The following is a 57,671-nucleotide window of genomic DNA, read 5'->3' as shown; positions in this document are numbered from 1 at the left end:
CCGAGGGCCGTCAGCTCCTCGCGGAGCTCCGCCGCTCCCGGCGCGTCCGGGCCCCGGCGGCTGACCAGCAGCAGGTGGCGCACGGAACGTTCCGTGACCAGGTGGCGGGCCAGTTCGGCGGCGAGACCGCCGGTGCCACCGGTGATCAGGACCGTGCCGTCCGGCGCCCAGGTGCGGGGCAGGGTCAGCACGATCTTGCCGACGTGCTTGGCGAGGCTCATGTAGCGGAACGCGTCGCGTGCCCGCCGGATGTCCCACGTCCTGACCGGCAGGGGCCGCAGCACGCCTTCGCCGAACAGCCCCATGAGGACGTCCCACATCGGCTGGATGTGGGCAGGGTCCACCCATCCCAGGTCGAACGACACGTAGCGGATGCCCTGCAGGCCTGCCGCGTCCCGGATGTCGGTCTTGCCCATCTCGATGAAACGGCCGCCGGAGGTCAGCAGCCGCAGTGACGCGTCCACGAACTCCCCCGCCAGGGAGTTCAGTACGACGTCGATCCCACCGTCGCCCGCGACGGCGGCGAACGCCGCCTCGAAGTCGGTGGTGCGCGACGACGCGATGTGGTCGTCGGCGACGCCCAGCGAACGCAGGACGTCCCACTTGCCCTCGCTCGCGGTGGCGAACACCTCGGCACCCAGGTGGCGGGCGATCTGGATCGCCGCCATGCCCGCGCCTCCCGCGCCGGCGTGGATCAGGACCTTCTCGCCCCGCCGCAGGCCGGCCAGCTCGACCAGCCCGTAGTACGCGGTGAGGAACACGAGCGGCACCGACGCGGCCGTCTCCCACGACCAGGCGTCGGGCATGCGCGCCAGGCGCCGTTCGTCCGCCACCACCAGCGAGCCGAAGCCGCCGACCACCACGCCCGTGACGCGGTCGCCGGGGCGCAGCCCCGTCACCTCGGGTCCGACCTCGAGGACGACGCCGGAGGACTCGGAGCCGAAGACGCCGGCGTCGCCGGGGTACATGTCCAGCGCGTTCAGTACGTCACGGAAGTTCAGCCCGGCCGCCCGGACCCGGATCCGCACGTCGCGGCCGGTCAGCGGCTCCAGCACCTCCGGGCACGGGGCCAGCTCGAGGGCGTCCAGGCTGCCCTTCGCCCGGCTGCCCAGGCGCCACGGCCCGTCCATCGGCGGGACCAGGCCGCCGCTCGTCGCGGTACGGGCCAGCCGGCCCGCCAGGACCTCGCCGTCGCGGACAACCACCTGCGGCTCGTCCGTACCGAGGGCGCGCGGCAGTTCGGCCGACGCGGACGCGTCGAGGTCGACCAGACCGAAGCAGCCGGGGTTCTCCGTCTGCGCCGAGCGCACCATGCCCCACACGGACGCGGCGGCCAGGTCGGCGACGCCACCGGCGTCCACGGCCACGGCACCCCGCGTCACGAACACCAGACGCGACCCGCCGAACCGCTCGTCGGCCAACCACTGCTGCAGTCGTCCCAAGGCAAGGGTCGTTGCCCCGTGCGTGGCGTCGATCACCGTGGCGTCGGCATCGCCGGCCACGGGCACCAGGACGACGCCCGGCACCGGGCCGTCCGAGGTGGCGAGCGCCCCCAGGTCCGTGTGCACCGCGACGTCGACGTCCGCGGCACGCAGGGCCTCGGCCAGGCCGAGGACATCGGCTCCGGCGACGGCCACCGGTCCCACGACCGCGTGGTCGGCCGTTACCGCCGCGGACCACTCCAGGCGGAACAGGGAGTCCCGGTCCCGTGTGTCGGCTTCGGTGAGCTGGTCGGCCGAGATCTCCCGGGCCAGCAGCGAGTCCACCGTGGCGACCGGAGCGCCCGAGGTGTCGGCGATGTCGATCGCCAGAGCACCGTCCGAGGCGCGCGACAGCCTGACGCGCACGGCGGAGGCGCCGGAGGCGTGCAGTGACACGCCCTCCCACGAGAAGGGCACCGCCTGCCGCTCCGAGCCGATCAGTCCGCCCGCGTGCAGCACCGCGTCGAGCAGCGCCGGGTGCAGACCGAACGCGTCCGCGGCGGCCTGTGCCCCGTCGGGCAGACTCACCTCGGCGAACACCTCACCGTCGCGCAGCCACGCCGCCCGCAGTCCCCGGAACTCGGGTCCGTACACGAACCCGTCCTCGGCGCGGGCCTCGTAGAAGCCGGTCACGTCCACCGGTTCGGCACCGGTCGGCGGCCACACCGTCGCGTCGAACGCGGCACCGGCGGCACCGGACCCCGGAACCAGCACACCCATCGCGTGCTGGGTCCACGGCACGTCCACCGCGCCCTCGATCCGCGAGTACACGCCCACGGACCGGCGCCCGGCGTCGTCGGCCGCGCCGACCCGCACCTGGAGCTGGACCGCGCCCCGCTCGGGCAGGACGAGCGGCGCGGCGAGCGCCAGGTCCTCGATCCGCTCGCAGCCGACCTCGTCACCGGCGCGGATCGCCAGCTCCACGAAGGCCGTGCCCGGGAGGAGCACCCGTCCCATCACGGCGTGGTCGGCCAGCCACGGGTGCGACCGCACCGACAGGCGGTTCGTGAACAACGCGCCTTCGCCGTCGGCCAGTTCCACCGCGGCACCGAGCAGCGGGTGTCCGGGAGACGCCTGTCCCACGGCCCGCATGTCGCCGGGGTTGCTCAGCATCCCGGCAGGCCAGAACCGCTCGTGCTGGAAGGCATAGGTAGGGAGGTCGACCCGGCGGGCGGCGGTCCCGGCGAAGAACGCCTCCCAGTCGACCGGGACGCCCTGTACGTGCAGCCGCGCCAGTGCACTGACCGCGGCGGTCTCCTCCGGCCGGTCCTTCCGCAGAACCGGAACCATCACGGTCTCTTCGGACACCGACTCCGCAGCCATGGCGGACAGCACACCGTCCGGCCCCAGCTCCAACAGCGTGCCAACGCCCTCGGCCGCCAGGGTCCGTACCCCGTCGGCGAAACGGACCGCTTCACGGACGTGCCGCACCCAGTACTCCGGCGAGCACAACTCCTCCGCAGCAGCCACCCGACCGGTCAGGTTGGAAACCACCGGCACCGACGGTGCGTGGAACGTCAAGCCGCCGACCACCGCACGGAAGTCATCCAGCATCGGCTCCATCAGCGGCGAGTGGAACGCATGCGACACCGACAACCGCGACGTCTTACGCCCGTCAGCCGACAGACGGCCCGCAATCTCCAGCACCGCATCCTCGGCACCCGAGACGACCACCGACGACGGACCGTTGACCGCCCCGATCGACACCACCTCGGTCAGGAACGGCAGCACCTCGGCCTCGGTCGCCTGGACGGCCACCATCGCACCACCCGACGGCAGCGCCTGCATCAAACGACCCCGCGCCGCCACCAGCTTCGCCGCATCGCCCAGAGACAGCACACCCGCCACATGGGCAGCCGCCACCTCACCGATGGAGTGACCCGCCAGGAAGTCCGGCTTCACACCCCACGACCGCACCAAACGGAACAGCGCCACCTCGACCGCGAACAACGCGGGCTGCGTGGAACCGGTCTCGTTCAGCAGACCGGCGTCCTCACCCCACATCACCTCACGCAGCGGCCGGTCCAGCAACGGATCCAGCTCGGCAAGAACCTCGTCGAACGCCGCCGCGAACACCGGGAAGCGCTCGTACAGCTCCCGGCCCATCCCCAGCCGCTGCGCACCCTGCCCCGAGAACAACACCGCCAACGGACGATCGACCGCCACACCACGCGCCGCCTCGACCACACCCTCGGCCGAAGACAACAGCACCGCACGGTGCCCGAACAGCGACCGTGACGTCGCCAGGGAAAGGCCCAGGTCCACGGGTGCGATGTCGGCGCGCTCGGCCGCGAACGTCTTGACCCGGTCCAGCTGGGCGTCCAGCGCCGCGCCGGTCCGGCCCGACACCACCCACGGCACCACGTCCGGCGACACCGTCGGCTCCGGGACCGGCGAGTCGGTGAACGGTGCCTGCTCGACGATGACGTGGGCGTTCGTCCCGCTGATACCGAACGACGAGACACCCGCCCGGCGCACCCGGCCCTCGGGCCAGGCCGTCTGCTCGGTCAGCAGCTCGACCGAGCCCGCCTCCCACTCCACGTGCGTCGAGGGTTCCGTCACGTGCAGCGTGCGCGGCAGGATGCCCTGCCGCATCGCCATGACCATCTTGATGACACCGGCGACACCGGCAGCGGCCTGTGTGTGACCGATGTTGGACTTCACCGAGCCGAGGAGCAGCGGACGCTCCGCGTCCCGGTCACGACCGTACGTCGCCAGGAGTGCCTGCGCCTCGATCGGGTCGCCCAGCGTCGTACCCGTGCCGTGCGCCTCGACGACGTCCACGTCGGTGGACGTCAGGTGACCGCTCGCCAGGGCCTGGCGGATGACCCGCTGCTGGGACGGGCCGTTCGGAGCCGTCAGACCATTGGAAGCGCCGTCCTGGTTGACCGCGCTGCCGCGTACGACCGCGAGGACCTGGTGGCCGTTGCGCCGGGCGTCCGACAGACGCTCCAGCACCACCATGCCGACACCCTCGGACCAGCCGACACCGTCGGCCGAGTCGGAGAACGCCTTGCACCGGCCGTCGGCGGCCAGGCCGCGCTGCCGCGAGAACTCCACGAAGGTGTTGGGGGTGGACATGACCGTCACACCACCGGCCAGCGCCAGCGAGCATTCGCCCGCGCGCAGGGCCTGGGCCGCCCAGTGCATCGCGACCAGCGACGACGAGCACGCCGTGTCGACCGTGACCGCCGGGCCCTCCAGCCCGAAGGTGTAGGACACCCGGCCGGAGGCCACACTCGGTGCGCTGCCGTTGCCGCGGAAGCCCTCGAACTCCTCGCCCGTCAGGGCGTTGCCGTAGTCGTTGTACATCACGCCGGCGAAGACACCGGTCTGGCTGCCGCGCAGGCTCACCGGGTCGATGCCGGACCGCTCGATGGCCTCCCACGACGTCTCCAGCAGCAGGCGCTGCTGGGAGTCGGTGGCGAGTGCCTCGCGCGGGCTCATCCCGAAGAACTCGGCGTCGAACTCGCCCGCGTCGTGCAGGAAGCCGCCGTGCCGGACGTGGGTCCTGCCCGGGTGGTCCGGGTCGGGGTCGTACAGCCCGTCGATGTCCCAGCCGCGGTCGGTCGGGAAGCCGGAGACCGCGTCGGCGCCCTCGGTGACCATCCGCCACAGGTCTTCCGGCGAGCCCACGTCGCCCGGGTAGCGGCACGCCATGCCGACGATCACGATGGGGTCGTCGGCGACCGGCGCCGTGGCCCGTACGGGCACGGGGGCGGCCGTCTCCGCCTCGGCGCCGAACAGCTCGTCCAGCAGGTAGTCGGCCAGGACACCCGGCGTGGGGTAGTCGAAGACGAGCGTCGCGGGCAGCCGCAGGCCGGACGCGGTGTTGAGGCGGTTGCGCAGTTCGACCGCGGTCAGGGAGTCGAAGCCCAGGTCCTGGAACTGGCGGGCCACGTCGACGGAGCCCGCGCCGGCGTGCCCGAGCACCAGGGCCACCTGGCTCCGCACCAGGTCCAGCAGGACCTCGCGGCGCTCCTCGTCGGTGAGGGGGACGAGTCGCTGCACGAGGGAGTCGACGGCGTTCGAGGACTGTGCGGCGGCGCGGCGGGTGGGGACCCGGATGAGTCCGCGCAGCAGCGGGGGGATCTCGCCCTTGGCGCGCAGCGCCGGCAGGTCGAGCCGTACCGGCAGGGCCACCGGTTCCGTACCGGCCAGGGCCGCGTCGAACAGGGTCACGCCCTGTTCGACGGAGAGCGGCGGCATGCCCAGTCGGGCGATGCGCTCCACGTCCACGTCGGTCAGCGAGCCCGTCATGCCCACCGACTGGGTCCAGGGGCCCCAGGCCAGGGACAGGCCCGGCAGGCCCGCGGCGCGGCGGTGGGCGGCGAGGGCGTCCAGGAAGGCGTTGCCCGCCGCGTAGTTGGCCTGTCCCGCGCTGCCCAGGGTGGCGGACACCGACGAGAACACGGCGAACGCGGTCAGGTCCAGGTCGCGGGTCAGCTCGTGCAGGTTCCACACCGCGTCGACCTTGGGGCGCAGTACGGCGCTCAGGCGCTCGGGGGTCAGCGAGCCGATGACGCCGTCGTCGACGACACCCGCGGTGTGCACGACGGCCCGCAGCGGGTGGGCGTCGTCGATCGACTCCAGCAGCCCGGTCAGCGCGGTGCGGTCGGAGACGTCGCAGGCGGCGACGCGCACGTCGGCGTCCTGTGCCGTGAGCTCGGCGACCAGGTCCTCGGCGCCGGCGGCGGCGAGGCCCCGGCGGCTGACGAGCAGCAGCCGTCGTACACCGCGGTCGGCGACCAGGTGACGGGCCATCACGGCGCCCAGGCCGCCGGTGCCGCCGGTGACCATGACGGTCCCGTTGTCGTCCCAGACGGCCTCGGGGGCGGTGTCCGGCACCGCGAGGCGTGCCAGTCGGGCGGCCAGCGGCTGTCCGTCGCGGACCGCCAGCTGCGGCTCGTCGACAGCCAGCGCGGCCGGTACGGACGCGAGCGAGGCGGCGGCGGTGTCGAGGTCCAGCAGGCCGAACCGGCCCGGATTCTCGGTCTGGGCGGAGCGCACCAGGCCCCACGCGGCGGCCGCGGCGAGGTCAGTGGGGGCGTCTCCGGCGACGGCCACCGCGCCTCGCGTCACGAAGACCAGGCGGGCGTCGGCGGACCGCTCGTCGGTCAGCCAGCGCTGCGCCAGGGCCAGGACGGAGCCGGTCACGGCGTGCGTCGCCGCGGCCTGCTCCGCGCCCGGCTCGCCGCCGGTCACGGGGACGAGCACCGCATCGGGCACGGCGCCCGCGGCGAACAGGGCGTCCAGGTCCGCGTACCCGTCGGCGGGGGTGCCGGTGGCGCGCAGCGCCTCGGCCAGGGCGGCGTCGTCGGTACCGACGACGGCCACCGGTCCGGCGGCCGCCACGGGCTCGGCCCGGACGGCGGACCATTCCACGCGGAACAGCGAGTCCCGGCGCACGGAGTCGGCCTCGGTCAGCTGCTCGGTGGGGACGCGGCGGGAGACCAGTGAATCGACGGAGGCGACGAGGCCGCCGGTGGTGTCGGCGACGGCGATCGACACCATGTCCTCGCCGGTACGGGACAGCCTGGCCCGTACGGCGGAGGCGCCGGAGGCGTGCAGCGACACGCCCTCCCAGGAGAACGGGAGTCCGCCGTGGCTGATCGCTCCGAGGTCGCCGAAGGCGGCCGCGTGCTGGGCGGCGTCGAGCAGCGCGGGGTGCAGTCCGAACGCGACCGCGTCGGCCTCCACGCCCTCGGGCAGGCTCACTTCGGCGAACACCTCGTCGCCGCGCCGCCATGCGGCCCGCAGGCCCCGGAACAGCGGTCCGTAGTCGAAGCCGATCTCGGAGAGGCGTTCGTAGCAGCCCTCCAGGTCCACCGGTTCGGCGCCGGCCGGCGGCCACACCGTGGCGTCGAAGCCGGCCCCGGCCGTGCCCGTGCCGGGGGCGAGCACACCGGTCGCGTGCCCCGACCACGGGGCGTCGACGGCGCCCTCGGCCCGCGAGTACATGCCCACCGACCGGCGCCCGGCGTCGTCGGCCGCGCCGACCCGCACCTGGAACTGGATCGCGCCCTGTTCGGGCAGCACCAGCGGAGCGGCCAGCGCCAGCTCCTCGACCCGGTCGCAGCCGACCTCGTCACCGGCGCGGATCGCCAGCTCCACGAAGGCCGTGCCGGGCAGCAGCACGCGGCCGCCGACGACGTGGTCGGCCAGCCACGGGTGCGACTGGACCGACAGGCGGCTGGTGAAGAGCGCGCCTTCGCCGTTGGCCAGTTCCACCGCGGCGCCGAGCAGGGGGTGCCCGGCCGAGTCCAGTCCGGCGGCACGCATGTCACCGGTGTTGTTCGCGACCCCCGCGGGCCAGTATCGCTCGTTCTGGAACGGGTAGGTGGGCAGGTCCACCCGGCGGGCGCCGGTGCCGGCGAAGAACGCCGACCAGTCCACGCGGACGCCGCCCACGTGCAGCCGGGCCAGCGTCGTCACGGCCGCGGTCTCCTCGGGCCGGTCCTTGCGCAGGACCGGGACCACCACGGTGCCCTCGGGTACCGACTCGGCGGCCATCGCCGAGCAGACACCGTCCGGGCCCAGCTCCAGCAGGGTGCCCACGCCCTCGGCCACCAGGGCCCGGACACCGTCGGCGAAGCGCACGGCCTCCCGGACGTGCCGCACCCAGTACTCCGGGGTGCGGATCTCCTCCGACGTGGCCACCCGGCCCGTCAGGTTGGACACGACCGGTATCGACGGCGCCTCGAACGTCAGGCCGGCGACGACCTGACGGAAGTCGTCCAGCATCGGCTCCATGAGCGGCGAGTGGAAGGCGTGCGAGACCGACAGGCGCGAGGTCTTGCGGCCCTGTGCGGCGAGACGGCCCGCGAGGTCGAGAACCGCGGCCTCCTCCCCCGCGATCACCACGGACGTGGGGCCGTTGACCGCCGCGATCGACACGGTGCCGGTCAGCAGCGGCAGCACCTCGGCCTCCGTCGCCTGGACGGCGACCATCGCACCACCGGACGGCAGGGCCTGCATCAGACGGCCTCGCGCCGCGACGAGCCGGCAGGCGTCCGCCAGCGGGAACACCCCCGCGACGTGCGCGGCCGTGATCTCGCCGATGGAGTGACCGGCCACGAAGTCCGGGGTGATCCCGAGGGACTCCACCAGCCGGAACAGCGCGACCTCGACGGCGAACAGCGCGGGCTGGGTGTGGCCCGTCTCGTTCAACGCCTCGGCGTCGTCGCCCCACATCACCTCGCGCAGCGGGCGGTCCAGTAGCGGGTCCAGCTCCGCCAGAACCGCGTCGAGGGCCTCGGCGAACACGGGGAAGCGGCCGTACAGTTCGCGGCCCATGCCGAGCCGCTGCGAGCCCTGGCCGGAGAACAGCACCGCGAGCAGGCTCTCGTCCGCCGCGGCCACCCCGCGGGCGGCCTCGAGGACGCCTTCACCGGAGGCCAGCAGCACCGCGCTGTGCTCGAACACCGACCGGCCGGCGGCGAGCGAGAGGCCCACGTCGAGCGGTGTGGCGTCGGGGTGGTCCGACGCGAACGTCGTGATGCGGTCCAGTTGCGCGTCCAGCGCCTCCGGGGACCTGCCGGACACCACCCACGGCACGACGCCGGGCGATACCATCGGCTCCTCGGCGGCCGGTGACTCGACGGCCGGCGCCTGCTCGACGATGACGTGCGCGTTCGTGCCGCTGATGCCGAAGGACGAGATGCCCGCCCGGCGCACCCGGCCCGCCTCGGGCCACTGTACGGATTCCGTCAGCAGGTCCACCGAGCCCGCCGACCACTCCACGTGCGACGACCGCTCCGTGACGTGCAGGGTCCGGGGCAGGACGCCGTTGCGTATCGCCATGACCATCTTGATCACACCGGCGACGCCCGAAGCGGCCTGGGTGTGACCGATGTTCGACTTCAGCGAGCCGAGCAGCAGCGGGCGTTCCCGGTCCTGGCCGTAGGTGGCCAGCAGGGCCTGTGCCTCGATCGGGTCACCGAGGGTCGTACCGGTGCCGTGGGCCTCCACCGCGTCCACGTCGGCGGGCGCGAGGTGCGCGTTCTCCAGGGCGGCGCGGATCACGCGCTGCTGGGAGGGGCCGTTGGGGGCGGTCAGGCCGTTGGAGGCACCGTCCTGGTTGACGGCGCTGCCGCGCAGCACCGCGAGCACCGGGTGGCCGTTGCGCTGGGCGTCGGAGAGGCGCTCCAGGATCAGGACGCCGGAGCCCTCGGCCCAGCCCGTGCCGTCGGCGTCGTCGGAGAAGGACTTGCACCGGCCGTCGGCGGCCAGGCCGCCCTGGGAGGTGAAGGAGACGAACGCGCCGGGCGTCGACATCACCGTCACACCGCCGGCCAGGGCGAGGGAGCACTCGCCGCCGCGCAGCGCCTGCGCGGCCAGGTGCAGGGCGACCAGCGACGAGGAGCAGCCCGTGTCGACGGTGACGGCGGGGCCTTCGCAGCCGAGCGTGTAGGACAGCCGCCCGGAGATGACGCTCGCCGCGTGCCCGGTGGTGGAGTAGACCTCGGCGTCCTCGTCGGAGCCGGTGATGACGGTGCTGTAGTCCTGGCCGGTGGTGCCGACGAACACACCCGTCGGGCTCTCCCGCAGGGACGACGGGTCGATGCCGGCCCGCTCCAGCGCCTCCCAGGACACCTCCAGCAGCATGCGCTGCTGGGGGTCCATCGCGACCGCCTCGCGGGGGGAGATGCCGAAGAAGCCGGGGTCGAACTCGGCCGCGTCGTAGACGAACCCGCCCTGCTGGGCGAGGCTGCCGCCGGGGCCGTCACCCGCGAGGGCGCCCAGGTCCCAGCCCCGGTCGGTGGGGAAGTCCGCGATCGCGTCGCGGCCCTCGGCGACGAGTCGCCACAGGTCCTCCGGCGAGGCCACACCTCCCGGGAATCGGCAGCCGATGCCCACGACCGCGATCGGTTCCACCGCCGCCGCGACCAGCTGTTGGTTCTGTTGCCGCAGCCGCTCGATTTCCTTCAGGGACGACCGCAGCGCTTCGACGTATTGGTTGGTGGAGGTGTTCATCGTTCTTCTCCAGGTCGCTTTCAGTTCGTCGTGCTCTCGGTCGCCAGTCGCAGCAGGCTCTCGGCGTCCATGTCGTCGATCGAGTCGATCGACGACGCGGCGTCGGGCGCGGCGGTGGCGGTCTCGGCTTCTTCGTTGGCGAGCTGCAACACCATGTCCAGCAGGCCCGCCTTGCGGAGCCGGCTGATGGGGACGGTGGTGAGGGCCTCGCGGATGTGCGCTTCCGGGTCGTCCGCCTTCTCCGCCGGGGCGGTGTCCGGGAAGAGGTACGAGCGCAGGCACTGGGCGAGCGCGGTCGGCGTCGGGTAGTCGAACACCAGGGCGGCGGGCAGGGCCAGCCCGGTCGCCACCCGGAGCCGGTTGCGCAGCTCGATGGCGGTCACGGAGTCGAATCCGACGTCGCGGAAGGCCCGGTCGGCGGGGATGGCGTCGGCCGCTTCGTGGCCGAGGGTGGCGGACGCCTCGACGCGGACGACGTCGAGCAGGGCGCGCCCGCGTTCGGCGTCGGACAGCGCTTCGAGCCGTCGGCGCAGCGCCGACTCGTCGCCGTCGTCGTCGGCCGGGGCTTCCTGGGCGGACAGCACCGCGCGGACCTCGGGGATGCCGGACAGCAGGGGGCTGGGGCGGGTGGCGGTGAAGCTCGGGGTGAACAGCTCCCAGTCCATGTCCGTCACCGTGACCTGGGTGTCGTCGTCGGTGAGGCTCTGCTGGAGGGCGGCGATGGCCAGGGACGGCTCCATCGACAGGACGCCGCGCCGGCTCAGCCGGTCGTGCACCGCGGCGACCGTGGCCATGCCGGCCTCGGCCCACGCTCCCCAGGAGACGGCCGTGGCGGTCAGGCCCCGGGCCCGGCGGTGCTCGGCGAGGGTGTCGAGGAAGGCGTTCGCGGCGGCGTAGCCCGCCTGTCCGCCGCTGCCCCAGATGCCCGCGCCCGAGGAGAACAGGACGAACGCGTCGAGGTCGAGGTCCTGGGTGGCTTCGTGCAGGTGCAGGGCGGCGGTCAGCTTCGAGCGCAGGAGCGCGTCGAGCTGTTCCAGGGTGAGGGACTGTGCGTCGGCGTCGCCGTCGGCGACACCGGCGGCGTGGACCACGGCCGTCAGGGGGAGTTCGGCGGGCAGGCCCGCCAGCAGTCCGTGCAGCGCGTCGCGGTCCGCGGCGTCGCAGGCCGCGATGGTCACCCGGGCGCCCAGGCCCTCGAGTTCGGCGCGGAGCTCGGCGGCGCCGGGGGCGTCCGGTCCGCGACGGCTGGTGAGGACGACGTGCCAGGCGCCGCGCTCGATGACCCACCGGGCGACGCGGCCGCCGAGGCCGCCCGTGCCGCCGGTGATGAGCACGGTTCCCCGCTCCCACCAGCGCCGCTCGGGGCGGTTGCCGCCGGGGGCGGCGTGGAGAAGCCTGCGGCCGAAGGTGCCCGAGGCGCGGACGGCCACCTGGTCCTCGCCGTCCGGTGCGGCCAGGACGGCGCGCAGGCGGGCGGCGGTTCGCGGGTCGATGGTGTCGGGGAGGTCGATCAGACCGCCCCAGCGGCCGGGCTGCTCCAGGGCGGTGACGAGGCCGAGGCCCCACAGCGCGCCCTGGACGGGGTGGGTGACCTTGTCGTCGCGGCCGACCGCGACGGCGTCCCGGGTGAGGCACCACAGCGGTGCCTGGATTCCCGCGTCGCCCAGTGCCTGCACCAGGGCCAGCGTCATGGCCAGCCCGTCGGGCACCGAGGTGAAGCCGGGGTGCCGCTCCTCGACGAGGCCCAGCAGCGACACCACGCCCGTGAGGCCGGGGTTGCTCTCGGCGGTGGCGGCCAGGAGTGCGGTCAGCCCGTCCCGGTCGGTGTCCTCGACGTCGACGCGGACGGCGTCGGGGCCCAGGGCGTCGACGGCGGCCGCGACCCACGGGTCGTCGCCGCTCCGTGCCGGTGCGACCACCAGCCAGGTGCCGGCCGGGGTCGTGCCGCCGGGCTCGCGGAGCCGGGTCCAGTCCACCTTGTACCGCAGGGTGTTGGCCGCGGAGGCCTGCCGGGACTTGGTCCGCCACGCCGAGAGGGCCGGCAGCAGCGCGCCCAGGGAGGAGAGTCCGGCGTTCTCGACGACGCCGAGTTCGCCGGCGAGGGTGTCCAGGTCGCCGTTCTCGACGAGCCCCCAGAAGGCGGCGTCCGCTTCCGTGCCGGCGCCGGTGCCGCCCGGGGCGGGCAGCTCCGCCTCCGGCCAGTACCGGCGGCGCTGGAAGGCGTAGGTGGGCAGTTCGACGGGGGTGGGGGCCTGGGAGGAGGAGGCGGGGAACGCCGCGCGCCAGTCGACGGACGCGCCGTGGACGTGCGCCTCGGCGAGGGAGGTCAGGAAGCGCTTGGTGTCGCCCTCGTCGCGGCGCAGCGATCCGAGTGCCACCGCGGATTCGGTGTCCGCGGCCTCCGCGGTCTCCTGGACGGCCCCGGTCAGGACGGGGTGCGGGCTCACCTCGACGAAGAGCCGGTGCCCGTCGGCGAGCAGTGCTCGCGTCGCCCGCTCCAGCTGTACGGTCTGCCGCAGGTTGGTGTACCAGTAGGCGCCGTCCATCGTGGGCGTGTCGAGCCGCTCACCGGTCACGGTCGAGTAGAACGGCACCTTCGGCACCAGGGGCGTGACCGAGGCCAGCAGCTGCGCCAACTCGCCTTGGATGAGCTCCACTTGCGAGCCGTGCGAGGCGTAGTCGACCGCGACCATGCGGGCGCGGATGTTGCCGGTCGCGCACTGCTCCTTGAGCTCGGCGAGGGCTTCGGGGTCACCGGAGACGACGATGGAGGACGGGCCGTTCACGGCGGCCAGCGAGAGCCGGTCGCCCCAGGGCTCCAGGAGGGCGGTCACCTGCTCGGCGGAGGCGGCCACGGACATCATGCCGCCCTTTCCGGACAGGGCCAGCAGGGCCTTGCTCCGCAGTGCCACGACGGCCGCGGCGTCCGGCAGGGACAGGGCGCCCGCGACGCACGCCGCGGCGATCTCGCCCTGCGAGTGCCCCATCACGGCGGCGGGTTCGACACCGTGGGAGCGCCAGAGCGCGGACAGCGCCACCATCATCGAGAACAGCGCGGGCTGGACCACGTCCACGCGCTCCAGCATCGCGGGGTCACCGGCGCCCGCCAGGACGTCCCGCAGCGACCAGTCGATGTGCGGGGCCAGGGCCTCGGCGCACGCGTCGACGGCGGACCGGAACTCCTCGGAGGTCTCCAGCAGTTCACGGCCCATGCCCCACCACTGCGAGCCCTGGCCGGGGAAGACGAACACGGGCCCGGCGTCGCCGCCCGCGGCGACGCCGCGGACGACTCCCGGCGTGGTGCCGGCCGTCGCGAGCGCCTCCAGGCAGCGGGTGAAGTCCTCGTGCGTCTCACCGAGCAGCACCGCGCGGTGCTCCAGGCGGGGCCGGGTGGTGGCCAGCGACCAGCCGACCCGTACGGGCGGCAGTTCCGGGCTGTCGCCCACGCGGGCGAGCAGCCGGGCGGCCTGGTCGCGCAGCGCGGCGTCGGACTTCGCGGAGACGAGCCAGGGCACGACGCCCGCGTGGTCGGCGGCGGGTTCGGTCCCGTCGGCCTCGGCGTCCGGTGCCTGTTCGAGGATCAGGTGGGCGTTGGTGCCGCTGATGCCGAACGACGACACACCCGCCCGGCGGGTGCGTCCCTCCGGCTGCCACTTCTCGGCCTCGGTCAGCAGCTCCACCGCTCCGGCGGACCAGTCCACCCGCGACGAGGGCTCACTCACGTTGACCGTCTTGGGCAGGACTCCTTCGCGCAGGGCCATGACCATCTTGATGACGCCCGCGACACCCGCGGCCGCCTGGGTGTGACCGATGTTGGCCTTGAGGGAGCCCAGCCGCAGCGGTGTCTCCCGGTCCTGACCGTAGGTGGCCAGCAGGGCCTGGGCCTCGATCGGGTCACCCAGCTTGGTGCCGGTGCCGTGTGCCTCTACCACGTCGACGTCGGCGGGCGAGACACCCGCGTTGGCGAGGGCCTGGCGGATGACGCGCTGCTGGGAGGGGCCGTTGGGGGCGGTCAGGCCGTTGGAGGCGCCGTCCTGGTTGATGGCGCTGCCGCGGACGACCGCGAGGACCTGGTGTCCGTTGCGGCGGGCGTCCGAGAGCCGCTCCAGCAGGACGAGGCCGACGCCCTCGGCGAGGGTCATGCCGTCCGCGTCGTCGGAGAACGGCTTGCAGCGGCCGTCGACGGCCAGGGCCCGCTGCCGGCTGAAGCCGACGAAGGGGCTCGGGGTCGACATGACGGCGACACCACCCGCGAGCGCGAGCGTGCTCTCGCCGTTGCGCAGCGACTGGCAGGCGAGGTGCAGGGCGACCAGCGAGGAGGAGCAGGCCGTGTCGACCGTGACCGCCGGGCCCTCCAGGCCGAAGAGGTACGAGACCCGGCCGGACAGCACGCTGGACGCGGTGCCGGTGGCCATGTACGTCTCGGATTCTGCCGCGTTCGGGACCCCGGAGGTGTAGTCCTGGTAGGTCGCGCCGATGAAGGTGCCGGTCGAGCTGCCCCGCAGCGAGTCGGGGTCGATCCCGGCGCGTTCGAGCGCCTCGTGCGCGGTCTCCAGCAGCATCCGCTGCTGGGGGTCCATCGCCACGGCCTCACGGGGCGAGATGCCGAAGAACCCGGCGTCGAAGTCGGCGGCGTCGTGCAGGAACCCGCCCTGGACGGAGTACGTCCTGCCGTGCCGGTCGGGGTCCGGGTCGTACAGGGCGTCGGCGTCCCAGCCGCGGTCCGCGGGGAACTCGGAGATCACGTCCGCACCGTCGACGAGCAGCCGCCACAGGTCCTCGGGCGTGTGCGCGCCGCCGGGGTAGCGGCAGCTCATTCCGACGATCGCGATCGGCTCGTCGGTCACGGCGGCGGACACCACGGGAGCGGTGGTGGCGGTGCCCGCGATCTCGTCGCGGAGGAACTCCGCCAGGGCGAGGGGGGTCGGGTAGTCGAAGACCAGGGTGCTCGGCAGCCGCAGCCCGGTGGCGGTCACCAGCCGGTTGCGCAGGTCCACCGAGGTGACGGAGTCGAAGCCGACGTCACGGAAGGCACGCCGTTCGGGGAACGCCTCACCGGAGGCGTGCCCGAGGACGGTCGCGGCCTGGCCGCGGACCACGTCCAGCAGCAGGCGGTCCCGCTCGGCGGCGGGCAGGTCACGCAGCCGGGCCGCGAACTCCCCTTCGGCGCCCGCGCTCACGGTCCGCTCCACCGGCTCGGTCAGCCGCCGTACCTCGGGGACCTCGTCGAACAGCGTCGTGGGCCGGCCGGAGGTGAAGATCGGGTGGTAGACGTCCCAGTTCACGTCGGCGATGGCGAGCACCGTCTCGTCGTCGTCCAGGGCCCGCCGCATGCCGGCCAGCGCCGGGCCCGCGTCGATGAACCCGAGGCCGCTGCGGCGGATCTGGTGCGGGTCGAGCTGCGCGGCCTCGGCGTCGTCGGGCCACTTCCCCCAGTGCAGGGACGTGGCGGTCAGGCCACGGGCGCGGCGGTGGTCGGCCAGCGCGCTCAGATAGGCGTTGCCCGCGCCGTACGCGGCGTGCCGGCCGCTGCCCCACATGCCGGTGATGGAGGAGAAGAGGACGAACGCGTCGAGCTCCTCGTCGTCCAGCAGTTCGTCCAGGTGCCGGGCACCGGCGACCTTGGCGTGCACCACCCTGGCGAACTCCGCCATGGTGGTCTCCGCCAGCGACTCCAGCTCGATGACCGCCGCGGCGTGCACGAGCGTCCGCACGGTGCGCCCGTCGGTCCTGAGCCTCGACAGCAGTCCGGCGACGGCGTCGCGGTCGCTGATGTCGCAGGCGACCGCTTCGGCCTCCGTGCCCAGCTCGGCGAGGTCGGCCACCAGCGCGGCGGCGCCGGGCGCGTCCGGGCCCCGGCGGCTGACCAGCACGAGGTGCTCGGCGCCCTGGCCCGCGAGCCATCGCGCGAGGTCCGGGGCCAGCGCCCCGGAGCCGCCGGTGATCAGCGTCGTGCCGCGCGGCTTCCAGTCGCGTCCCGCGCCCTGGCTGCCGGCGGCGGCCCGGACCACGCGGCGGGTGAAGACACCGGAGGACCGGATGGCGAGCTGGTCCTCGCCGGTGGTACCCGTGAGGACGGCGGCGAGCCGTCGGCCGGCGCGTTCGTCGAGCGTGTGGGGCAGGTCGATCATGCCGCCCCAGCGCTGCGGGTGCTCCAGCGCGGCCGTCCAGCCGACGCCCAGCACCTGCGCCTGCACCGGGTTCGTCACCAGGTCCGAACGGCCGGTCGAGACCGCGCCACGGGTCACGCACCACAGCGGGGCGTCGACGCCCGCATCGCCCAGGGCCTGGACGAGCGCGACCGTCAGGGCGAGACCGGAGGCGAGCGCGGGGTACGCGGCGCACGGCTGTTCCGCCGCCGCCAGCACCGAGACGATGCCCGAGACGTCGTGGGCGTTTTCGAGCCGGGCCGCGAGCACCGTGCGGTCGACGCAGGACTCGTCCAGCACCAGTCGGCGCACCTCGGCGCCCTGGCCGGACAGCGCGGCCACCACGTCGTCGTCCGCGATGCCTTCGGCACCGACCACCAGCCAGGTGCCCGACACCGAAGCCTGCGGGACACCGCTGAGCGGCGACCAGGCGACGCGGTAGCGCCACGCGTCCAGCGCGGACTGCTCACGCCGCTCACGGCGCCACGACGACAGGGCGGGCAGCACGGCGGCGAGGGAGTCCTCGTCGATGTGCAGACGGGAGGTGAGCGAGCCCAGGTCCTCCCGCTCCACGGCGGCCCAGAACTCGGCGTCGGCGGGGTCCGCCGCCGCGAGGAGCTCGACCTCGTGCGGCATGGCCCAGAGGCGTTCGTGCTGGAACGCGTAGGTCGGCAGGTCCACCCGGCGGGCACCGGTGCCGGTGTGGACGGACCGCCAGTCGACCGGGACGCCCCGGACGTACACCTCCGCCAGCGAGGTCAGGAAGCGGTACAGGTCGCCCTCGTAGCGCCGCAGGGTCCCCACGGCGACGGCGTGACCGCCGGCGTCCTCGATGACGTCCTGAACGGCCATCGCCAGCACGGGGTGCGAGCTGACCTCCACGAACACGCCGTGGTCCGCGTCGAGCAGCGTCCGTATGCCCGCTTCGAACCGGACGGTGTTGCGCAGGTTGCCGTACCAGTACTCGGCGTCCATCCCGCTGGTGTCCAGCCACTCGCCCGACACCGTCGAGACGAACGGCACCTCGGACTCGCGGGGACGGATCGGTCCCAGCTCGGACAGCAGCTCCTCGTGAAGGTCCTCGACCTGAGCGGAGTGCGAGGCGTAGTCCACCGCGATCCGCCGGACCCGAACACCCTCGTCCGTGAGCTGCGCGAACAGGTCGTCCAGACCCTGCGGATCACCGGAAACCACCACCGAACGCGGCCCGTTGACCGCCGCGACCGACACCCGGCCCGCGAAACCGTCCAGCCGCTCCTCGACCTCCGCGACCGGCAGCGCGACCGACATCATCCCGCCACGCCCCGCCAGCCGACGGCCGATCGCCTGGCTCCGCAACGCCACCACCCGCGCGCCGTCCTCCAACGACAACGCACCCGACACCACAGCCGCGGCGATCTCACCCTGAGAATGACCCACCACAGCATCAGGACGCACACCATGCGCCTGCCACAACGCCGCCAACGACACCATCACCGCGAACGACGCCGGCTGTACGACGTCGACCCGCTCCAGGGACGGCGCACCCGGCATCTGGCGCAGGACGTCCGTCAACGACCAGTCCACGAAGGTGCCCAGCGCCTCCGCGCACTCCGCCAGCCTCTCGGCGAAGACGGGCGACTCCTCCAGCAGCCGGGCACCCATGCCCACCCACTGCGAACCCTGCCCCGGGAACACGAACACCGTCTTGCCCTCGATGTCCGCGACACCCTGGACGACGGCTGCGGCGCTCTCCTCGGCCGCCAGGGTGCCGAGTCCCTCCCGCAGGTCGTCCATGCCGGCGCCCAGCACCACGGCGCGGTGCTCGAACAGCGACCGGGAGGCGAGGGAGTACCCCACGTCGACCGCGCGGAGGCCGGGTTCGGCGTCCAGCCGGGAGAGAAGGTTCGCGGCCTGGTCGCGCACGGCGGCCGGGGCCCGGCCGGAGAGCACCCAGGGGACCACCGTGGCGGTGTTGTCCGTGGTCGGCGGCTCCTCGACGGCGGGCTCCTCCTGCGGTGCTTCCTCCAGCACCGCGTGCGCGTTCGTCCCGCTGACGCCGAAGGACGACACCGCGCAGCGGCGCGGCCGCTCCCCCGCCGGCCACTCGACCGACTCCGTGAGCAGTTCCACGGCGCCCGCCGACCAGTCCACATGGGAGGAGGCGGTGTCGCTGTGCAGGGTCTTGGGGAGGACGCCGTGGCGCATCGCCATGACCATCTTGATCACGCCCGCGACACCGGCAGCGGCCTGCGTATGACCGATGTTCGACTTCAACGAACCCAGCCGCAACGGCACCTCACGACCCTGGCCATAGGTGGCCAGCAGCGCCTGCGCCTCGATCGGATCACCCAGCTTGGTACCCGTACCGTGCGCCTCCACCGCATCCACATCAGCCGCCGTGAGACCCGCATTGGCCAACGCCTGACGGATCACCCGCTGCTGCGACGGACCATTGGGCGCCGTCAGACCGTTCGACGCACCATCCTGATTCACCGCACTGCCCCGCAGCACCGCCAGCACCGGATGACCGTTGCGCCGCGCGTCCGACAGCCGCTCGATGACGAGTGCGCCGACGCCCTCGGACCAGCCCGTGCCGTCCGCGGCGTCGGAGAACGCCTTGCAGCGGCCGTCGGGGGCCAGTCCGCCCTGCTTGCTGAACTCGACGAACACGGCGGGGTCGGACAGGACGGTGACGCCGCCGACGACGGCGAGCGAGCACTCGTCGTCACGCAGCGACCGCATCGCCACGTGCAGGGCCACCAGCGAGGACGAGCAGGCGGTGTCGACGGTGAGCGCCGGGCCCTCGAGGCCGAGTGTGTAGGCGAGGCGTCCCGACAGGACGCTGGCCGCGGTGCCGGTCAGCGCGTGGCCGTCCAGTTCGCCCGTCGCCCGGGCCGTGCCCGGGTTCCAGTGGTACGAGCCGACGAAGACGCCCGCCTGGCTGCCGCGCAGCGACAGCGGGTCGATGCCGGCCCGCTCCAGCGCCTCCCAGGAGACCTCCAGCAGCAGCCGCTGCTGCGGGTCCATGCCCAGCGCCTCACGCGGGGAGATCCCGAAGAACCCGGCGTCGAAGTCGCCCGCCTCGTAGAGGAATCCGCCCTCGTGGGTCGCGCTGTGGCCCTCGCCGTCGCCGGTCAGCGCGGCCAGGTCCCAGCCGCGGTCGGCCGGGAAGCCGGAGATGGCGTCACCCTCGGACGCGACCAGGTCCCACAGCCCCTCCGGCGAGGCGACCCCGCCGGGGAACCGGCAGCCCATGCCCACGATCGCGATCGGCTCGCGGCTCTTGGACTCCAGTTCGTCGATGCGCTGGCGCGCACGTCGGAGGTCCGCGGCGACTCGCCTCAAGTAGTCGACAACTTTGTCCTGCTGGTCTTCCTGCACCGGTCCGTCCTCATCCCGTTATGAACGAAAGCTGTCGATCTTTAAGCGATTTCGAATTCTTCGTCGATGATGTCGAGCAGTCTGTCGACCGACGCCGTCTTGATGTCCTCTTCGGAGTCGTCGGGCAGCTCCGCCGTTCGCGTCAATTCCCTTAGGGAGAGGACGAGTTGGTCCAGCCGTGCGGCGATCGCCGCGCGCTCGGCGTCCGTGCCGTCCACCGCCGCGGCCCGCACCACGGCTTCCAGCGTGTCGAGTTCGCGGAGAGCCGACTCCGGGGAGCCGTCCACGAGGTGCGCCAGCAGGTGGTCGGCGACCGACGCCGGTGTCGGGCAGTCGAAGACGAGCGAGCTGGGCAGCCGTAGCCCGGTGACGGCGCTCAGCCGGTCACAGAGTTCGACGGCGGTCAGCGAGTCGAAGCCCAGTTCCTTGAAGATGTGGTGGGCGCCGACGCGCCCCACGCCGCCGTGCCCGAGCACGGCGGCGGCCTCGGAGCGTACGAGGTCGAGCAGGTACCCGGCGCGCTTGGCGGCGGGCATCGACTCCAGCCACTCGCCGAGCGGCCGCGCCCCGCCGGCCGGTGCGGGCGCGGGCCGCGCCTCGGCATGGTCACCGTCGACCGCCGTGTGCCGCAGCGTGGTGTCCGCGCCGATCGGCCAGAAACGCTCGTGCTGGAAGGCGTACGTCGGCAGGTCCACCCGGTGGGCGGCCGTGCCCTCGAACATCCGCGGCCAGTCCACCGGCGCGCCGATGACGTGCAGGCGGCTCAGCGCGGTCACCAGGGCGGCCTCCTCGCCGCGGTCGTCGCGCAGCGCGGGCACCACCGTGAGGTCCGCCGCACCCAGGCAGTCCCGGGCCATGGCGGAGAGGATGCCGCCGGGGCCCAGTTCGAGGGTGACGCCGACGCCGGCCGTGTGCAGGGTCGTGATCCCGTCGGCGAAGCGGACGGCCCGGCGTACGTGCCGCACCCAGTACTCCGGCGCGCACAGCTCCTCGGGCTCGGCGATGCGGCCGGTGAGGTTGGAGACCACGGGCAGGGTCGGCGCGGAGAACGTCAGGCCTTCGAGCACCGCGCGGAACGCGTCCAGCATCGATTCCATCAGCGGCGAGTGGGCGGCCATCGTCACCCGCAGCCGCGAGGTCTTGCGCCCGTCGGCCGCCAGTCGTCCCGCGATCTCCAGGACCGCGTCCTCGGTGCCGGAGACGACCACCGACGACGGGCCGTTGACCGCGGCGATCGACACCTTCTCGGTCAGCAGCGGCAGCACCTCGTCCTCGGTCGCCTGGACGGCCACCATCGCGCCGCGGTCCGCGACCTCCTGCATCAGCCGTCCGCGTTCGGCCACCAGCCGGCAGGCGTCCTCCAACGAGAACACCCCGGCCACATGGGCGGCCGCCACCTCGCCGATGGAGTGGCCGGCCACGAAGTCCGGTGTGACGCCGAAGGACTCCACCAGACGGAACAGCGCCACCTCCACCGCGAACAGGGCGGTCTGGGTGTAGCCGGTGAGGTTCAGCTCCTCGGGGTCGTCGCCCCACATCACGTCCCGGAGCGGGCGCGGCAGGTAGCGGTCCAGGACGGACAGCGCCTTGTCCAGGGCGTCGGCGAACACCGGGAACCGGCCGTACAGCTCCCGGCCCATGCCGAGGCGCTGGCTCCCCTGCCCCGGGAACAGCGCCGCCAGTGCTCCCGCGCCGCCCGCCGTGCCACGTGCCGCCAGGGCCGTCTCGCCCCGTGCGGCGAGCAGCACCGCGCGGTGCTCGAACACCGACCGGCCGGCCGCCAGTGAGAAGCCGACGTCCACCGGTGAGAGTCCGGCGTCGGCGGCCGCGAGCGGCCTGACGCGGTCCAGTTGGGCGTCGAGCGCTTCCTCGGTGCGGGCGGATATCACCCACGGCACCACGGCGGGCGCCGTGCCCGTGCCCGGCTCCCGTACCGGTTCGTCGACCGGCGGGGCCTGCTCCAGCACCGCGTGCGCGTTGGTGCCGCTGATGCCGAACGACGACACCCCGGCCCGCCGGGCGCGCCCCGTCTCCGGCCACGGCACCGAGTCGGTGAGCAGTTCCACGGCGCCCGCCGACCAGTCCACATGGGAGGAGGCGGTGTCGCTGTGCAGGGTCTTGGGGAGGACGCCGTGGCGCATCGCCATGACCATCTTGATGACACCCGCGACACCGGCAGCGGCCTGCGTATGACCGATGTTCGACTTCAACGAACCCAGCCGCAACGGCACCTCACGACCCTGGCCGTACGTGGCCAGCAGCGCCTGCGCCTCGATCGGATCACCCAGCTTGGTACCCGTACCGTGCGCCTCCACCGCATCCACATCAGCCGCAGTGAGACCCGCATTGGCCAACGCCTGACGGATCACCCGCTGCTGCGACGGACCATTGGGCGCCGTCAGACCGTTCGACGCACCATCCTGATTCACCGCACTGCCCCGCAGCACCGCCAGCACCGGATGACCGTTGCGCCGCGCGTCCGACAGCCGTTCCAGCAGCACCATGCCGACGCCCTCGGCCCAAGCCGTGCCGTCCGCGGCGTCGGAGAACACCCTGCACCGCCCGTCGGGAGCCATGCCGCCCTGCCGGGAGTGCCCGACGAAGGCCGTCGGGGTGGACATGACCGTCACCCCGCCGGCCAGGGCGAGCGAGCATTCCCCCGCGCGCAGCGACTGCGCCGCCCAGTGCAGGGCGACCAGGGAGGAGGAGGCGGCCGTGTCCACGGTGATCGCCGGCCCCTCCAGTCCGAGGGTGTAGGCCACCCGGCCGGAGGCCACCGCGGGGGACAGTCCGGTCAGGGAGTGCCCTTCCAGGTCCTCCGTCGACAGCTGGGTGACGAGCGCGTAGTCCTGGCCGTTCGTGCCGACGAAGACGCCGGTCCGGCTGCCGCGCAGGCTCACCGGGTCGATCCCGGCGTGTTCCACGGCCTCCCAGGACACCTCCAGCGTCAGGCGCTGCTGCGGGTCCATGCCCAGCGCCTCCCGGGGGGAGATGCCGAAGAACCCGGCGTCGAAGTCGGCCGCGTCGTAGAGGAATCCGCCCTCACGGGTGGCGCTGGAGCCCCGGCCGGTACCGGCGAGGGCCTCCAGGTCCCAGCCGCGGTCGGCGGGGAACGCGGAGATCACGTCCTGGCCGGAGGCGACCACGTCCCACAGGTCCGCGGCCGACCGTACGCCGCCGGGGTACCGGCACGCCGTCCCGACGATCACCACCGGGTCGTCGGCGTGCGCTCCGGCCCCCTGATCGCCCGCGCCGCAGGACGCGCTGTCTGCTCCGCTCGTCATGACGCTGCACCACCCATGAGGAATGTCGGCTCGGATACTTCACTTCGAGCCGGATCGTATGGGCGGGAAGGCTGTAGATTTCCCTACAAGAAGAACGTGATCTCTCGTCTGACGTCGCGTCATATCCGCTACGGACGGCCACGGTCCGGCGGTCCGGTCGATCCGTCGGTCGCGAAGACTAGGGATTCTCTTCGACCTGGCGTGAGACCAAGTAACTGTCACGCTTCTTCCCGCACTCTTGTCCCTTGACGTCCCGGGCGGACGACGCCGGCTGTGGGCGCGGGCATCGATGAACGCGGCCACTCGGCGACCGGCCGTGCGCACACCTGGCGCCGAGCTGCCGGGCCGCCACTTCTGGAGGGTTATTGTCATGGGCTCGACTCGGCGGCCGATTCTGTTCGTCAGTTATCCCGAAAGCGGACTGTTGAATCCGCTGCTCGTCCTGGCCGAGGAGCTGTCCCGCCGGGGAGTCGAGGACCTGTGGTTCGCGACGGACGAGAACCGGCGCTCGGAGATCGAGGCGCTCAAGGTGGACACCCCGGTGGAGTTCGCTTCCCTGGGCGAGGTGGTGTCCGAGATGTCGGCCGTCACCTGGGACGACAAGACGTACCGGGAGGTGACGCAGCGGTCGAGGTTCAAGGCGCACCGGGCGGTCATCAAGCACTCGTTCGCCCCGCGCTCGCGGGTGGAGAAGTACCGGGCGCTCGAGGCCGTGGTGGACGAGGTCGAGCCGGCGCTGATGGTCATCGAGAGCATGTGCCAGTACGCGTACGAACTGGCGGTCACCAAGAAGATCCCGTTCGTGCTGGGTGTGCCGTTCCTGCCCAGCAATGTGCTGACCTCGCACGTGCCCTTCGCCAAGTCGCACACGCCGCCTCACTTTCCCGTGCCGCACACCGGTCTGCCGTTGGACATGACCCCCGTCCAGCGGGTGGCCAACCAGCTGTTCAGAATGCGCACGCTGGGGCTGTTCATGACCTCCGACATGCGCAAGGTGGTGGAGGAGGACAATCAGGTCCGCGCGGAGCTGGGCATCTCCCCCGAGGCGCGCGGGATGATGGTCCGGATCGACAAGTCCGAGATGGTCCTGTGCTATTCGGTGCCCGAACTGGACTACCCGTTCCCCGTTCCCGCCAAGATGAAGCTGGTCGGCACGATGGTGCCGCCGCTGCCCCAGGCGCCCGAGGACGACGGTCTCTCCGAATGGCTCGCGCACAACGACTCCGTGGTCTACATGGGCTTCGGCACGATCACCAGGATGACGCGGGAGCACATCGCGTCGCTGGTGGAGGTCGCACGGCGGATGAGCGACCGGCACCAATTCCTGTGGAAGCTGCCCCAGGAGCAGCAGAAGCTGCTGCCCTCGGCGGAGCTGCTGCCGGACAATCTGCGGATCGTGGACTGGGTTCCCTCCCAGCTCGATGTGCTGGCCCACCCGAGCGTGAAGGTCTTCTTCACCCACGCGGGCGGCAACGGTTTCCACGAGGGCCTGTATTTCGGCAAGCCCCTGGTCGTGCGGCCGTTGTGGGTGGACTGCGACGACCAGGCCCGGCGCGGCCAGGACTTCGGGGTGAGCCTGAAGCTCGACCGCCCCGAGACCATCGACGCGGACGACGTGGTCGACAAGCTGGCCAGGGTGCTCAGCGACCGTTCGTTCCGCGAGCGCGCCGAGCACTTCGGACAGGTTCTGCGGGCGGCCGGCGGGCGGGGCGCCGCGGCCGATCTGATCCTTGGACTCCCCGCACTGGCAAAGGACTGAGCGAGGTTTCCATGGCATTCACGTATCCGGTTTCGCAGCCCTGGCTCAAGGGGCGGGAGCTTTCCTATGTGACCGAGGCGATCAACGACGGCTGGATCTCGTCGCAGGGGCCGAAGGTCAAGGAATTCGAGAGCGAATTCGCGCGGTACAACGGCGTCGCGCACGGCGTCGCCTGTTCCTCCGGGACCACGGCGCTGACCCTCGCCCTGCGGGCGCTGGGTGTCGGCCCGGGCGACGAGGTGCTGATTCCCGAATTCACGATGATCGCGACCGCGTGGGCGGCGACGTATCTGGGCGCGACCCCGGTGTTCGTGGACTGCGGGGACGATCTCAATATCGACGTCTCCCGCATCGAGGAGAAGATCACCCCGCGCACGAAGGTCATCATGCCGGTGCACATCTACGGGCGCCGGTGCGACATGGACGCGATCATGGAGCTGGCCCACGACTACAACCTGCGGGTCGTCGAGGACACGGCGGAGGCGCACGGCGTACGGCCGGTCGGCGACATCGCCTGTTTCTCGCTCTTCGCCAACAAGATCATCACCTCTGGCGAGGGCGGCATCTGCCTCACGAACGACCCCCGGCTGGCGGAGCAGATGGCCCATCTGCGGGGCATGGCCTTCAACAAGGAACACAACTTCCTGCACAAGAAGCTCGCTTACAACTTCCGTATGACGAACCTCCAGGCCGCCGTCGCGCTGGCCCAGGTCGAGCAGCTGGACGAGATCCTGGCCACCCGCCGGGAGATAGAGAAGCGCTACGACGAGGGGCTGCGGGACATCGAGGGCATCACCCTGATGCCCCCGCGGGACGTGCTGTGGATGTACGACCTGCGCGCCGAGCGCCGCGAGGAGCTGCGCGCGTTCCTGGCCGACGCCTCCATCGAGACCCGGGTGTTCTTCAAGCCGATGAGCATGCAGCCCGGCTACCTCGACCCGGTCTGGCCGACGCTGAACGCGACCAGGTTCGCCGAGGACGGCTTCTACCTGCCGACGCACACGGGCCTGACCGAAGAGGACCAGACCTACATCGTCGGGAAGATCCGCGAGTTCTACGGCGCGCGCTGACCGGCCCGAGGGGGGCGGCCGGCGGCCGCCCCCCTCGGCACCAACTGCCAACGACCGGGACGTTCCGACCCTCAGGGAATTGCACACATGACTACCACCGATTCGAACCTGGTCGGCTTCCCGTTGCGGCGGCCCGGCCAGCCCTATCCGCCCGCGGAGTACGAGGGCCTGCGCAAGCGCGAGGGGCTCGTCCGCTCGACGCTGCCCACCGGTGCCCCGGTCTGGCTGGTGACCCGGCACGAAGAGGTCCGTGCCGTGCTCACCGACCCCCGGATCAGCTCCAACCCCTCGCACCCGGGCTTCCCCCGTCCGGCGAAGACCGGTGGCGTGCCGGCCCAGGACCAGGTGCCCGGCTGGTTCGTGGCCCTGGACCCGCCGGAGCACACCCGGTTCCGCAAGACGCTGATCCCGGAATTCACCGTCCGCCGCATCAGGGAGATGCGGCCGGTGATCCAGGCGATCGTCGACGAGCGCATCGACGCCATGCTCGCCGGGGGCAACTCCGCCGATCTCATCTCGGACTTCGCGCTGCCGGTGCCGTCGCTGGTGATCTCCAGGCTGCTGGGCGTACCGAAGGCCGACTGCGACTTCTTCGAGGCCCAGACCCGGGTGCTGGTCACTCTGACCTCGACCGACGGGCAGCGGGAGGCGGCCACCAAGGCGCTGCTGCGCTATCTCAACCGGCTGATCGCGCTCAAGACGAAGCGGCCGGGCGACGACCTGATGAGCCGGCTGCTGGCGGACGGCAAGCTGACCCCGCAGGAACTGTCGGGCGTGGGGATGCTGTTGCTCATCGCCGGCCACGAGACGACGGCGAACAACATCGGGCTCGGCGCGGTGACGCTGCTGATGAACCCGCAGTGGATCGGCGACGACCGGGCGGTGGAGGAGCTGCTGCGCTACTACTCCGTGGCCGACCTGGTGGCCTTCCGGGTGGCCGTCGAGGACGTGGAGATCGGCGGGCAGCTCATCAAGGCGGGCGAGGGCATCGTCCCGCTCGTCGCCGCGGCCAACCACGACGAGACCGTCTTCGAGTGCCCGCACCAGTTCGATCCCAGCCGGTCCGCGCGCCACCACGTGGCGTTCGGATACGGGGTGCACCAGTGCCTGGGGCAGAACCTGGTCCGGGTCGAGATGGAGCTCGCCTACCGGTCGCTGTTCGAGCGGATCCCGACGCTGGAACTCGCGGTGCCGGTCGAGGAGCTGCCGCTGAAGTACGACGGCGTGCTGTTCGGGCTGCACGCGCTGCCCGTGCGCTGGTAGCGGCGCTCGCCCGCGGGTCGGACGGGGGACTCGGACTCCCCCGTCCGACCCGTCATGTACCGGGGCACGCGAGTACCGGGGCACGCGAGAAGGTATCGATTCGCCGATGGAGGAATGATGGTTCGTATCAGCGTGGACATCGACAGTTGTATCGGAGCAGGGCAGTGCGTGCTGTCGGCGCCGGAGGTCTTCGACCAGGACGACGACGGGATCGTCATGGTCCTCGACGGGGAGCCGGCGGAGCCGGTGGCGGAGGACGTGCGGCTGGCGGGCAGGATCTGCCCGTCCCAGGCGATCACCGTGCACGAGGACTGAGCCGCCGTACGTACCGGTGGCACGAAACGGGCCCCGCCCCCACCTGATGGTGGGGGCGGGGCCCGTTTCACCTTCCGGGCGGGGCCGTCACCACCGCATGGGCAGTTCGGTGAGACCGCCCGAGAGGCGTCCGCCCAGCACCTGGAGGTCCTCCACCGGCAGGTCGAGCCGCAGCTCGGGCAGCCGGGTGAAGAGCAGGGTGTACATCGTCCGCAGCTCCAGCCGGGCCAGCGGGGCGCCGACGCAGTGCCACATGCCGTGGCCGAACGTCAGATGCGGGTTGGGCGAGCGGGTGATGTCGAAGCGCTCCGGCTCGTCGAAGACCTGCTCGTCGAAGTTGGGGAGGGTGAAGTCGAGCAGGACGAGGTCGCCCGCCTCGATGGTCACCTCGCCGATCTCGACGGCGGCGCTGGCGTACCGCGGCAGCACCGAACCACCGGCCTTGGCCGTCCGCAGGATCTCCTCGACGGCGGCGGCCATGACGCGCGGGTCCCCCAGCGCGGCCTGCCGCGCGTCGGGGTTGGTGGCGAGCAGCACCACGCCGAGGTCGACGTGGCTCGCGACGGCGTCCAGCCCGGCGAACAGCAGCCCCGCGGCCATGGGGCCGACCTTCTCGGCCGGGGCCCCGGTCTCGCACAGCCGGGACATCACGTCGTCGCCGGGGTCGGCCTGTTTACGACCCGCCAGCTCCACCAGGTAGGCGAAGAGGGCCTGCTGGCCCTCCACGACCCGCTGTGGGTCGTCCACCCCGGCCATGCCGGACAGCAGCTCCACCAGGCGCGCCCGGTCCTGCGGCGGCACGCCGATGAGTTCGCAGAGCACCATCAGGGAGTACGGCAGGGACAGCTGCCCGTGCAGATCGGCCGGCGGCCCCTGGGCGACGAAACCCTCCAGCACGCCCTCCGCGATGGCCTCCACACGGGGCTTCAGATCGCGGACGCGCTTGGCGGAGAAGTTCGGTGTGAGCAGTGTGCGGGTCTCGGCGTGCAGCTTGCGCGCGCTCTCGGGGTCGGCGTCGGTGATCAGCATGTCCAGGAACGGGTTCCTGACGTACCGCGGGGCGTTCGCCGGGTCGGGGTGCGAGCGGCCGAGACGCTCGTCGAGCAGCAGTTGCTTGAGCTCGGCGTGACGGGTCACGAGCCATGCCTCGTCGCCGGCGGGGGTCTTGACCCGGCAGACCGGGCTTCGGGCCTGCAGGCCGCGCAGCAGCGGGCTCAGCCTCAGTACGGCGGGCGGGTCGGCGGTGATCTCGGGCAGTTCGTAGGACGTGGTCATGGAGCCTCCTTCTGGCGGTTGGACGAGGGGGCGTGGCGTGGCCGCCCCGGTTTCCGGGGCGGCCACGCCACATACGGGTCCCGGTGACCGGGTGGGGTCACGCGCCGGCGGCCGGCAGGGCCCGGACCCACTCCTCGATCGCCCGCGCCGTCAGTGCCGAGTGCTCCTTGGCGAGCGACAGGTGGTCGGCCTCGATCGTGCGCACCTCGTCCACGGGCACCGACGAGGTGTCGAAGATGAGGCCGTTGCAGGGCAGCGAGCACTTGACCAGGAGCTTCGGAGCGGTCGTGGGGGATGCTTCGATGCTGGTCATGGCCATGAACCAGTGGGCCATGGCCGACATCCGCGCACTGTTGAGGTTGACCGACGGGGAGTCGACGTCGGCCAGGTAGAAGCGCATGGTCTGGTCGAGGTCGTTTCCTTCACCCGGCTCGTAGCGAACGCTCGGGGTGTCCAGCAGGACGACCGCCTCGGGACGGACCCCCCACGTCTCCTCCAGCACACCCGCGGCCTGATAGGCGAGCGAGCCGCCGGAGGAGTGGCCGATCAGGACGAACGGCTCGCCGTCACTGGCGTGCAGGGCGCTCTCCGCGACGATTCTGCCCGCGGCCTCGCTGGTGGCGGGCAGCGGTTCACCCGGCGCGAATCCCATGAGCGGGAGCGCGGAGACATGCCGCTTGCCCCGGAAGTGCGCCGCGATACGGGCGTACTGGTGGACGCCCCCGGTGGCACCCGGCGCGCTGACGAAGACCAGACGGGGGGTGCTCGGGCCTTCGGCCAGGGTGACCGGAGCGGACAGCTCCTCCAGCTCGGCCGGGCTCTCGAAGGTGGGCCGGGTGTTCGCGACCGCCCTCAGCAGGCGCATGCCCTCGACCAGCTTGCCGGCCTTCGCCGCGTTGAAGAACAGCCCTTCCACCGTCTCGTCCGCGTGGTGGGCCGTTCGCGCGCCACCGGCCGCCGTGGGCGCGGCTTTCGGATCGTGTTGGTTCACGAACTCGGTGTGCAGCCACCCGGCGAGCTTGACGGGCGTCTCGTTGTCGAACACCACTGAGGACGGCAGTCGCATGCCGAGCACGTCGGCGAGCTGGTTGCGGAGTCCGACGGAGGCCAGCGAGTCGAAGCCGAGTTCGAGGAAGCGACGCTCGGGGTTGATCGCGCTTGCGTCCCGGTGGCCGAGCAGACCGGCGGCGTACCCCACCACCACCTCCATGAAGAGGCTTGCCTGCTCCGCCGTTTCGAGACCTCGCAGCCGCTCCCGCAGCGTGACGGCGGACCTGTCCCCCGCCGTGGCCGCGCGACGCGCGGCCGGGACCAGGTCCCGCCACAGGGCCGGCAGCGCCTGCTGCACCTGCAGTCCCGCGATGTTGACGCGGGCCGGGACGACCGGCGTTTCCGCCCGGCCGATCGCGGCGTCGAACAGGGCCAGGCCCTGTTCCATGGACAGTGGGGGCATACCCGATCGGGACATCCGTTCCACGTCCGACTTGTTCAGGGAGCCGGTCATGCCGCTGCCCTCGGCCCACGGGCCCCAGGCCAGCGAGGTACCCGGCAGGCCCAGCCCCCTGCGGTGCCGGACCAGCGCGTCCAAGAACGCGTTGGCCGCGGCGTAGTTGCCCTGTCCCGGGGCACCCAGCACACCGGAGACGGACGAGTACAGCACGAACGCCGACAGATCCAGCCCGCGCGTCGCCTCGTGCAGGTGCCACGCCGCGTCCACCTTCGGCCGCAGCACCCGCTCCATGAGCTCAGGCGTCAACGAACCCAGCATCGCGTCGTCCAGGACACCGGCGGTGTGCACCACGGCCGTGAGCGGATGCTCGGCCGGCACGCCCGCCACCAGCGCGGCCACCGCGTCCCGGTCGGCCACGTCGCACGCGGCGACGGAGACCTCGGCGCCCAGCGCACCCAGCTCCGCCCGCAGTTCCGCGACCCCCGGCGCCGATTCGCCACGGCGGCTGACCAACAGCAGTCGCTGCACGCCGTGTTCGGCCGCCAGGTGACGCGCCAGGCCGCTGCCGAGGCCACCCGTACCACCGGTGATCAGCACCGTCCCGCGGCCGGCCCACGGGCCGCCACCGTCCACTGCCGGTCCTGCCGGACTCCGCTCGGGCAGCCGTGCCATACGGGCCACGCGGACGGTGTTCGCACGCACCGCCAGTTGCTGCTCGTCCAGGGTGAGCAGGCCGGGCAGCTCCGCGGCCGAGACGAACGCGTCGTCCAGGTCCACCAGCAGGAAGCTGCCGGGGTTCTCGGTCTGGGCGGAGCGCACCAGGCCCCATACCGAGGCCGCGGCCAGGTCCCGGACGTCCTCGCCGTCGAGGGCGATGGCGCCCCGGGTCACGAACACGAGCCGTGAGTTCGCCAGCCGCTCGTCCGCCAGCCATTCCTGCAGCAGACCCAGCACCCAGGTCGTCAACGCGCGCACCGACGCGGGTCCGTCGTCCGCCGCGTCACCCACGACGGGCACCAGGAAGACGTCCGGCGCGACGCCGCTGTCGCCGATCGCCCCGGCCAGGGTGTCCCCGTATCCGGTGATCGACTCGTCGGCCCGGTGCATCGCGTAGGCGAGGTCGAGTTCATCGGCACCGACGATGGCCCAACGGGTGCCCGCCACGGGCGCGGAACCCGTCGGGACCTTGGCCCACTCGACACCGAACAGCGATGCCTGGCCGCCTGCTGCCGCGACCGCCACCCGCTGTTCGCCGGAGAGCGGACGCAGCGTGAGCGACTCCGCCGAGACCACCGGGGCGCCCGCCGTGTCGACGGCCGTGAACGACAGGGAATCCCCGTCCGTGGCGGCCAGCCTGACGCGGAGCGTCGAGGCACCGGAGGCGTGCAGGGTGAGCCCGCCCCACGAACCGGGCACGACACCACCGTCAAAGTCACCGGCGGCCAGCAGACCGGCGGCCCGGACGACACCGTCCAGCAGCGCCGGGTGTATCGCGAAGGTCCCGGTGGACGCCGCCTCTTGGGTGAGCGACACCTCCGCGTACCACTCGCCGTCACGGCGCCACGCGGCCCGCAGCCCCTGGAACACCGGCCCGTAGGCCAGTCCGGCCCGGTCGAGTCGCGGATACAGGTCGGCGAGGTCGACCGGCTGCGCTCCCTTGGGGGGCCACACACCGTCGTCGAGCCCGTCGGCCCCCTCGGTCCCGCCCGTCGGCTCACAGGCGACGAGCACACCGTGGGCGTGCGACGTCCAGTCCCCGTCCACGGCGTCCGTTGGCCGGGAGTGGACGGTGACCGCGCGTCGGCCGGACTCGTCCGCCTCCCCGACGCGCACCTGGACCGAGACCGCGCCCCGCGCAGCGAGGACCAGCGGGGCGTCCAGGGTCAGCTCCGCCACCCGGTCGCAACCCGCCTGGTCCCCGGCCCGGACGGCCAGTTCGGCGAACGCCGTGCCGGGCAGGGTGATCCGGCCCATGACCCGGTGATCGGCCAGCCAGGGGTGCGTGGCCACGGACAGCGTTCCGGTCAGGAGCAGCTCGTCGGAGCCCGCCACGGACATCGCCGCGCCCAGCAGTGGATGCTCGGCGGGTATCAGCCCGAGACCCGCGGCGTCACCGCCGCGCGCCGAGACCGTCGGCCAGAACCGCTCACGCTGGAACGCGTACGTCGGCAGGTCGACGCGACGCGTGCCCGTGCCCCGGAAGAACGCGTCCCAGTCCACCGTGACGCCGCCGGCGTGCAGCTCGGCCAGGGCGGTGACGGCGGTGAGTTCCTCGGGACGGTTCCTGCGCAGGACGGGTACGACGACCACCGTCTCGTCCGCGAGTGTCTCCTGGACCAGAGCCGACAGCACGGCGTCCGGGCCCAGTTCGACGAAGGTGGTCACGCCCTGCTTGAGGAGCGTCCGCGTGCCGTCGGCGAAGCGCACCGCCTCGCGTACGTGCCGCACCCAGTAGTCGACCGAGCACAGTTCCTCGGCCACCGCCACGTCGCCGGTGAGGTGGGAGACCACCGGGATGGCCGGCGTCCGGGGCGACAGGCCCTGTACGACGGCGCGGAAGTCGTCCAGCACCGCGTCCATCAGCGGCGAGTGGGCCGCGTGGCTGACCGGCAGCCTGGACGTCTTGCGGCCCTGGGCCGACAGCCGGGCCGCGACCTCCAGTGCCGCGTCCTCGTCGCCGGAGATCACCACGGACGAGGGGCCGTTGACCGCGGCGAGCGACAGCCGGTCGGACAGCAGCGGCAGGACCTCCTCCTCGGTGGCCTGCAGCGCCACCATCGCCCCGCCCGTCGGCAGCGCCTGCATCAGCCCCGCGCGGGCCGTCACGAGTCGGCAGGCGTCCTCCAGCGAGAACACCCCCGCCACATGGGCGGCCGCGATCTCGCCGATGGAGTGGCCCGCCACGAAGTCGGGGGTGACGCCCCACGATTCCAGCAGCCGGAACAGCGCCACCTCCACCGCGAACAGCGCGGGCTGGATGAAGCCCGTCCGGTTCAGCGGCTCCGGGTCGTCGGCCCACATCACGTCCCGCAGCGGGCGGTCCAACGCCGGGTCCAGCCGGGCGAGGACGGCGTCCAGCGCCTCGGCGAAGACGGGGAAGCGCTCGTACAGCTCGCGGCCCATGCCGATCCGCTGACTGCCCTGCCCGGAGAACAGGAACGCGAGCTTTCCACCCGAGACCACGCCGTGGACCACCGCGGCCGTCGGCTCGTCGGCGGCCAGTGCCGTCAGGGCGTCCACCGCTTCCGCCAGGTCGGCGGCCGGTACGACGGCCCGGTACTCGAAGGCCGTCCGGCCCGTCGCGAGCGAGAATCCGATGTCCGCCGGCCGCGCCTCGGGGTGCTCCTGGAGCCACGACAGCAACCGTGCCGCCTGCCCGCGCAGCGCCTCGGCGGACTTGCCCGACAGCGCCCACGGCACCACACCGGGCTCCACAACGCTGTCGAATGCGGCGTCCTCGTCCGACGGGGCCTGCTCGAGGATCACGTGCGCGTTCGTGCCGCTGATGCCGAACGACGACACACCGGCACGTCGCACACGGCCCGTCTCCGGCCATGCCCTGCTGTCCGTCAACAGCTCCACCGCACCGGCGTCCCAGTCCACGTGCGAGGACGGGGTGTCCAGATGCAGGCTCCGGGGCAGCACTCCGTGCTGTATCGCCATGACCGTCTTGATCACACCGGCGACGCCGGAGGCGGCCTGCGTGTGGCCGATGTTCGACTTCAGCGAGCCCAGCAGCAGCGGGCGCTCCCGGTCCTGGCCGTAGGTGGTCAGGAGCGCCTGTGCCTCGATCGGGTCACCCAGCGTGGTGCCCGTGCCGTGCGCCTCGACCGCGTCCACGTCGGCCGGTGACAGACCACCACTGGCCAGGGCCTGGCGGATCACCCGCTGCTGCGAGGGGCCGTTGGGCGCCGTCAGACCGTTCGACGCGCCGTCCTGGTTCACGGCACTGCCCCGCAGCACCGCGAGGACCGGGTGGCCGTTGCGCCGGGCGTCGGAGAGCCGCTCCACCAGCAGCATGCCGGCGCCCTCCGACCAGGCGGTGCCGTTCGCGGCATCGGAGAAGGACTTGCAGCGCCCGTCGGGTGCGAGGCCGCCCTGTTGGCTGAATCCGGCGAAGTTCGCGGAGGTCGCCATCACCGTCGCGCCACCGGCCAGTGCCAGCGAGCACTCACCGTTGCGCAGCGCCTGCGCCGCGAGGTGCAGCGAGACCAGCGACGAGGAGCAGGCCGTGTCCACCGTCACCGCGGGCCCTTCGAGCCCGAGGGTGAAGGACAGCCTGCCCGAGAGGACGCTCGCCGCCAGACCGGTACCGGCGTAGCCGCCCATGTCGTCCTGCGAGGCCAGCACCAGGTGGACGTAGTCCTGGTCGCTGGTGCCCACGAAGACACCGGTCCTGGTGCCCCGCAGCGAGACCGGATCGATTCCCGCGCGTTCCATCGCCTCCCAGGACACCTCCAGCAGCAGGCGCTGCTGGGGGTCCATCGCCACCGCCTCACGCGGCGAGATCCCGAAGAACCCCGGATCGAAGTCCGCGAGGTCGTAGAGGAATCCGCTCTCGAGCGTCGCGCTGCCGCCCTGTCCGTCGGCGGCCAGCACATCCAGGTCCCAGCCACGGTCGTTCGGGAAGCTGTTGATCGCGTCACCGCCGGAGGCGACGAGATCCCACAGTTCCTCCGGGGAGCGGACTTCGCCAGGCAGCCGGCAGGCCATTCCCACGATCGCCACCGGCTCGTGCCGGCCGGATTCGACCTCCCGCAGGCGCTGCCGGGTCTCGTGCAGATCGGCGGTGACCCACTTCAGGTAGTCGACGAGTTTCTTGTCGTCCGGCATCCTCAGGGAACCTTCCTTGTAAAAATCGACCGGGGCTCAGCGGTCATTCATCCGGCCGAGCTCGTTGTCAATGAAGGCGAACACCTCGTCGGTACTCGCCGCCTCGATGCGTTCCGTCACCGCGAGTCCTCCGGTCTCCGTGCCGGTTTCACTCAACCGGGCCAGCAACTGCCGAAGCCGCACCACGACTCCGGACTTCGTGACCTCGTCGGGGTCGCCCGCCGACAGCGCCGCTTCGAGCCGGTCGAGTTCGGCCAGCGGGGACAGTCCGGTGTCCGGTGTGGAGCCGCCCAGCAGGGCCGCCGCGAGGTACTCGGACACAGCCAGCGGAGTGGGGTGGTCGAACACCAAGGTGGTGGGCAGTTTCAACCCCGTCGCGGAATTCAGCCGGTTGCGCAGCTCAACCGCGGTCAAGGAGTCGAAGCCCAGCCGACGGAACTCCTGGTCGGCCACGATCGTGTCCGGTGTGGGGTGTCCCAGCACGGCAGCGACCTCGGTCCGCACCAACTCCGCCAGCATCTGCGCCCGCTCGTTCTCGCGCACCCCTTCCAAGCGCTGGAGCAGGCCGGCCGACCGCCCTCCGGATGCCGCAGTGCGGCGACGGGTCCGTACCAGCCCTCGGAGAATCGACGGTATCTCACCGGCCGATCGAGAGGAGCGTTCAGCCGTCAGCCCTAGGGAGACCACCAGAGCCTCATTCAGGTCGAACGCCTCGTCGAAGAGCCTCATGCCCTGTTCGAGGGTCAGCGGCGACATCCCGGAACGCGCCATGCGCTCCTTGTCCTCGGCGCTCAGGGCGCCGGTCGTGCCGCTGCCCTGGCCCCAGGGCCCCCAGGCCACCGACATCGCCGCGAGCCCCAGGCCGCGGCGGTGGTGGGCCAGCGCGTCCAGGAACGCGTTGCCCGCCGAGTAGCCGGCCCGGCCGGGGCTGCCCAGCACACCGGAGACGGAGGAGTGCAGAACGAATGCCGACAGGTCCAGCTCGCGCGTCGCCTCGTGCAGGTTCCACGCCGCGTCCACCTTCGGCCGGAAGGCCGTGCCCAGTCGCTCGGGCGTCAGCGAGGCGATCGCACCGTCGTCGCTGACACCGGCTGTGTGCACGACCGCCGTCAGCGGGTGTCCGGCGGGGACCGACGCGAGCAGCGCGGCCAGGTCGGCGCGGTCCGCGATGTCGCAGGCGGCGACGGTGACCTCGGCCCCGGCGGCCGTCAGGTCCGCCACCAGCTCCGCCGCCCCGGGCGCCTTCGGCCCCCGGCGGCCGGCCAGCAGCAGATGCCGCACACCCTTCTCGGCGACCAGGTGGCGGGCCAGCTCACCGCCCAGACGCCCCGTACCGCCGGTGATGAGCACCGTGCCGTCCGCGTCCCAGGTCCGTGCGTCCGGCACCTCCTCCTTGGGCACGCGGACCAGCCGCGCGACCCGGACGGCCTCGTCCCGCACCGCCAACTGGTCCTCGTCGGCGGCCAGGAGAGCGGGGATCGCGGACTGCGGAAGGGTGTCGTCGAGGTCGGCCAGCAGGAAGCTGCCGGGGCTCTCCACCTGGGCGGTCCGCACCAGGCCCCACACCGCGGCGGCGGCCAGGTCGCGCACGTCCTCGTCCCCCACGGCGACGCCGCCGCGGGTGACGAACACCAGCCGCGAGGCGGACAGCCTCCGGTCGGCCGACCACTCCTGCAGCAGCCCCAGCACGCGGGCCGAGACGGCCCGCACCGACGCGGGCAGCGGCTCCGTCGCACCGGCGGGGACGACTGGGACCACGACCATGCCCGGGACGGCACCTTCGCCGTCGAACAACTGCGTCAGCGAGTCCACCCGCCGCACGGACCGTCCGCCGTCCGACTCCAGGGCGTCGCCGAGGCCGAACGGGTCGGCACCGACGACGGCCCACCGGCCGCCGTCGGCCACCGGGGCGTGGGCGTCCGGTGCGTCGAGCCACTCGACGCGAAGCGTCGCCACCCCCTCGGCGGCACCGGGGGCAGCCGTCTCCCCCACCTCGGCCGGGCGCAGGACCAGCGACTTCGCGGAGAGCACCGGGGCGCCCCCGATGTCGACCGCGGCGAACGACACCGCGTCCGCGCCGGTGGCGGCCAGGCGCACCCGGACGCTCGACGCGGCTCCGGCGTACACCGACAGGCCGCTGAACGAGGCAGCCACCAGGCGGTGCTCCGTGTCCTCCGGCATCGCGAAACCGGCGGCCTGGGCCACGGCTTCGAGCAACGCCGGATGCACGGCGAACGCCGCCGCGTCCGTGACCTGCTCGGGCAGTGCGACCTCGGCGAACACCTCGGTGCCGCGCCGCCATACCGCGCTCAGGCCCTGGAACACCGGGCCGTAGGCGACGCCGTCCTCGGCCGACTCGTCGTAGTAGCCGTCCAGGTCCACCTGCTCGGCGCCCTTGGGCGGCCAGGTGGTCGCGTCGAATCCGGCGGCGGCGTCTTCGGCACCGTCGGTGAGTGTGCCTTCGGCGTGCCGCGTCCACGGCGCACCCGTCGCGCCTTCGGGGCAGGAGTACACGCCGAGCGGGCGCCTGCCCTCGTCGTCGGGGGTACCGATCCGCACCTGGAGCTGCACGGCGCCCTGTTCGGGCAGCGTCAGCGGGGCCCGGAGCGTGAGGTCGTCCACCCGGTCGCAGCCGACCTGGTCCCCCGCCCGGACGGCGAGTTCCGCGAAGCCGGCACCCGGCAGCGACACCGCACCGCCGACCCGGTGGTCCGCCAGCCACGGGTGCGTGGTGAGCGACAGCCTGCCGGTCAGCACCACCTCGTCCGACCCGGCCATGACCACCGCGGCACCCAGCATCGGGTGCTCGGCGGACGTCAGCCCCAGGCCCGACACGTCGCCCACCGCGGCCGACGCGCGCGGCCAATAGCGCTCGCGCTGGAAGGCGTAGGTGGGCAGGTCCACCCGTCGACCACCGGTCCCGGCGAAGTACGCCGTCCAGTCGACCGTGACGCCCTGTACGTGCAGCCGGGCCAGTGCGGTGACGGCCGCGGTCTCCTCGGGCCGGTCCTTGCGCAGGACGGGAACCGTCACCGTCCCCTCGGGCACGCTCTCGGCAGCCATCGCCGAGAGTACTCCGTCCGGGCCCAACTCCAGGAGGGTGTTCACGCCTTCACCGACCAGGGTCCGTACTCCGTCGGCGAAGCGCACGGTCTCACGGACGTGACGTACCCAGTACTCGGGCGAGCACAGTTCCTCGGACGTGGCGAGCCTGCCGGTGAGGTTGGAGACCACCGGCACCGACGGTGCATTGAACGACAGACCGCTGACCACCGCGTGGAAGTCCTCCAGCATCGGCTCCATCAGCGGCGAGTGGAAGGCGTGCGACACCGGCAGTCGATGCGTCTTACGGCCCTCGGCCGACAGCTTGCCCGCAATCTCCAGCACCGCGTCCTCGACACCCGAGACGACCACCGACGACGGACCGTTGACCGCCGCGATCGACACCTCGTCGGTCAGCAGAGGCAGCACCTCCGCCTCGGTCGCCTGCACGGCCACCATCGCGCCACCCGCGGGCAGCGCCTGCATCAGACGGGAACGGGCGGCCACCAGGCGGCACGCGTCCGGCAGCGGGAACACACCCGCCACATGCGCGGCCGCCACCTCACCGATCGAATGACCGGCCACGTACTCCGGGGTGATCCCCCAGGACTCCGCCAGCCGGAACAGCGCCACCTCGACCGCGAACAACGCGGGCTGCGTGTAACCCGTCCCGTTCAGCAGAGCGGCGTCCTCGCCCCACATCACCTCGCGCAACGGCCGGTCCAGCGACAGGTCCAGCTCCGCGAACACCGCGTCCAGGGCCTCGGCGAACACCGGGAAACGCTCGTACAGCTCCCGGCCCATGCCCAGCCGCTGCGCGCCCTGTCCCGAGAACAGCACCGCCGGTCGGCGGTCGGCCAGGGCACCGCGAGCCGCCTCGACGACGCCGTCCTCGGAGGACAGGAGCACCGCTCGGTGCTCGAACACCGACCGGCCCGCCGCCAGCGAGTACCCGACGTCGAGCGGGGACGCCGCGGTACCGTCGGCCGCGTAGGACCGCAGCCTCTCCAGCTGGGCGTCCAGCGCCGCCTCGGTCCGGCCCGACACCACCCACGGCACCACACCCGGGACCGCCACCGGTCCCTGGGTCACCGGCGGTTCGGCGGCCGGCGCCTGCTCCAGGACCACGTGCGCGTTCGTGCCGCTGATGCCGAACGACGAGACACCGGCGCGGCGCGCACGGCCCGACTCCGGCCAGGCCGTCTTCTCCCTCAGCAGCTCCACCGAGCCCGCCGACCAGTCCACGTGCGACGAGGGTTCGCTCACGTGCAGCGTGCGCGGCAGCACACCGTGCCGCATCGCCATCACCATCTTGATGACACCCGCGACTCCGGCCGCGGCCTGCGTGTGACCGAGGTTGGACTTCACCGAGCCGAGCCACAGCGGACGCTCCGCGTCACGGTCACGCCCGTACGTCGCCAGCAGTGCCTGCGCCTCGATCGGGTCACCCAGCTTCGTACCCGTGCCGTGCGCCTCCACCGCGTCGACATCGGCCGGGGACAGACCGCCGCCGGCCAGCGCCCGGCGGATCACCCGCTGCTGCGACGGACCGTTCGGCGCCGTCAGACCGTTCGACGCACCGTCCTGGTTGACCGCGGAGCCCCGGACCACCGCGAGCACCGGGTGCCCGTTGCGCCGGGCGTCGGAGAGCCGCTCCACCACGAGCATGCCGATGCCTTCCGACCACGCGGTGCCGTCCGCGTCGTCGGAGAACGCCTTGACCTGGCCGTCCGGGGACAGGCCGCCCTGGCGGCTGAAGCCGGCGAAGCTCGTCGACGTCGCCATCAGGGTGACGCCACCGGCCAGTGCGAGCGAGCACTCGCCACTGCGCAGTGCCTGCGCGGCCCAGTGCAAGGACACCAGGGACGACGAGCACGCGGTGTCCACGGTCACCGCGGGACCCTCGAAACCGAACGTGTAGGACAGCCTGCCCGAGATGACACTGGCCGCGAGCCCGGTGCCCGCGTGGCCCTCCACGTCGTCGCGCGCCTTGAGGACGAGATTGGCGTAGTCCTGCCCGTTGGTACCGACGAATACGCCGGTCTGGCTGCCGCGCAGCGTCGCCGGGTCGATCCCGACGTGCTCGAAGGCCTCCCAGGACACCTCGAGAAGGAGGCGCTGCTGCGGGTCCATCGCCACCGCCTCGCGTGGCGAGATCCCGAAGAAGTCCGCGTCGAACTCCGCGGCGTCGTACAGGAAGCCGCCCTTGCCGGTCGCGCTGGCGCCCTGCCCGCCGCCGGCGAGGAGGTCGAGGTCCCAGCCACGGTCCGAGGGGAATCCCGCGATGCCGTCGCGGCCGTCGACCAGCAGCTCCCACAGTTCCTGCGGCGAGTACACCCCGCCGGGGAAGCGGCACGCCATGCCGACGATCACGATCGGGTCGTCCGTGAGCGCGGCGGGGGTCGCGACGGGAGCGTCCGAGTCCGGCCGCTCGCCCACCAGCTCGGCCACGAGGTGTTCGGCGAGGGCACGAGGGGTGGGGTAGTCGAAGACGAGGCTGGTGGGCAGGGCCAGGCCGGTCGCGCCCATGAGCTGGTTGCGCAGTTCCACGGCCGTCAACGAGTCGAAGCCGAAGTCCCGGAAGGCCTTGTCGCCGCTGATCGCCTCGGCACCGGTGTGTCCGAGGACGGCGGCGGCCCGCGTGCGCACCATCGAAAGCACCAGGGCCAGACGCTCGGCGCCGGTCCCGTTCGTCAGCTGTTCCCGTAGGCCGGACACCGCCGACGCGCTGTCCCGGCGGGCCTCGCGCACGGCCTCCGCCGCCCGGAGCGCTTCGGGCAGCTCGTCGAGCAGCGCGCTCGGCCGGAGGCTCAGGAGCGCCTCCAGTACGCGTGGCTGTCGCAGGTCGGCGAGCACGACCGACGCCGCCGGTTCGGCCACCACCTGGGACAGTGCCGTGATCGCGGACTCGGGGTCCAGGACGGCACCGCCCGTACGCACGTCCGCCCGGTCGGCCATACCGTCGCCCGCCCAGGCCCCCCAGGCGATCGACGTCGCCGGGAGGCCGGCCGCGCGCCGCCGTTCGGCGAGGGTGTCCAGCACCACGTTGGCAGCGGCGTAGTTCGCCTGGCCGGGGTTGCCGACGGCGCCCGCGATCGAGGAGAACAGGGCGAACACCGACAGGTCCAGCTCACGGGTCAGCTCGTCCAGCAGGAGCGCCGGGGCGACCTTGGAGCGGAACACCGCCTCGAACCGCTCCTCGGTCAGCCCGTCGAGCACACCGTCGTCCAGCGTGCCGGACGCGTGCACCACCGCGGTCAGCGGAAACTCCTCCGGTACGGACGCGAGGACGGCCGTGAGGCCGGCCCGGTCGGAGGCGTCGCAGGCGGTGACGGTGACCTCGGCGCCGAGCGCGGTCAGTTCGTCCCGCAGCTCCGGTGCGCCGGGCGCCTCCAGACCACTGCGGCTGAGCAGCAGCAGATGCCGCGCGCCGTGCCGGGCCAGCCAGCGGGCCACGTGCCCGCCCAGCGCACCGGTGCCGCCGGTGATCAGCACGGTGCCCGAGGGTTCCCAGCGCTTCTCGTGCTCACCGCTCGGCGCGGGCACCAGTCGGCGGCCGAACGCGCCCGACGCCCGGACCGCGACCTGGTCCTCTCCGTCCACACCCGCCAGGACGGCGGCGAAGCGCCGTGCCGACCGCTCGTCGAGCGTCTCCGGCAGGTCGACCAGCCCGCCCCAGTGTCCCGGGTACTCCAGTGCGGCGACCCGGCCGAGTCCCCAGACCGCGGACTGCACGAGGCCGGGCAGCCCGTCGGAGCGGCCCACGGACACCGCGCCCCGCGTCACGGCCCACAGCGGGGCCGCGATCCGGGCGTCGTTCAGCGCCTGGATCAGGACGGTGGTACCGGTCAGACCGGCGGGAACACCCGTGGCGCCGCACGTCTCGTCGACCGCCAGCAGGGACACGACGCCCGCGAACTCCGGGCCCTTCTCGGCCAGTTCGGTGAGCCGCTCGGCCAGTCGCGCGCGGTCCTCGCCGTCGACGTCGAGGCGGACCGCGTCGGGGCCGAGCGCCGCGACGGCCGAAGCGACCCACGCGTCGTCGGTGATGCCGACCGAGGTGATCACCAGCCACGCCCCGGAAGGCGCGGCCGAGGACACACCCGTGAGCGGCCGCCACACCTCGTGGTAGCGCCAGGAGTCCACCGCCGACTGCACGCGACGGCGAGTGCGCCACGATGTCAGCGCGGGCAGCACGGCTTCGAGCGAATCGCCGTCGATCTCCAGGCTCGACGCGAGGGACGCGACGTCCTCCCGCTCCACCGCGGCCCAGAACTCCGCGTCCACGGCGTCCGTACCGGTCGCTACGGCGGCGGCGTCGGCCAGTCGCGGCCAGAACCGCTCACGCTGGAAGGCATAGGTGGGCAGGTCGACCCGGCGGGCGGCGGTGCCGGCGAAGAACGCCTCCCAGTCGACCGCGACGCCCTGTACGTGCAGCCGCGCCAGTGCGGTGACCGCGGCGGTCTCCTCCGGCCGGTCCTTCCGCAGAACCGGAACCATCACGGTCTCTTCGGACACCGACTCCGCAGCCATGGCGGACAACACACCGTCCGGACCCAACTCCAGAAGCGTGCCCACACCCTCACCGACCAGGGTCCGTACCCCGTCGGCGAAACGCACGGCCTCACGGACGTGCCGCACCCAGTACTCCGGCGAGCACAGCTCCTCCGCAGCAGCCACCCGACCGGTCAGGTTGGAAACCACCGGCACCGACGGTGCGTGGAACGTCAGACCGCCGACCACCGCACGGAAGTCATCCAGCATCGGCTCCATCAGCGGCGAGTGGAAGGCGTGCGACACCGACAACCGCGACGTCTTACGCCCATCAGCCGACAGACGGCCCGCAATCTCCAGCACCGCATCCTCGGCACCCGAGACGACCACCGACGACGGACCGTTGACCGCCGCGATCGACACCGCCTCGGTCAGCAGCGGCAGCACCTCGGCCTCGGTCGCCTGGACGGCCACCATCGCACCACCCGACGGCAGCGCCTGCATCAACCCGGCACGTGCCGCCACCAGTCGGCAGGCATCCGCCAGCGAGAACACACCCGCCACATGTGCGGCCGCCACCTCACCGATCGAATGACCGGCGAGGAAGTCCGGCTTCACACCCCACGACCGCACCAGACCGAACAGCGCCACCTCGACCGCGAACAACGCGGGCTGCGTGGAACCGGTCTCGTTCAGCAGACCGGCGTCCTCACCCCACATCACCTCACGCAGCGGCCGGTCCAGCAACGGATCCAGCTCGGCAAGAACCTCGTCGAACGCCGCCGCGAACACCGGGAAGCGCTCGTACAGCTCCCGGCCCATCCCCAGCCGCTGCGCACCCTGCCCCGAGAACAACACCGCCAACGGACGATCGACCGCCACACCACGCGCCGCCTCGACCGCACCCTCGGCCGAAGACAGCAACACCGCACGGTGTTCGAATGCCGAGCGTGCCGTCGCCAGCGAGAAGCCGACGTCCACCGAGGCGGCGTCCTGTGCGCCGTCGGCCGCGAACGACCGCATCCGGTCCAGCTGCGCGTCCAGCGCGGCCTCGGACTTGGCCGACACCACCCACGGCACCACACCCGGCACCACGTCCGGGCGCTCCGCCGATGCCGCGACCGGCGGCGCCTGCTCGACGATGACGTGGGCGTTCGTCCCGCTGATACCGAACGACGAGACACCCGCCCGGCGCACCCGGCCCTCCGGCCAGGCCGTCTGCTCCGTCAGCAGCTCCACCGAGCCCGCCGACCACTCCACGTGCGAGGACGGCTCGTTCACGTGCAGCGTGCGCGGCAGGATGCCCTGCCGCATCGCCATCACCATCTTGATGACACCGGCCACACCGGCCGCCGCCTGGGTGTGACCGAGGTTCGACTTCACCGAACCGAGCCACAGCGGACGCTCCGTGTCCCGGTCACGCCCGTACGTCGCCAGCAGTGCCTGCGCCTCGATCGGGTCGCCGAGCGGGGTGCCGGTGCCGTGGGCCTCGACGGCGTCGACGTCGGCCGGGGACAGACCACCGCTGGCCAGCGCCTGCCGGATGACCCGCTGCTGCGAGGGACCGTTCGGAGCCGTCAGACCGTTCGACGCACCGTCCTGGTTGACCGCGCTGCCGCGCACCACCGCGAGAATGCGGTGCCCGTTGGCTTGCGCGTCCGACAGTCGCTCGACGACCAGCATGCCGACACCCTCGGACCAGCCGGTGCCGTTGGCGTCGTCCGAGAACGCCCGGCACCGGCCGTCGTGGGCCAGTCCGCCCATGCGGGAGAACCCGGCGAAGCCCATCGCGGTGGACATCACCGTCACACCGCCCGCCAGGGCCAGTGAGCACTCGCCGCTGCGCAGTGCCTGCGCGGCGAGGTGCAGGGACACCAGCGACGAGGAACAGGCCGTGTCGACGGAGACCGCCGGGCCTTCGAGGCCGAGGGTGTAGGACAGCCGGCCGGAGGCGACGCTGACCGCGAGGCCCGTGGTCGCGTGGCCTTCCACGTCGTCCTTGGACCGCATGATGAGCGTGGAGTAGTCCTGCCCGCTCACGCCGACGAAGACGCCGGTCCGGCTGCCGCGCAGCGCCGCCGGGTCGAGCCCGGAGCGCTCGACGGCCTCCCACGACACCTCCAGCAGCAGGCGCTGCTGCGGGTCCATGGCCAGGGCCTCGCGCGGTGAGATGCCGAAGAATCCGGCGTCGAAGTCGGCCGCGCCGCGCAGGAAGCCGCCCGCGCCGGTGAGGTCACCGCCGCCGATGGCGTGCTGGTCCCAGTCGCGGTCGTCCGGGAATCCCGAGATCGCGTCGCCGCCGGAGGCGATGAGGTCCCACAGGGCCTCCGGGGAGTCCACGCCGCCGGGGAACCGGCAGCTCATGCCGACGATGGCGATCGGTTCGTCGGATGCCGCGGCCTTGGGCGCGGGGGTCCCGCCCGTCGCTTCGGTGTCCGCGCCGACCAGTTCGTCGCGCAGGTACTCCGCGAGCCTTCTGGGGGTGGGGTAGTCGAAGACGAGGGTGGCGGACAGGGCGATGCCGGTAGTGGTCGACAGCCGGTTGCGGAGTTCGATCGCGGTCAGCGAGTCGAATCCGAGCTGGCGGAACTCCCGTTCGGCGGCGATGGCCTCCGGTGAGGGGTGCGCGAGGACGACGGCGGCCTCGGCGCGGACGAGGTCGACCAGGAACCGTAGGCGTTCCTCCTCGCCGAGCCCGGTGAGCTGATGGGCCAGGTCCTTGCGGGACGCGCGCGCGGCGCTGCTCGCCACCGAGCGGCGGCCGGTCGCGACGAGGCCGCGCAGGAGGGCCGGCAGGCCGTCCGCCGAGGGCAGCGCGCCGGGGCCGGAGCCGATGGGGAGCGGGACGACCAGTGCCTCGTCGGTCGTGGTGGCGGCGTCGAAGAGCGCGAGGCCCAGCTCCACCGACAGGGGCGGCATGCCGCCGCCGCTGATGCGGCGTACGTCGCGGTCGTCGAGGGTGCTCGTCATACCGGCGCCCTGCTCCCACGCGCCCCACGCGAGGGACGTCGCGGGCAGGCCCTGGCTGTGCCGGTGGTGGGCCAGGGCGTCGAGGAAGGTGTTGCCGGCGGCGTAGTTGCCCTGTCCGGGGCTGCCCATGACGCCGGCCGTGGAGGAGTAGAGGACGAAGGCCGCGAGGTCCAGGTCGCGGGTCAGCTCGTGGAGGTGCCAGGCGGCGTCGACCTTCGGGCGGAGCACGGCGGCCACGCGCTCGGGGGTGAGTGAGGCGATGACACCGTCGTCGAGGACGCCCGCGGTGTGGACGACGGCCGTCAGCGGGTGCTCCGCCGGGATCCCGGCGAGCAGGCCGGCCACGGCGGCGCGATCGGCGATGTCGCTCGCGACGACGGCCACCTCGGCGCCGAGCGCCGTCAGCTCCTCGCGGAGCTCCGCCGCTCCCGGCGCGTCCGGGCCCCGGCGGCTGACCAGCAGCAGGTGGCGTACCGAGCGTTCCGTGACGAGGTGGCGGGCCAGTTCGGCGGCGAGACCGCCGGTGCCACCGGTGATCAGGACCGTGCCGTCCGGGTCCCAGGCGACGGGATTGGTCAGCACGATCTTGCCGACGTGTTTGGCGAGGCTCATGTAGCGGAAGGCGTCCTTCGCGCGACGCACGTCCCAGGTCTTCATGGGCAGCGGCCGCAGGGCGCCCCGGTCGAACAGGTCGACCAGTTCGGTCAGCATCTGCCGGATCCGGTCGGGGTCGGCGAATCCGAGGTCGAAGGACCGGTAGTCGACGCCCGGGAGGGTGTCGGCGTCGCGGATGTCGGTCTTGCCCATCTCCAGGAAGCGGCCGCCGGGCGCCAGCAGGCGCAGCGACGCGTCCACGAATTCGCCGGACAGGGCGTTGAGGACGACGTCGACGCCACGACCGTCGGTGACGGCGGCGAAGGCCTGCTCGAAGTCGGTGGTGCGCGACGACGCGATGTGGTCGTCGGCGACGCCCAGCGACCGCAGGACGTCCCACTTGCCCTCGCTGGCGGTGGCGAAGACCTCCGCGCCCAGGTGGCGGGCCAGTTGGACGGTGGCCATGCCCACGCCGCCCGCGCCCGCGTGGACGAGGACCTTCTCGCCGGGGCGCAGTCCGGCGAGGTCGACCATGGCGTAGTAGGCGGTGAGGAACACCAGCGGCACCGAGGCGGCGGTCTCCCACGACCAGGCGTCGGGGACGGGCGTGAGGAGCCGTTCGTCGACGACGCCCAGCGGGCCGAAGCCGCCGAACAGCATGCCCATGACGCGGTCGCCGGGGCGCAGGCCGGTGACGTCCGGACCGGTGGCGGTGACGACGCCCGCGGCTTCGGAGCCGAAGAGCCCGGCCTCACCAGGGTACATGCCGAGGGCGTTGAGGACGTCGCGGAAGTTGACGCCGGCGGCCCGCACGTCGACGCGGACCTGACGGCCGGTCAGCGGCTCGAGGACCTCGGGGCAGGGGATGAGGGCCAGCCCGTCGAGGCTGCCCTTGGCGGCGCTGCCCAGCCGCCACGGGGTGCCCGCCGGGGGCACCAGGGCGCCGGCCGACGCGAGGCGCGCGAGGCGGCCGACCCGTACGGTGCCGGCGCGGACGACGGCCTGCGGCTCGTCGGCTTCGAGCAGTCCCGGGAGGGTGGGGAGCAGGGCGGTGGAGTCCGCCGAGTCGTCGAGGTCGACGAGGAGGAAGCGGCCGGGGTTCTCCGCCTGCGCGGACCGCACCAGGCCCCATACGGGCGCCGCGGCGACGTCGGTGACGCTCTCGTCGCCGGTCGCGACGGCACCCCGGGTCACGATCAGCAGCCGGGAGCGGGCGAACCGCTCGTCGGCCTGCCACTCCTGGAGGAGGCGCAGCACGCGGTGGGTCACTTCGTGCGCCGACTCGGGAACCCGGGTGGGGTCGCCGACGACGGGGACAACGATGGTGCCCGTCGCCGTGTCCAGCTCGGTGAGCGTGGCGGCGTGGAGCGGGGTGACGCCCGCGGATGTCAGGGCGTCGGCCAGGGCGAGGGTGTCGTCGCCGAGGACCGCCCAGCCGGTGTGGTCGGTGATCCCTGGCACGGTCTGCGGCACCCAGTCCAGGTGGAACAGCGAGTTCATCTCGTCGCGGCGGGTGTTCGCGGCCGCCGCCTGGGGCGAGGCCGACCGCAGGGTCAGCGAGGTCACCGAGATGACGGGGGCGCCCTCGACGTCGACGGCGACCAGTTCGACGGCGTCCGGGCCGCAGTTGGTGATCTTGACGCGCAGCACGGAGGCGCCGGAGGCGTGCAGGGAGACGCCGCTCCAGGAGAAGGGCAGCAGGCCCCGCTGGTCGCCGTCGGCGCTGGCGAAGACGGTCGAGTGCAGCACCGCGTCGAGCAGGGCCGGGTGGACGCCGAAGGCGTCGGCGTCCTTGACCCGCTGGTCGAGGGAGACCTCGGCGAAGAGTTCCTCGCCGCGGCGCCAGACCGCGCGCAGGCCCCGGAAGACGGGACCGTAGTCCAGGCCCGTCTCGGCGTAGCGCTCGTACAGGCCGTCCAGGTCGACGGAGTCGGCGCCGCGCGGCGGCCACTGCGCGCCGTCGAAGCTCAGCGTCCGTTCGTCCTTGGCGAGCATGCCGGTGGCGTGCAGGGACCAGTCCTGGTCGGGGGCGTCGGCGGGGCGCGAGTGGAAGCGCAGCTCACGGCGGCCGTCCTCGTCCGCGCCGCCCACCTGGATCTGCACCTGGGTGGTGCCGCGCTCGGGCAGGATCAGCGGCGCCACGATGGTGAGGTCCTCGACGGACGCGCAGCCGACCTCGTCGGCGGCCCGGATCGCGAGCTCCAGGAAGCCGGTGCCGGGGAAGAAGACCATGCCGCTGACGACGTGGTCGGCCAGCCAGGGGTGGGTGCGCAGCGACAGGGTGCCGGTGAGCACCAGCTCGTCGGAGCCCGCCATCACCATCGTCGCGCCCAGCAGGGGGTGTTTGGCGGGGGTCAGGCCGAGGCCGGCGGCGTCGCCGGCGCTCATGGACACCTGCGGCCAGAACCGCTCGTGCTGGAAGGCGTAGGTGGGCAGGTCCACCCGGCGGGCGTCGGTGCCGGCGAAGAATGCCTGCCAGTCCACGCGCACGCCGGCCGTGTGGAGGCGGGCCAGGGCGGTGACGGCGGCGGTCTCCTCGGGGCGGTCCTTGCGCAGGACCGGCACGGTCAGGGTGCCGGCGGGGACCGACTCCTGGGCCATGGCGGAGAGGACGCCGTCCGGTCCCAACTCCAGGAGGGTGCCGACGCCTTCGGCGGCGAGGGCCCGGGCCCCGTCGGCGAAGCGCACGGCCTCCCGGGCGTGGCGCACCCAGTACTCGGGGGCGCACAGCTCCCCGGTCCCGGCGAGGGCGCCGGTGAGGTTCGAGACGACGGGGATCGCCGGCTCGGCGAAGGTCAGGCCGGCGACGACCGTGCGGAAGTCGTCCAGCATCGGCTCCATGAGCGGCGAGTGGAAGGCGTGCGAGACCGACAGCCGTGACGTCTTGCGGCCGTCGGCGGCGAGGCGGCCGGCGATGTCGAGGACCGCGGTCTCCTCCCCCGCGATCACCACCGACGACGGGCCGTTGACCGCGGCGATCGACACCGTGTCGGTCAGCAGCGGCACCACCTCGTCCTCGGTCGCCTGGACGGCGACCATGGCGCCACCGGCGGGCAGGGCCTGCATCAGCCGGCCGCGGGCGGCCACGAGACGGCAGGCGTCCGCCAGCGGGAACACCCCGGCCACATGGGCCGCCGCGATCTCGCCGATGGAGTGCCCGGCCACGAAGTCGGGGGTGACGCCCCACGACTCGACCAGGCGGTACAGCGCGACCTCGATCGCGAAGAGCGCGGGCTGGGTGTGGCCGGTCTCGTTCAGCGCCGTGGCGTCGTCGCCCCACATCACGTCCCGCAGGGGGCGGTCCAGCAGCGGGTCCAGCTCGGCGAGCACCGCGTCCAGCGCCTCGGCGAAGGCGGGGAAGGCGCCGTACAGCTCCCGGCCCATGCCGAGCCGCTGCGAGCCCTGGCCCGAGAACAGCACCGCGGACTTCGCCCGGCCCGCGGCGAGGCCCTCCACGGCGCCGGGGGCGGTGCCGTTCGCGGCCCAGGCGGCCAGGGCGGCGCGCAGGCCGTCGCCGTCGTCGGCCACGACGGCCAGCCGGTGCTCGAAGCCCGCCCTGGAGGTGGCGAGGGTCAGCGCCACGTCCGGCGCGGCGGGTCGGGGCTCCGTCTCCAGGCGGGAGAGCAGGGCGGCCGCCTGGTCGCGCAGCGCCTCGGCGGTCCGGCCGGACAGCACCCACGGCAGGACGCCCGGCTGCCGGGCGGGCGCCTCCCGCGTTTCGGGGGCCGCGGTGTCCGCCGGTGCCTGCTCGATGATCACGTGCGCGTTGGTGCCGCTGACGCCGAAGGACGACACACCGGCCCGCCGGGGGTGGTCCGCCTCGGGCCAGTCACGGGCCTCGGTCAGCAGCGAGACGTCGCCCGCCGACCAGTCCACGTGCGACGAGGGCGTGTCGGCGTGCAGCGTCTTCGGCAGGACGCCGTGCCGCATCGCCATGACCATCTTGATGACACCGGCGACACCGGCGGCGGCCTGGGAGTGGCCGATGTTCGACTTGATCGTCCCCAGCAGCAGGGGGCGTTCGCGGCCCTGGCCGTAGGTGGCGAGCAGGCTCTGCGCCTCGATGGGGTCGCCGAGCGGGGTGCCCGTGCCGTGGGCCTCGACCGCGTCGACGTCCGCCGGGGACAGCCCGGCGCGCTCCAGGGCCTGCCGGATGACCCGCTGCTGGGCGGGGCCGTTGGGCGCGGTGAAGCCGTTGGAGGCGCCGTCCTGGTTGACGGCGGAGCCGCGCACCACGGCGAGTACGGGATGGCCGTTGCGCTGGGCGTCGGAGAGCCGTTCCAGGAGCAGCACGCCGACGCCCTCGGACCACCCGGTGCCGTCGGCCGAGTCGGCGAACGCCTTGCAGCGGCCGTCGCGGGCGAGGCCGCCCTGACGGCTGAACTCGACCAGCGAGCCGGGGGTGGACATCACGTTGACACCGCCGACGAGCGCCAGCGAGCAGTCGGCGTTGCGCAGCGACTGCACGGCCAGGTGCAGGGCGACCAGCGACGACGAGCAGGCCGTGTCGACGGTGACCGCGGGGCCTTCCAGGCCGAGCGCGTAGGAGAGCCGGCCGGAGGCGGCGCTCGCGGCGATGCCGGTGCCGACGTCGCCGGTCGCGTCGTCCAGGGACCTGACGGTCAGATAGGCGTAGTCCTGGCCGTTGGTGCCGACGAAGACGCCGGTCTTGCTGCCGCGCAGCCCGTTCGCGTCGATGCCGGCCCGTTCGAAGGCCTCCCACCCGGTCTCCAGCAGCAGGCGCTGCTGGGGGTCGATGGTGACCGCCTCGCGGGGCGAGATGCCGAAGAAGCCGGGGTCGAAGTCGGCGACGGAGCTGAGGAATCCGCCGCGCTGGCTGACGCTGGTGCCGCGGTCGTCGACCTCGCTGGTGTGCAGGGCCTCCAGGTCCCAGCCGCGGTCGGTGGGGAAGCCGGAGATGGCGTCCGTACCGGAGGCGACGAGCTGCCACAGGTCCTCCGGCGAGTACACCTCGCCGGGGAACCGGCAGCTCATGCTCACGATGGCGATCGGTTCGGTGGCGGCGGTGACCAGTTGCCGGTTCTGCCGCCGCAGCCGCTCGGCTTCCTTCATCGCGGCACGGAGTGCTTCGACAACCTTCTCGTTGGTGCTGTTCATGTCTCTACTCCGTCAATCGCGCGACGCGTCGGACTGGTTGTCGAGGGCGGCACGGACCAGGTCGTCCAAGGCCATGGAGTCGATGGACTCGCCGGGCTCGTCCTCCGGTGCCGGGTCTGCCGTGCCCCGTCCGGCCAGTTGCAGCAGGGGTTCCAGTACGCCGATGTCGCGCAGCTGGGCGAGTGACACCGAGGACAGCAGGGACCGGATCTCCGCTTCCTCGTCGTCGGTGGTGTCGGTGGTGCCGTTCTCGTCGGGCACGAGCTGCCGCAGCATGTGCTCGGCGAGGGCGGCGGGGGTCGGGTGGTCGAACACGAGGGTCGCGGACAGGCTCAGGCCGCTGGCGGCGTTGAGCTGGTTGCGCAGTTCCACGGCGCCCAGGGAGTCGACCCCGAGGTCCCGGAAGGACCGTTCGGCGCCGACGGCGTCCCGGTCGGGGTGGCCGAGGACGTGGGCGGCCCGGGTGCGGACCAGGTCGAGCACCGCCTCGTGGCGCCTGCTGTGCGGCAGGCCCGCGAGCCGGTCGCGGAGACCACCGTCGGCCGACCCGCTCCCGTCCTGCGGCGCGGTGGCCGCGGTCGCGGCCTGGTAGCCGGGGAGTTCCCGCAGCAGCGCCGCCGGGCGGGCGGCGCTGAAGGCCAGCGCGAACCTCTCCGGTGCGACGTCGGCGACGACCGCCGTCGGTTCGGTCTCCATGACCAGTCGGCGCATGGCCTCCAGGGCCAGCTCCGGGTCCATCGCGCCGATGCCGGCGCGCTGGGCGGCCGCGTCGGCGGCGGCGCCGTCGGCCATGCCTCCGCCGCCCCAGGCGCCCCAGGCGATCGAGGTCGCCGGGAAGCCCTGCGAACGGCGGTGTTCGGCCAGCGCGTCGAGCACCGCGTTCGCCGCCGCGTAGTTGGCCTGGCCGGGGTTGCCGACGGCCGCCGAGGCGGAGGAGAACAGGGCGAACACCGACAGGTCCAGCCCGCGGGTCAGCTCGTCCAGCAGGAACGCGGAGGTGACCTTGGAGCGGAAGACCGCTTCGAAGCGCTCCGGGGTCAGTCGGTCGAGGATGCCGTCGTCGAGGACGCCGGCCGCGTGCACCACACCGGTCAGCGGGTGTTCGGCCGGGATGTCCGCGAGGACGGCCTCCAGCGCGGTGCGGTCCGCGACGTCGCAGGCGGCGACGGTGACGCGGACGCCCAGGGCGAGGAGTTCGTCCCGCAGCGCGGTCGCGCCGGGCGCGTCCTCGCCGCGGCGGCTGGTGAGCACCAGGTGCCGGACGCCGTCGCGGGCGAGCCTGCGGGCGACGTGGCCGCCGAGGGCCCCCGTGCCGCCGGTGATCAGCACCGTGCCGCTGGGGTCCCACTGCGGGCCGGACTGCTTGCCGGGTGCCTGCACCAGCCGTCGGCCGAAGACCGCCGCGGGCCGTACGGCCACCTGGTCCTCACCGTCCGAGCCGGCGAGGACCGCGGCGAAGCCGGCGGCCGAGCGCTCCTCAAGGACCTCGGGGAGGTCGACGAGTCCGCCCCAGCGCTCCGGGTGCTCCAGCGCGGCGACCCGGCCGAGACCCCACACGGCGGCCTGTACGGGCCTGCGCAGGGCCTCGGCGCGGCCCACGGACACCGCGCCGCGGGTGACGCACCACAGCGGGGCGCCGATCGCGGCGTCGCCCAGGGCCTGGAGCAGTGCGGTGGTGAGGGCGAGCCCGGTGGGCGCGCTCCCGTCCGCGGTCTCCCGCAGGGCCAGCAGGGAGACGACCCCGGCGAACGGCGTGCCGTCCGCGGTGAGCTCACGCAACTGCCCGGCCAGGACGGCGCGGTCGGCGGTGTCGGCTGCCTCCAGCCGCACCACGTCGGTGCCGAGTGCGGCGAGCACCCCGGTCGTCCAGGCGTCGTCCTTCGATCCGGTGGGGACCACGGCGAGCCAGGTACCGGCGGGCCGTCCGCCCGGGACCTCGGTCAGCGGCTTCCAGACGATCCGGTGCCGCCAGCCGTCCACGACGGACTGCTCCTGCCGGGCCCGGCGCCAGTCGAGCAGCGCCGGGAGCACCTTGGAGAGGGTGTCTCCCCCGACGCTGAGGACGGACTCCAGGGAGGCGAAGTCCTCCCGCTCGACCGCGTCCCAGAACTCGCGGTCGGTGGCGTCTGCTGCTACTTGGGACGCCACCGGGGCCGCCGGCCGGTCGTCGGGCCAGAAGCGGGCGTGTTCGAAGGCGTAGGTCGGCAGCTCCGCCCGGCGGGCGCCGGTGCCCGCGAAGAACGCGGACCAGTCGGGTGCGACGCCGCCGAGGTGCAGCCGTGCCAGTGCGGTGACGAGGGTGGTCTCCTCGCCGTGGCCCTTGCGCAGGACCGGTACGGCGAGCGTGGCCTCCGGTGCGGACTCCCGGGCCAGGGCGGACAGCACCCCGTCGGGGCCCAGTTCCAGCAGGGTGGTCACGCCCCGGCCGGTGAGGGCGCGGACGCCGTCGGCGAAGCGGACGGCCTCGCGGACGTGCCGGACCCAGTACTCGGGCGTGCACAGGTCCTCGCCGGTGGCCGTCTCGCCGGTCAGGTTCGACACGACGGGCACCGTGGGCTTGTGGTACGTCAGCTCCTCGGCCACCCGCCGGAAGTCGGCCAGCATGGGGTCCATCAGCGGCGAGTGGAAGGCGTGGCTGACCGGCAGCCGCGTCGTCTTACGCCCCTGCGCACCGAAGTGACCGGCGATCAGGAGCACCGCCTCCTCGGTACCGGAGACGACGACGGCGTTCGGGCCGTTGACCGCCGCGATCGCGACCTCGTCGGTCAGGAGCGGGATGACCTCGTCCTCGGTGGCACGCAGGGCGACCATGGCGCCACCGGTGGGCAGTGCCCGCATCAGGCCCGCCCGCGCGGTCACCAACCGGCAGGCGTCCGCCAGCGAGAGGACGCCCGCGGCGTGCGCCGCGGTGACCTCGCCGATGGAGTGGCCACCCATGAACTGCGGTGTGACGCCCCAGGACTCCACCAGCCGGAACAGGGCCACCTCGACGGCGAACAGGGCGGGCTGGGCGTAGCCGGTGTTGTCGAGGGCCTGCGCGTCCTCGCCCCACATCACCTCCCGCAGCGGGCGGTCCAGGCTGACGTCGAGGTGGGCCAGCACCTCGTCGAGGGCGTCGGCGAAGACGGGGAACCGCTCGTACAGCTCGCGGCCCATGCCGAGGCGCTGGCTGCCCTGGCCGGAGAACAGGAACGCGGTCCGGCCGGTGCGGCCGGCCTCGCCCTCCAGGGTGTGGGGGGCGAGGTTCCCGGCGGCCAGCGCGGTGAGGCCGTCGAGGAGGGTGTCCCGGCCCGTGGCCAGGACGGCGGCCCGGTGCTCGAAGGCGGACCGGGTGGTCGCCAGCGAGTACGCGAGGTCGCCGACGGTCGCGTCGGGGCTCGCGGCCGCGTGGTCGAGGAGCCTGCGGGCCTGGGCGCGCAGCGCGCCGGGCGTCTTGCCGGACACCAGGACCGGCAGGGTGCCGGCGTCCCGGGCGGGTCCGGCGGGCGCCGCGGCGGGCTCGGCCTCGGGTGCCTGCTCCAGGATCACGTGCGCGTTGGTGCCGCTGGCGCCGAACGCCGAGACCGCGGCGCGGCGCGGACGCCCGGCGTCGGGCCAGTCGGTCGTCTCGGTGAGCAGCCGGACCGCGCCCGCCGTCCAGTCCACGTTGGTGGTCGGGGTGTCGACGTGCAGGGTCTTCGGCAGCGTCCCGTGGCGCATCGCGAGGATCATCTTGATGACGCCCGCCACGCCCGCCGCGGCCTGGGTGTGGCCGATGTTGGACTTCAGCGAGCCGAGCAGCAGGGGCCGTTCCCGGTCCTGGCCGTAGGTCGCCAGCAGGGCCTGTGCCTCGATCGGGTCGCCCAGCTTGGTGCCGGTGCCGTGGGCCTCGGCGGCGTCGACGTCGGTGGTGGACAGTCCGGCGGCGGCCAGGGCACGGCGGATGACGCGCTGCTGGGCGGGGCCGCTCGGGGCGGTGAGGCCGTTGGAGGCGCCGTCCTGGTTGATGGCCGAGCCGCGCAGGACCGCGAGGACCCGGTGGCCGTTGCGCCGCGCGTCCGAGAGGCGCTCGACGACGAGCATGCCCACGCCCTCGGACCAGCCGGTGCCGTCGGCGGCGTCGGAGAACGCCTTGCAGCGGCCGTCGGCCGACAGCGCGCCCTGTGCGCTGAACTCGATGAATCCGGTCGGGGTGGCCATGACGGTCACACCGCCGGCCACCGCGAGGGAGCACTCGCCGTTGCGCAGGGCCTGGGCGGCCAGGTGCAGGGCGACCAGCGACGAGGAGCAGGCGGTGTCCACCGAGACGGTGGGCCCGTTCAGCCCGAAGCTGTAGGCCAGCCGGCCGGAGAGGAGGCTCGCCGACTGGGCGGTCTGCCACTCCCCGAACTCCACCGGCGGGCGGTAGTCGCCGCTGCCGCCGCCGACGAAGACGCCGGCGTCGGTGCCGCGCAGGGTGACGGGGTCGATCCCCGCCCGCTCCAGCGCCTCCCAGGCGGCCTCCAGCACGATGCGCTGCTGGGGGTCCATGACCAGGGCCTCGCGCGGGGAGATCCCGAAGAAGCCGGGGTCGAACTCGGCGGCGTCGTAGAGGAACCCGCCGTGGCCGGTGGCGCTGCGGCCGCGGCCGTCCGCCCCGCCGGACAGCAGGCCGTCCAGGTCCCAGCCGCGGTCGGTGGGCAGTTCGCCCACCGCGTCGGTCTCGGCCATGACGAGCCGCCACAGGTCCTCGGGGGAGCGCACCCCGCCCGGGTAGCGGCAGGCCATGCCGACGATCGCGACGGGGTCGTCGGTCACCTGGCCGGTGGGTACGGCGTCGGCCGTGGTCCCGGGGGCCCCGGGCAGCTCGCCGAGCAGTTCGGCCTTGAGGTGGTCGGCCAGCACGGCGGGGGTGGGGTGGTCGAACGCGAGGGTCGCGGGCAGGCTCAGGCCTGTGGCGGTGGTGAGCTGGCCGCGCAGGTCGACGGCGGTCAGGGAGTCGAAGCCGAGGTCCCGGAAGGGCAGGTCGGCGTCGACGGCGTCGGCGCTCGCGTGCCCGAGGACCACGGCGACCTTGTCGCGGACCAGGTCGAGGAGTTCGGCGGACCGCTCGGACTCGGACAGGGTGCGCAGCCGCTCCCGCAGTGCGTCCGCGGCGGACTGCCCGCCCCGGCTCTCGTGTGCGAGGGCTTCGACGGCCGTACGGGCCTCCGGCAGCTCCGCGAAGAGGGCGGTGCGGCGGGTGGCGGTGGTGGCGGGCGCGAAGGTCTCCCATCGCACGTCGGCGACGGTGACGCCGCTTTCGTCGCCGGTGACGGCGTGGGCGAGTGCGGTGAGCGCCGGTTCGGTGTCCATGACGGGCAGGCCGCTCAGCCGCAGGTGCCCGGTCATGCCCGGATCCGTCGTCTCGGCCCAGGCGCCCCAGGACACGGTGAGGGCGGTGGCGCCCCGGTCGCGGCGCCGGGTGGCGAACGCGTCCAGGACGGCGCCGACCGCGGCCTCGTCGCCCTGCCCGCGGACGCCCCAGACTCCGGCGATGGAGCCGAAGAGGACGAACGCGTCCAGGGCCCGGTCGCCCAGTGCGGCGTCGAGGTGGGTCACCCCGGCGAGCGCGGCCGCCGCGTCGGTGCCGGTCTCCTCGTCGGCGTGGACGACCGCGGTCAGCGGCTTCCCCTCGGGGAGGGCGTCCAGCGCGGCGCTCAGGGCGGCACGGCCGGGGGCGCCGGTGAGGTCGCAGGCGGCGATCGTGACCGTGGCGCCCAGCTCGGTCAGCTCGGCCTCGAGGTCGGCGGCGCCGGGGGTCCCGGCGGCAACGGTCCCGGTCCGGCCGGTGAGCACCAGGTGCTCGGCGCCGTGCCGGGCCAGCCAGCGGGCGACGTGGCCGCCCGTCACGCCCGTGCCGCCGGTGACGAGCACCGTGCCGGACGGGGCCCAGGCGGCGGAGGAGGAACGGCCGGCGCGCACCAGGCGCCGTGCGAACACCCCGGAGGGGCGGATCGCGAGCTGGTCCTCGTCGTCGTGGCCGCCCAGTGCGGTGGCGAAGCGGTCGGCGGCGCGCGGGTCGAGGGTCTCGGGCAGGTCGACCAGACCGCCCCAGCGGTCCGGGTTCTCCAGCGCCACCACCCGGCCCTGGCCCCACACGGCGGCCTGGCCGGTGTTCGCCAGGGGTTCGGAACGGCCCACGGAGACCGCGCCGCGGGTGACGCACCACAGGGGCGCCTCGATCCCGGCGGTGTCGAGCGCGTTCAGCAGCTCGGTCGGCCATGCCGTGGACGCG

Annotated in this window: 10 protein-coding genes and 1 pseudogene (2 of these 11 running past the window's edge); 4 read left to right on the top strand and 7 right to left on the bottom strand. The window is 73.2% G+C overall.

From position 1 onward, the window contains the following. From FHS38_RS06785 to FHS38_RS06775, 3 genes and pseudogenes are all read right to left on the bottom strand, one after another. Nucleotides 1-10,457: the 5' portion of a type I polyketide synthase gene (locus FHS38_RS06785; RefSeq protein ID WP_184731784.1), read on the bottom strand. 21,874 nt of this gene lie to the left of the window's left edge; the window shows 10,457 of its 32,331 coding nt (coding positions 1-10,457); it begins with the start codon at nucleotides 10,455-10,457; its stop codon lies off the left edge, out of view. A gap of 20 nt (nucleotides 10,458-10,477) precedes the next feature. Then, nucleotides 10,478-19,969: a type I polyketide synthase gene (locus FHS38_RS06780; protein WP_184731782.1), complete on the bottom strand. Its 9,492-nt coding sequence runs from the start codon at nucleotides 19,967-19,969 to the stop codon at nucleotides 10,478-10,480. Nucleotides 19,970-20,010: 41 nt separating this feature from the next. Then, nucleotides 20,011-23,199: pseudogene (locus FHS38_RS06775) on the bottom strand (type I polyketide synthase); the annotation flags it as partial. Nucleotides 23,200-23,623: 424 nt separating this feature from the next. Between FHS38_RS06775 and FHS38_RS06770 the strand changes: the two are divergent. From FHS38_RS06770 to FHS38_RS06755, 4 genes are all read left to right on the top strand, one after another. After that, nucleotides 23,624-25,012, top strand: a complete 1,389-nt coding sequence (locus FHS38_RS06770; protein ID WP_184731779.1) for a glycosyltransferase — start codon at nucleotides 23,624-23,626, stop codon at nucleotides 25,010-25,012. Nucleotides 25,013-25,023: 11 nt separating this feature from the next. Next, on the top strand, nucleotides 25,024-26,082 hold the full coding sequence (locus FHS38_RS06765; protein WP_184731776.1) for a DegT/DnrJ/EryC1/StrS family aminotransferase: 1,059 nt from the start codon (nucleotides 25,024-25,026) through the stop codon (nucleotides 26,080-26,082). A gap of 87 nt (nucleotides 26,083-26,169) precedes the next feature. After that, entirely contained in the window at nucleotides 26,170-27,345 is a 1,176-nt protein-coding gene (locus FHS38_RS06760) for a cytochrome P450 (RefSeq protein WP_184731774.1), read from the top strand. A 117-nt stretch (nucleotides 27,346-27,462) separates the two neighbouring features. Then, nucleotides 27,463-27,660 (top strand): ferredoxin, encoded by a 198-nt coding sequence (locus tag FHS38_RS06755; RefSeq protein ID WP_184731772.1) that lies wholly within the window; start codon nucleotides 27,463-27,465, stop codon nucleotides 27,658-27,660. 87 nt (nucleotides 27,661-27,747) lie between these two features. Here the strand turns inward: FHS38_RS06755 and FHS38_RS06750 are convergent, their stop codons facing one another. The 4 genes from FHS38_RS06750 to FHS38_RS06735 form a co-directional block, all read right to left on the bottom strand. Further along, nucleotides 27,748-28,935 (bottom strand): cytochrome P450, encoded by a 1,188-nt coding sequence (locus tag FHS38_RS06750; protein WP_184731770.1) that lies wholly within the window; start codon nucleotides 28,933-28,935, stop codon nucleotides 27,748-27,750. 97 nt (nucleotides 28,936-29,032) lie between these two features. Then, nucleotides 29,033-35,218: a type I polyketide synthase gene (locus FHS38_RS06745; RefSeq protein ID WP_184731768.1), complete on the bottom strand. Its 6,186-nt coding sequence runs from the start codon at nucleotides 35,216-35,218 to the stop codon at nucleotides 29,033-29,035. Nucleotides 35,219-35,254: 36 nt separating this feature from the next. After that, nucleotides 35,255-51,436 (bottom strand): type I polyketide synthase, encoded by a 16,182-nt coding sequence (locus FHS38_RS06740; RefSeq protein ID WP_184731766.1) that lies wholly within the window; start codon nucleotides 51,434-51,436, stop codon nucleotides 35,255-35,257. A 12-nt stretch (nucleotides 51,437-51,448) separates the two neighbouring features. Continuing rightward, nucleotides 51,449-57,671, bottom strand: partial view of a type I polyketide synthase gene (locus FHS38_RS06735; protein ID WP_184731764.1) — the final stretch only. Its footprint extends 22,199 nt past the window's final position; only the last 6,223 of its 28,422 coding nucleotides appear in the window; its start codon lies beyond the right edge, outside the window; its stop codon occupies nucleotides 51,449-51,451.

The organism is Streptomyces netropsis, from assembly GCF_014203545.1.
In the GTDB taxonomy this organism is placed as follows: Bacteria; Actinomycetota; Actinomycetes; order Streptomycetales; family Streptomycetaceae; genus Streptomyces; species Streptomyces netropsis.
The sequence above is the reverse complement of the archived record's forward strand: the minus strand, read 5'-3'. Positions and strand labels throughout refer to the sequence as shown.

Coding starts and splice junctions, on each gene's coding strand:
- FHS38_RS06770 (WP_184731779.1), top strand. CDS start 23,624: ATGGGCTCGACTCGGCGGCCGATTCTGTTCGTCAGTTATCCCGAAAGC.
- FHS38_RS06765 (WP_184731776.1), top strand. CDS start 25,024: ATGGCATTCACGTATCCGGTTTCGCAGCCCTGGCTCAAGGGGCGGGAG.
- FHS38_RS06760 (WP_184731774.1), top strand. CDS start 26,170: ATGACTACCACCGATTCGAACCTGGTCGGCTTCCCGTTGCGGCGGCCC.
- FHS38_RS06755 (WP_184731772.1), top strand. CDS start 27,463: ATGGTTCGTATCAGCGTGGACATCGACAGTTGTATCGGAGCAGGGCAG.
- FHS38_RS06750 (WP_184731770.1), bottom strand. CDS start 28,935: ATGACCACGTCCTACGAACTGCCCGAGATCACCGCCGACCCGCCCGCC.
- FHS38_RS06745 (WP_184731768.1), bottom strand. CDS start 35,218: ATGCCGGACGACAAGAAACTCGTCGACTACCTGAAGTGGGTCACCGCC.
- FHS38_RS06740 (WP_184731766.1), bottom strand. CDS start 51,436: ATGAACAGCACCAACGAGAAGGTTGTCGAAGCACTCCGTGCCGCGATG.